The sequence below is a fragment of the Pseudomonas sp. P1.8 genome, assembly GCF_001269805.1.
GTDB lineage: Bacteria > Pseudomonadota > Gammaproteobacteria > Pseudomonadales > Pseudomonadaceae > Aquipseudomonas.
In genome coordinates this window covers 1-57,671 of record NZ_LHVM01000010.1, presented here as the reverse complement: position 1 = coordinate 57,671, position 57,671 = coordinate 1, and the positions used below count along the sequence as shown (strand labels likewise).

The 57,671-nt window shown below is 61.2% G+C and carries 28 protein-coding genes and 2 rRNA genes (1 of these 30 running past the window's edge); 7 read left to right on the top strand and 23 right to left on the bottom strand.

Annotated features, from left to right (window positions below; translation table 11 throughout):
- Positions 1-2,020, top strand: the 3' portion of a protein-coding gene (locus tag AD668_RS08880) for an OsmC domain/YcaO domain-containing protein (RefSeq protein WP_053157165.1). Its footprint begins 179 nt before the window's first position; only the last 2,020 of its 2,199 coding nucleotides appear in the window; its start codon lies beyond the left edge, outside the window; the stop codon is at positions 2,018-2,020.
- A gap of 120 nt (positions 2,021-2,140) precedes the next feature.
- On the opposite strand, the gene AD668_RS08875 is transcribed toward AD668_RS08880, so the two are convergent.
- Entirely contained in the window at positions 2,141-6,040 is a 3,900-nt protein-coding gene (locus AD668_RS08875) for an autotransporter outer membrane beta-barrel domain-containing protein (RefSeq protein ID WP_053157162.1), read from the bottom strand.
- 266 nt (positions 6,041-6,306) lie between these two features.
- Here AD668_RS08875 and AD668_RS08870 point away from each other — a divergent pair, with 266 nt between their 5' ends.
- Positions 6,307-6,999, top strand: a complete 693-nt coding sequence (locus tag AD668_RS08870) for a tRNA (adenine(22)-N(1))-methyltransferase TrmK (protein ID WP_305728998.1) — start codon at positions 6,307-6,309, stop codon at positions 6,997-6,999.
- Positions 7,000-7,157: 158 nt separating this feature from the next.
- Here AD668_RS08870 and AD668_RS29430 read toward each other — a convergent pair whose 3' ends face one another.
- The 9 genes from AD668_RS29430 to AD668_RS08825 all read right to left on the bottom strand — a co-directional run bounded on the left by AD668_RS29430 (position 7,158) and on the right by AD668_RS08825 (position 36,528).
- Positions 7,158-7,490, bottom strand: coding sequence for a hypothetical protein (locus tag AD668_RS29430; RefSeq protein ID WP_156322320.1), 333 nt, complete (start codon positions 7,488-7,490; stop codon positions 7,158-7,160).
- Positions 7,435-7,653: a DUF4287 domain-containing protein gene (locus tag AD668_RS08860; protein ID WP_053157968.1), complete on the bottom strand. Its 219-nt coding sequence runs from the start codon at positions 7,651-7,653 to the stop codon at positions 7,435-7,437. Before AD668_RS08860 ends, AD668_RS29430 begins: the two co-directional genes overlap by 56 nt.
- A 173-nt stretch (positions 7,654-7,826) precedes the next feature.
- Positions 7,827-8,789, bottom strand: coding sequence for an alpha/beta hydrolase (locus tag AD668_RS08855; protein WP_053157154.1), 963 nt, complete (start codon positions 8,787-8,789; stop codon positions 7,827-7,829).
- A gap of 261 nt (positions 8,790-9,050) precedes the next feature.
- On the bottom strand, positions 9,051-20,855 hold the full coding sequence (locus tag AD668_RS08850) for an amino acid adenylation domain-containing protein (RefSeq protein WP_053157151.1): 11,805 nt from the start codon (positions 20,853-20,855) through the stop codon (positions 9,051-9,053).
- Complete coding sequence (locus AD668_RS08845; RefSeq protein ID WP_053157148.1) at positions 20,852-23,950, bottom strand: non-ribosomal peptide synthetase; 3,099 nt, start codon at positions 23,948-23,950, stop codon at positions 20,852-20,854. Before AD668_RS08845 ends, AD668_RS08850 begins: the two co-directional genes overlap by 4 nt.
- Before the next feature lie 11 nt (positions 23,951-23,961).
- A complete protein-coding gene (locus AD668_RS08840) occupies positions 23,962-25,020 on the bottom strand; it encodes a TauD/TfdA family dioxygenase (protein ID WP_053157145.1) in 1,059 nt (352 codons plus the stop codon).
- A 53-nt stretch (positions 25,021-25,073) separates the two neighbouring features.
- Positions 25,074-34,310: a non-ribosomal peptide synthetase gene (locus AD668_RS08835; protein ID WP_053157142.1), complete on the bottom strand. Its 9,237-nt coding sequence runs from the start codon at positions 34,308-34,310 to the stop codon at positions 25,074-25,076.
- Positions 34,311-34,537: 227 nt separating this feature from the next.
- Positions 34,538-35,272 (bottom strand): thioesterase II family protein, encoded by a 735-nt coding sequence (locus AD668_RS08830; protein WP_053157139.1) that lies wholly within the window; start codon positions 35,270-35,272, stop codon positions 34,538-34,540.
- 83 nt (positions 35,273-35,355) lie between these two features.
- Complete coding sequence (locus AD668_RS08825; protein WP_053157136.1) at positions 35,356-36,528, bottom strand: MFS transporter; 1,173 nt, start codon at positions 36,526-36,528, stop codon at positions 35,356-35,358.
- A 259-nt stretch (positions 36,529-36,787) separates the two neighbouring features.
- Here AD668_RS08825 and AD668_RS08820 point away from each other — a divergent pair, with 259 nt between their 5' ends.
- Together AD668_RS08820 and AD668_RS08815 are read left to right on the top strand one after the other, a co-directional pair.
- Positions 36,788-38,611 carry a glycoside hydrolase family 15 protein gene (locus tag AD668_RS08820; protein ID WP_053157133.1) on the top strand — a complete coding sequence of 608 codons (1,824 nt, stop codon included), beginning with the start codon at positions 36,788-36,790 and terminating at the stop codon, positions 38,609-38,611.
- A gap of 250 nt (positions 38,612-38,861) precedes the next feature.
- Positions 38,862-39,251, top strand: coding sequence for a hypothetical protein (locus AD668_RS08815; RefSeq protein WP_053157130.1), 390 nt, complete (start codon positions 38,862-38,864; stop codon positions 39,249-39,251).
- Between the two features lie 5 nt (positions 39,252-39,256).
- Here the strand turns inward: AD668_RS08815 and AD668_RS08810 are convergent, their stop codons facing one another.
- Complete coding sequence (locus AD668_RS08810) at positions 39,257-40,237, bottom strand: GlxA family transcriptional regulator (protein WP_053157127.1); 981 nt, start codon at positions 40,235-40,237, stop codon at positions 39,257-39,259.
- An 88-nt stretch (positions 40,238-40,325) separates the two neighbouring features.
- Here AD668_RS08810 and inhA point away from each other — a divergent pair, with 88 nt between their 5' ends.
- Positions 40,326-41,012, top strand: a complete 687-nt coding sequence (gene inhA / locus AD668_RS08805; protein ID WP_053157125.1) for an isonitrile hydratase — start codon at positions 40,326-40,328, stop codon at positions 41,010-41,012.
- A 322-nt stretch (positions 41,013-41,334) separates the two neighbouring features.
- Here inhA and AD668_RS08800 read toward each other — a convergent pair whose 3' ends face one another.
- Positions 41,335-41,820, bottom strand: coding sequence for an SRPBCC family protein (locus AD668_RS08800; RefSeq protein WP_053157123.1), 486 nt, complete (start codon positions 41,818-41,820; stop codon positions 41,335-41,337).
- 213 nt (positions 41,821-42,033) lie between these two features.
- Between AD668_RS08800 and AD668_RS08795 the strand changes: the two genes are divergently transcribed.
- Positions 42,034-42,435 (top strand): lysozyme inhibitor LprI family protein, encoded by a 402-nt coding sequence (locus tag AD668_RS08795; protein ID WP_053157121.1) that lies wholly within the window; start codon positions 42,034-42,036, stop codon positions 42,433-42,435.
- A 113-nt stretch (positions 42,436-42,548) separates the two neighbouring features.
- Here AD668_RS08795 and peaD read toward each other — a convergent pair whose 3' ends face one another.
- The 4 genes from peaD to peaA form a co-directional block, all read right to left on the bottom strand.
- On the bottom strand, positions 42,549-43,667 hold the full coding sequence (gene peaD, locus AD668_RS08790; protein WP_053157120.1) for a quinohemoprotein amine dehydrogenase subunit beta: 1,119 nt from the start codon (positions 43,665-43,667) through the stop codon (positions 42,549-42,551).
- Positions 43,668-43,689: 22 nt separating this feature from the next.
- The gene (gene qhpC / locus AD668_RS08785; protein ID WP_008016081.1) at positions 43,690-44,013 is read right to left on the bottom strand and encodes a quinohemoprotein amine dehydrogenase subunit gamma; all 324 of its coding nucleotides are present in this window, start codon (positions 44,011-44,013) and stop codon (positions 43,690-43,692) included.
- A gap of 1 nt (position 44,014) precedes the next feature.
- Positions 44,015-45,445 carry a quinohemoprotein amine dehydrogenase maturation protein gene (gene peaB / locus AD668_RS08780; protein ID WP_053157118.1) on the bottom strand — a complete coding sequence of 477 codons (1,431 nt, stop codon included), beginning with the start codon at positions 45,443-45,445 and terminating at the stop codon, positions 44,015-44,017.
- Positions 45,446-45,526: 81 nt separating this feature from the next.
- The gene (gene peaA, locus AD668_RS08775; RefSeq protein WP_053157115.1) at positions 45,527-47,107 is read right to left on the bottom strand and encodes a quinohemoprotein amine dehydrogenase subunit alpha; all 1,581 of its coding nucleotides are present in this window, start codon (positions 47,105-47,107) and stop codon (positions 45,527-45,529) included.
- A gap of 524 nt (positions 47,108-47,631) precedes the next feature.
- Here peaA and AD668_RS08770 point away from each other — a divergent pair.
- The gene (locus tag AD668_RS08770) at positions 47,632-49,122 is read left to right on the top strand and encodes an aldehyde dehydrogenase (RefSeq protein ID WP_053157112.1); all 1,491 of its coding nucleotides are present in this window, start codon (positions 47,632-47,634) and stop codon (positions 49,120-49,122) included.
- A gap of 112 nt (positions 49,123-49,234) precedes the next feature.
- Here the strand turns inward: AD668_RS08770 and AD668_RS08765 are convergent, their stop codons facing one another.
- The 7 genes from AD668_RS08765 to AD668_RS08735 form a co-directional block, all read right to left on the bottom strand.
- Entirely contained in the window at positions 49,235-50,533 is a 1,299-nt protein-coding gene (locus AD668_RS08765) for an NAD(P)/FAD-dependent oxidoreductase (protein ID WP_053157109.1), read from the bottom strand.
- A complete protein-coding gene (locus AD668_RS08760; protein ID WP_053157106.1) occupies positions 50,530-51,207 on the bottom strand; it encodes a S8 family serine peptidase in 678 nt (225 codons plus the stop codon). Before AD668_RS08760 ends, AD668_RS08765 begins: the two co-directional genes overlap by 4 nt.
- Positions 51,197-52,915, bottom strand: a complete 1,719-nt coding sequence (locus tag AD668_RS08755; protein ID WP_053157103.1) for an ABC transporter ATP-binding protein — start codon at positions 52,913-52,915, stop codon at positions 51,197-51,199. Before AD668_RS08755 ends, AD668_RS08760 begins: the two co-directional genes overlap by 11 nt.
- Positions 52,915-54,819: a sigma-54-dependent Fis family transcriptional regulator gene (locus AD668_RS08750; protein ID WP_053157100.1), complete on the bottom strand. Its 1,905-nt coding sequence runs from the start codon at positions 54,817-54,819 to the stop codon at positions 52,915-52,917. The genes AD668_RS08755 and AD668_RS08750 overlap by 1 nt, the downstream gene beginning before the upstream one ends.
- A gap of 103 nt (positions 54,820-54,922) precedes the next feature.
- Positions 54,923-56,815: a penicillin-binding protein 2 gene (gene mrdA / locus AD668_RS08745; protein WP_053157098.1), complete on the bottom strand. Its 1,893-nt coding sequence runs from the start codon at positions 56,813-56,815 to the stop codon at positions 54,923-54,925.
- 206 nt (positions 56,816-57,021) lie between these two features.
- A 5S ribosomal RNA gene (gene rrf, locus AD668_RS08740) occupies positions 57,022-57,137 on the bottom strand.
- 151 nt (positions 57,138-57,288) lie between these two features.
- Positions 57,289-57,671, bottom strand: a 23S ribosomal RNA gene (locus tag AD668_RS08735); the annotation flags it as partial.

The following is a 57,671-nucleotide window of genomic DNA, read 5'->3' as shown; positions in this document are numbered from 1 at the left end:
AACCCGCAATATCCCCACCGAAAACATCCGCCTGTCGCAGAACAACATTGTTGACCCGGAAAACCGCTACAACCAGATTTTCAAGATTCAGGTCGAATTGCCGGCCGATATCTCCGACAAAGACCGTCAGGGCATTCTGCGCTCCATCGACCGTTGCACGGTGAAAAAGGTCGTGCAAGCCGGGCCTGAGTTCGTCATCGAGGAAGTGGAAAACCTCGATGCCGACGCCCAGGCGCTGCTGATGCCGGCCTCTACTTCGCAAGCAGGCACCTACATCGTTGGCAAGGACCTGCCGCTGGAGCAAACCATCGCCAACATGTCGGGCATTCTCGCCGGCCTGGGCATGAAGATCGAAATCGCTTCATGGCGCAATATCGTGCCCAATGTATGGTCGTTGCATATCCGCGATGCGAGCTCGCCGATGTGCTTTACCAACGGCAAGGGCGCGACCAAGGAAGGCGCGTTGGCGTCGGCGTTGGGCGAGTTTATCGAGCGTCTCAACTGCAACTTCTTCTACAACGATCAGTTCTGGGGCGAAGAACTCGCCAACGCGCCATTCGTGCATTACCCGGACGAACGCTGGTTCCAGCCAGGCCCTAAAGACGCACTGCCGGCCGAGATTCTCGACCAATACTGCCTGAAGGTTTACAACCGCGATGGCGAGTTGCGCGGCTCGCATCTGTTCGACACCAACTCCGGCAACGAAGAGCGCGGTATCGTTTCGTTGCCGTTCGTGCGTCAGTCCGACGGCGAGGTGGTGTATTTCCCGTCCAACCTGATCGAAAACCTGTACCTCAGCAACGGCATGAGCGCCGGTAACACGCTGGCCGAAGCGCAAGTGCAGTGCCTGTCGGAAATCTTCGAGCGTGCGGTTAAACGCGAAATCATCGAGGGCGAAATGGCCCTGCCGGATGTGCCTCAGGAAGTGCTGGCGAAGTACCCCGGCATTCTGGCCGGTATCAAGGGCCTGGAAGAGCAAGGCTTCCCGGTGCTGGTCAAGGATGCGTCGCTGGGTGGCGAGTTCCCGGTGATGTGCGTTACCTTGATGAACCCGCGTACCGGCGGCGTGTTTGCCTCGTTCGGCGCCCACCCAAGCCTTGAAGTGGCGCTGGAACGCAGCCTGACCGAATTGCTCCAGGGCCGCAGCTTCGAAGGCCTGAACGATCTGCCTCAGCCGACCTTTGAAGGCCACGCGGTGACTGAGCCGAACAACTTCGTCGAGCACTTCATCGACTCCAGCGGCGTGGTGTCGTGGCGTTTCTTCAGTGCCCGGTCGGATTACGAATTTGTCGAGTGGGACTTCTCCGGCCAGGGTGAAAACTCCAACACCGAAGAAGCCGCGACCCTGTTCGGCATCCTCGAAAACATGGGCAAGGAAAGCTACATGGCGGTGTACGAGCACATCGGTGCAACCGCCTGCCGCATCCTGGTGCCGGACTATTCGGAAATCTATCCGGTCGACGATCTGATCTGGGACAACACCAACAAAGCGCTGTTCTTCCGTGAAGACATCCTGAACCTGCACAGCCTGGACAAGGCCGGTCTGAAAGCACTGGTCAAGCGCCTGGAAGAAAGCGAACTGGATGACTACACCGACATCACCACCCTGATCGGCATCGAGTTTGACGACAACACGTCCTGGGGCCAGTTGACGATTCTGGAGCTGAAACTGCTGATCTACCTCGCGCTGCAGAACTACGACGAAGCGAAAGAAAGGGTCGAGATGTTCCTGCAGTACAACGACAACACGGTCGAACGCGGTTTGTTCTACCAGGCCGTGAATGCGGTACTGGAGATGGAACTGGACGAAGATCTGGAACTGGCCGATTACGAAGTCAACTTCCGCCGGATGTTCGGCAACGAGCGAATGGACGCCGCGATCGGTTCCGTGGACGGCAGCGTCCGCTTCTACGGCCTGACGCCGACGAGCATGAAACTTGAAGGCCTCGACAAGCACCTGCGCCTGATCGACAGCTACAAGAAGCTGCACACAGCGCGGGCCAACGTCACCGCCAAGTAGCCTTTCTGTTTTATGTAGGAGCGAGCCTGCTCGCGATGGACTCAAGAACGCTATTTTTAGCCAGTAAAAACGCGTTTTCGTTAACGACCATCGCGAGCAGGCTCGCTCCTACAACAACAATCAAAAGTTGATCTTGAACCCCAACATGGCGTCATAGCCATGGCTGTCGCCGTCGAAGCCCTGGCGATAACCGGCCGAGACCGTGAACGTGGTGCGCTGGTTGGCCTGGTAATCCACCCCCAGGTTGACCTCGCCCCACGTCCCCTGAATATCCGACTCGAACGGGACATAACCCGATTGGGACGAGAACTCGGTTTTCGGTTGCCCTTTGAACTCATGCCAGACGCTCGGACGAATCCAGCCGTTGGTGCGCCGTGCAGTCTTGTCCGTGCCTTCGGTTTCCCAATCTCTGGCAATGCGCACGCCCAATCGGCCGATCAGCGATTCCACGTCCTTGAACCGCACGTTGGCCCCGACATCGTTACTGTCGTCGAGGTCAACGGTGCTGTAGATCGCCTGAAGTTGCGGTTCGACGTACCAGTCTTTGTCGACTGCATATGGGTAGCCGCTTTCCAGCGACGCGGTGTATCCCCAGCCCCGGGTCTCCAGTTCGGGCAGCTCGCTGGGCTTGGCCTCGATATCGAAGCGGTTGACTTGCAGCACACCGTCCAGATACCAGCCCGAAGGTCCGAAATGGGTCCAATAGGCGCCCACCCCATAGGCGCGCAAGGTGTCCTGACCGGCCGCCAGACCGTTGTAATGGCTGACGCCCGCATCGAGGGTGCCCGCCGACAGGGAAACACCCGCCTGATCGTGGCTGCCATCAGTGTCGACCTTGCGGTAGAGGTCGGTGCCGACCTGGAACGCGGTCAGGTCGTAGTTGTATTCCGGCGTGTTGCCCAAGGCATTTTTTCGATCCCCGTCCTGTTTGCCACTGCGATAAATCACCCGCCCCCATCCCATCGAAGGCGAATAGGTGGCCTGGTCCTCGGCAGGTAACGGGTCGCCGGGGTTGAGGCGCTCTTCGCCGACCCGTTCATGCAGTGTATCGACCATCGTCCGGCCATAGACCAGCGCCAGCGCGGGCAACGCACCATATAGCGAGACCTCGGGACGGTAGTTCGGCACCGGGGCGGGATCAGGCGTTGGGTCAGGGTCCGGTGTTGGATCAGGATCCGGTGTTGGATCAGGATCCGGCGTTGGGTCAGGCGTCGGGTCCGGGCCAGGCCCAGGAGGATCATCCGGGATCAGGGCATCCGAACGCAGGAACCAGGTGTCCCTGGCGCTGCCATCCTCGGCGCCTTGTTGCAGGCGGTACTCATACGGCCCGGCGACGACCCGGCGCGCGAGGCGGAAGGCATTCGGATCGCTCGCTGTGACAGACTTGTTGGTCAACTCAACGACCGCAATCCCGTTGCCTTGGGTCACCTCGCCCAAGCCGCCAATGTTGCTGACGGCAACGCTGGTCGCGCCGCCGCTGCCGGTCGAGGTCGAGTCCACGACCAGCATGTCGGAGCGGCTGTTTGCCCCGCCTTCATTCAGGGTGCTGTTGAGCAGCAGGTTGCCACCGTTGGAAACAAACACACCGCCCCCATTGGCACCGGCCGTGGTCGCACCGCTGATCAGCAGCACGTTGCCCACCGTGCGAGTGCCCCCCGGCAGGTCAAGGGTGCCGCTGTGGGTGAAACGACCCACGCCCAGCAATTGGCCTTGCACGGCGCCGCCCGCTGTCGGTGTATTGACCGATTGACCCAAGGGCAGATAAGCACCGCTGCTGTTGAAATTGACGATGCCGGATGCGGGCTGGGACGCCAGGCGAATCAGGCCGGTGTTGTCGATGCTGTTGCCGGTCGCCGAACCCAGGTTGCTGACCGCAATACCCCAGGTGTCACGGACTCCGCTGCCGGTGCTGTCGGAAAAATTGCGCAAGGTCCAGGTGCCTTGGTTGGTGATCTGGCTGACAGCACTTGAGGCCGAGACCGAGCCGGTCATCTGCCCGGCATTATTGAGCGTAAACGTATTCCCGGTACCGCTGGCATCCGCACGAACGGCCGAATCGCTGAGTGCCGTGATATTGCCCGTGTTGTTCAACGCTTGCGTGGCACCGGCCAGGGTGACGCCACTGCTGTCTGACCATCCACCTTGAATCGCCGCGCTGTTGCTGACGCTGACCGATCCACCCTGCGCCTGCGCATCGATCCCCGACGAACCAGTGCCTTTGGTGGTGATCGACCCCGAATTGTTGACCGTCAGATTGGCCGCGCCTGAAGCCTCGGCGCGAATGCCCTGGCTGTTGCTTGCACCAAGCGTCTGGATCGCACCGGTGTTGGTGATGGTCTGCTGACCAGTCGTGGAAAAGGTGCGAATGCCCTGTTGCTGATTGCCCCGCGCAATAAGCTCGCCCGTGTTACTGATCGTGAGGCTGCCTAACCCGGTTCCCGAATCGAACGCATTGCCAGCCACGATGGCGGCGCCGGAACCGTTGACGTCGATACGCGGCCCGGTGAACGTCACATTCACATCGCCGCCCAGGGACAAGGCCTGCAGGCCGAACGAGCCTATACCGGTACCGTCGCCACCGCCGGTATTGGAATGGGTGATGATCGTCCCGCCGGCCTTGATGTCCACAGTGTCTGTGGTGGACTGGGTGGAGGCGTAGATGCCGTTCGCATTGCCGTTGAAGGTCTCGATGCGATTGCCGGTGTAATCGACACGGACACTGCCTGCCCTCGCGTCAGCCCGAATGCCACCCGCAACGGCGCCGCTGGCCGAGATGTCCCCCGCATAATCGACGGCGATGTTGCCACCTTCGTTACTGATGATGATGCCGTAGGCGCGAGTGGTCGTCAGGCCACCGACGACATTGATGTTGCCATTGCCGGTGACGGTCGCGTCGCCGGTTCCGCGCTTGATGACGTAGATGGCACGCGAGCCGGTGATATCGGTGGTGCTGCCGACGTTGAGCGGTGCATTGTTCTGGATGCTGATATTGCCCAGAGCTGCGACGTTATCGTTGACGTAGATACCGTGGCCGCCGCCACCGGTCGTAGTGATCGTGCCGTCATTGACCACGGCAATGCTCCCGGTGGTCGAGAGCGCGCGTATACCGAAGCCGTTCAAGCCATTGGTGGTAATCGATCCGCTGTTGTGCAGCGTGGTGTCGCCGGTGCCGCCTTCCGTGAAAATGCCGAATGCGTTCATGCCGCGCCCTTCGACGCTGGCCGCGTTATCGACAGTGGTGTTGCCGTTGATCGCACGGGTATGGACACCCGCGTGATTGCCGACCCCCGCCGTGGGCAACGAATCGTCATCAATAGGCGGGCCACTGGACAGTTCACTGGCGTTGTCGACAAGAAAACTGACACCATTGCCGACGCTCACATTGACGTCGCCGCTGCCCGAGCCTTTGGCCCAGATGCCGTTGCCGCCTAAAGTGGTGACCGAGCCACTGCCGGCATGCGCCACATTAATGGTGCCACCGCCACTGGCGTTCACATCGATGCCGTCGTGTTCGTTGCCTTCGACCGTATTGAGGATGTTCAGCGTGGTGCCGGACGTAACAGACACGGTGGACAGCCCGGTATTGACGTTGGTAATTGCCAGCGCATCCAGGCCCGAGCCCCCGAGGTTGACCGTGTTGACGCCGCCATCAATCGTGAGAGCAGCGTTGCCTGAGCCACCCACTCCGATCACGTTGGCGAAGACGGCATTGGCAGCAGTGGGCGGTGTGCTGGTGATCGTGGTGCCGCTGAGGGTAATCGTCGAGTTGCTGTTGTTGGCGCGACTGAGCACTGATGAGCCTACGGCGGTGGTGATCGTCGTACCCGGTTGCGTGGTGATCGTGGCATCAACTCCAGCCGCCGGGGTACAGGTCTGGGACAGGATATAAGCCCCGGGTGCCGTCGGCCCGCACGCGGCTTGTGCATCCGGCAGCCAGAACGTATTGACGATGACAAACAGCAAAGCACAGCGGCCGCGCAAGCTGTAATCAATGGACTCCGTGGCAGTATTGAATCGCATAGTAACCTCCCAACCTTGCTATTCCATTAGTTAGGCAAAGTCAGTACTTCGTCTTCCCTGACTACCTCTGCTGCTCACAGCCATAAACGTTAGTTGATTTTCAATGCGGACGACGAAAACCTGAAGCATCCTCGTCACGATCAATCAGTCCCGGTACATGGCTGGATCAACGTTCAGCGTTGTGGACCAGAGGCCGTAGGTGCAGAGCTTTTTTCCATGTACCCTTCCGGCCGGCGACATTCGCCGGGGTGAGAAAGAGGCTGCAGTTGAACCAACAGACATTGTCCATGCGCCTGGAGCGCGTGGCGGCGCAGGTGCCGGCAGGTGCGCACCTGGCCGATATCGGCTCGGATCACGGTTATTTGCCGGTGGCCTTGATACGTCGCGGCGCCATCGCGATGGCGGTGGCCGGCGAAGTGGCATTGACGCCGTTTCGCGCGGCCGAGCGCACCGTGCGCGAAAACGGCCAGGAGCGGCGAATCACCGTGCGCCTGGCCAATGGTCTGGCGGCGATCGAGCCGGGTGACGCAATCACGGCGATCAGTATCTGCGGCATGGGCGGCGAGACCATCCGCGACATCCTCGAGAGTGGCAAGGCGCGCCTGAGCGGTCAGGAGCGCCTGATCCTGCAGCCCAATGGTGGCGAGCAGCCACTGCGCCAATGGCTGATGGACAATGGCTACCGCATCCTCTGCGAGGAGCTGTTGCGGGAAAACCGCTTCAGCTACGAAATCATCGTCGCCGAGCGCTCCGGACCGGTGATATACACCCCCCGGGAGCTGTACTTCGGCCCGTTTCAACTGCAAACACGCAGCCCTGCATTCCTGGCCAAGTGGCAACGCCTGCTGCGTGAGAAACAGCGAACACTGAGCAACTTTGCTCATGCTCGGCAAGTACCTGAGGATAAGGTGCAAGACATCGCGCGGCAGGCACGGTGGATCAGCGAAATGCTGGCTTGAGGAAGCTCTTTTCAAAGGCCTGCTATAGTCAGAGCCGGAGCTTCTCAAGGCAATCGTTCGGATAAGCACTACTCAGGAGTTTTGTCATGCGAATCGTAGCGGCCGCTGTATGTACTGCCCTGCTCTCCCTGGCTTTGCCATCGCTGTCCTTCGCCGGATCAGATTGCGATGATGCGGGCAGTGCCAGTGACGTCAGAAACTGTCTGAAAAACAACAGCGACAACAATCAAAAGGGCAAAGGCAATTGCAACGACAATGGCAATTGCGGTAAGGCCAAGGACAAGGCAAAAAACAAAGACTATGACAATGACGATTACTCGGTCGAATGCAGGGATATCAACAGCACGGTGCTGCGCCGCCAATGTCTTGATAAACGCAGAGACTGAATGAGCCAACCCTGACACTGCTCGGTGCTGGCTCAAAACAACACCGCAGTCAGTCGCTTTTCGCGGTGGCCAGGTAATACGCAACCAAAGCGTTTGCGTGGCCATGCCCAATGCCATGCTCAGTCTTGAGCCAGGCCACCCTTTCCATATGTTTCTTGTCGTCGACTGTTTTGAGCAGGTTCAGCCAATGGCTGATCGGCTGCCCATACTTCTTTTCAATGGATGGGAAGTACGAGGCGGGGCCTTTGGTTTTGATCTCTTCAGTCACGATGCAAAACTCCCTTTCGGCTTGATAATCAGGCAACAGCGCATGTCGCGTTGTGGGTTCTGCGCAGAACGCTGTCATTAAGTTTTCAAATTAAAGCACAGCCTGACAGTGGCGCGATTGGGCTCAATATCGGATCGATGGGGGAGCGAGGTTGCTCCTACAAGAGTACGGCGTCAGGCCAGACTCTCGCTGATCTGCGCCGCCAGTTGCGCCAACATCTGCGGCACTTCCTGAACCATTTCACCCATGCGCGCAAAATCGTGGGTCATGCCGGCTTTCATATCCAGGACCAACGGCTGACCCGCGCTGCGCAGTTTTTCGGCCCATGCCAGGCCTTCGTCCAGCAACGGGTCGTACTCGGCCAGCCACAGCACGGTGGGTGTCAGTCGTTCCAGGCGTTCGGCGTACAGCGGTGAAAAACGCCAGTCGCTGCGATCGGCCTCACTGCGTTGATACTGCTGGTAGAACCACTCCAGCGTGGTGGCTTCCAGCAAATAACCTTCGGCGAATCGCTCCAGCGACGGGCGTTTTTGCACGGCATCGATTACCGGATACAGCAGCACTTGCAGGCGAGGCACAAGGGGCCAGGCCAGCGGATCCTGCGCGATGGCAAGCGACAGCGACGCCACCAGGCTGCCACCGACACTGTCCCCGGCCAGCGCCACCCGATTCACATCAAGCCCCAGCGCAGGCGCACCATTCGCCAGCCAGCGAGCCACGTCCTCGGCATCGTTATAGGCGGTGGGAAAACGGTGCTCAGGCGCCAGACGATAATCCGCCGACAAGACGGCAAACACCCCCGCCAGTGCCAGACGCCGGCATAAGGTGTCGTGGGAATCGAGACTACCCACCACGTAACCGCCGCCATGGAAGTACAGCAACACCGGGCGTGGTTCGCTGCTTGCCTGAGGTTTGGCGTATAGACGGGCACTGAGCAGATGCCCATCGCGGGCAGGAATGTTCACAGCCGTCACGACCAGCGCCCCCGACGGGGCCGCATCGAGCAACTGTGAGGTCTGCTCGAATTGCTTGCGTGCCTCGTCCGGACTCAGCTCATGCATGGGCTGGCTCTTGCCGCTCAGGCGGCCAAACTCGGCCAGCTCAAGAAATCCTTCGATGTCCGGGTGCAGTGCCATGGGCGGTCGTCTCCAAAAATAAAAAGGCTCACCGTGGTAAACGAAGCGTTAGGGTTGTTCGTTAGGGCGAACTCGATAATCTCAGGCTGAATGAAAACCTGTGGCGAGGGAGCTTGCTCCCGCTCGGCTGCGCAGCAGCCGCAAACCCGAACAATGCGGTACGCATGAATAACCGCAGTGGCTGGTTTTAGGGCCGCTTCGCAGCCCAACGGGGGCAAGCCCCCTCGCCACAGGGAAGCCCGCTCGCCACAATTTATTGGCTCAGAGCTGGGGCACCACCTCCCGGCCTAACAACGCCACCACAGCCTCCAGACACTCATCCTGGCGCAGGATATCGAAATGGCTGGCTGATACGGTTTGCGTTCTTCGCAGGCGCGGCTGCTGGCGTTCGAAGGTCGCACGCTCAGCAGTCGGGTTGCCATCGGCCCACCAACAGCACAGCTCGGCTTGGGGTATCGGCAACCTGTCGACCTGCCGCGACAACGCCTTCAACCGCGTGCTGACCATGAACGTCTGGGCCAACTCATCAGCGCCGAGCAAGGCATACCCGCTGGCCTGATCGCTTTGCGTGTCGATGACTGCACGAATGATGCGCGCCACAGCTTCGTGATCCCCCGCCGCTTCTGCACCCATCGCCCGATCAATCACCTCGCCATCCATGCCCAATGTCGCCCCAAGGAACTCGGCCAGGTCCACGCGCCACTCATCCGGGCTGGCTACGGCATTGGCTTGCGTCGGCACAAAGCTGTCCACCAGACCGACGAACGTGGCGCGCTGCCCCTGCTGTTCAAGCAAATCAGCGACCATTAACGCCAACGCCCCGCCCAGCGACCAACCCAGCAAATGGTACGGCCCTTGTGGTTGCTTGCTGCGGATGGCTTCGACGTAATCCCCGGCCATCTGCGCCAGCGACGTGTCCTGCCACTGGCGATCGAGCAGCATCCGGCATTGCACGCCGTAAACTGTGCGCTCGCCCTCCAGGCGCCGGGCCAGTGGCTCATAATCGAACACCGTGCCGAAACCGGCGTGCAGGCAGAACAGCGCCGGCTGATCGTCCACTACCTGATTGAGCAGCAACAGCGGTTGCGGACTCTGTCGCAGCGGCTGTTCATCGACACCAGACAATCCGGCAATCGTCGGCTTGGCCATCATGTCGCGCAATTTCAGTTGAAAGTCAGGTTGATTCAGTGCGCGAACTTTCGAAATCACCTTGAGCGTGCGCAGCGAATCGCCGCCCAGCTCGAAGAAGTTGTCGGTAATGCCGACCTTCTCGATGCCCAGTACCTGCTGCCAGATCTGCGCCAATGCCCATTCCAGCGGCGTGCGCGGGGCCACGTAGTCGCGACCGGTGTAGGCTGGATCCGGCAAGGCCTTGCGGTCGAGCTTGCCGTTGGGGGTCAGCGGGAAGCGCGGCAGCACCACGACCTGCGTCGGCACCATGTAGTCGGGCAACCTCTCGCGCAATGCCGCCTGGCAACGCGGGCCGAGGCCATCGTCTTGCGCCGCCACCACATAGCCCACCAGTTGCGGCCCCTGACCGTTTTCTCGCACCACTACCAACGCATCGTTGACCCCGGCCTGCTCGCGCAAGCGGGCTTCGATTTCGCCGAGTTCGATGCGGAAGCCGCGCACCTTGACCTGATGGTCGATGCGCCCGACGTAATCGAACACGCCATCCTCGCGGCGGCGCACCAGATCGCCGGTGCGGTACAAACGCCCGCCATCGAGGCTGAACGGATCGGCAACAAAGCGCTCGGCGCTCTGCCACGGGTGACGATGGTAGCCGCGAGCGACTCCGCGCCCGCCGATGTACAGCTCACCGACCATGCCCACCGGCAGCGGGTTGAGGTCCATGTCCAGCACGTGCAGGCTGCGGGTGCCCACGCGTTGGCCAATCGGCGCGTACATCGCCTGGCACTGGCCATCGGCGGCGATTATCCACAGCAGCGGCGTGACCACGGTTTCGGTCGGGCCATAGCCGTTGACCAGGTATTGTGGCTTGAGCGTGTGCTTGACCCGCTCAAAGGTCGCATCCGGCACCGCATCGCCGCCGAAGCAATAGATGCGCACCGACGGCGGGTGGCCACCCTGCATTTCGGCGTGTTCGGCCAGTTGCAGCAGATATGCCGGCGGGAAGCAGGCGACGCTGATGCGCTGGCGGTGCAGCACGGCCAGAGTCTGCTCGGCGGTCCACAAGGTGTTGTCGCGGATCACCAGGGTCGTGCCGCTGATCAGCGCGGTAATCCAGCGTTCATGGGCGCCGTCGAAGGCGAACGACATGAAATGCAGTTCGCGATTGTCCGGGTCCATTTCGTACAGGTTGGCGATGGCTTGCACGTGCATGCTCAACGACCCGTGGGCCACGGCGACGCTTTTCGGTTTGCCGGTGGAGCCCGAGGTGTAGATCAGGTAAGCCAGTTGTTCGGCATGCACGCCAGGTTTCGGTGTTGCCACGTCTACATCGAGATCCAGACGATCCACGGCAATCATCACAGTGCCCGGATTGAGCTGCGCGACATCGCGCAGGCGTTCCTGGGTCAGCAGCAGGCGCATGTCGCTGTCGGCCATCATGTAGCGCAGACGCTCTTGCGGGTATTGCGGATCGAGCGGTACGTAGGCAGCGCCGCACTTCATTACCGCCAACAACGACACCACCAGTTCCAGCGAGCGCTCCATGAACACGCCGATCACGTCTTCGGCCTGCACGCCTTGTTCCAGCAGATGCACCGCCAGGGCGTCGGAGCGACGGTCCAGTTCGGCGTAGCTCAAGTGTTCGGCATCGCGGTCGGCATAACTCAAGACCAACGCCGTGTGCTGCGGTTGCAGGCGTGCACGCTGACGAATCAACTCGTGCACCGGCGTTTCATCACCGTCAGCCACCACCGACAGCTCGCCGTCCAGCGTCCGGCCTTCGTCCAGGGTCAGCAGTCCCAGCTCGCCAACGGCGCGCCCGGCATCCTCGCACAGGCGCTGCATCAGGCTTTCCATGTGGCGACGCAGGACCTCGACGGTGGCCAGGTCGAACTGATCGCGCTGGTGCATGTACTCGATGCGCAGCCCTTCATCGAGGCTGACCATCAGGTCCATGGCGAAGCTGGTCAGGCCGAAATCGGAGACGTCCTCGAAACGCAGGGAGTCGCCGTTCCACTCGCGCAGCGTGCGGTCCACCGGCTGGTTTTCGAACACGATGATGCTGTCGAACAACGACTGCCCGCCCTGCCCGGCCCAGCGCTGGATATCGCCCAGTGGGGTTTGCTGAAAGTCGCGGATATCAAGGTTGTAGGCCTGAACCTCGCGCAACCAGTCGCCGACGCTCGCTTCGGTTGGCACCGTGTTGACCACCGGCAAGGTGTTGATGAACAGCCCGAGCATGTTCTGCGAGCCATTGAGGGTCTCCGGGCGACCGGACACCGTGGCGCCGAACGTCACCGTGCGCTGGCCGGTGTAGCGCTGCAACAGCAGCAGCCACGCGGCTTGCACCAGGGTATTGAGGGTCACCTGCTGTTGTTGGGCAAATGCCTGCAAACGCGCAGTCTGCCCAGCGCTGAGGTGCGTATAGATCGCGTGATAGCCCGATTGCGGCGCTTTGACCGGCACTGCGCGGGCCAGGTGCGTGGCGCCTTCGAGATTGTCGAGTTTGTCTTTCCAGAACGCTTCGCTGGCCGCGCCGACTTGCTGGCCGAGCCAGTCGATGTAGTCGCGATAGGCCGCGACCGGCTCGTGCTCGTCACCGCTGTAATGACGCAGCACTTCACCGATCAGGCGCGACACGCTCCAGCCGTCCATGAGGATGTGGTGGTAAGTCCAGATCAGGCGATATCGATCGTCCTCCAGACGCACCAGCAACAGGCGCAGCAACGGCGCACGGTTCAGCGAGAAGCCACGCTCACGTTCCTCGACAGCCAATTGGCGCACGCGCTCAGGCTGATCATCCAGCCCGCGCCAGTCCAGTTCGGTCAGCAGCGATGGCGCATCGCGCAGCACCACTTGCAGCGGCTCCTTGTCGCCCTCCCACAGGAATGCGGTACGCAGGATCGCGTGACGTTGGGCTGCGTCGGCCCACGCCTCGCGAAAACGCGCACCGTCGACGCCGCGCACACCCACTTCGATCTGGTTGACGTACAGCCCCGAATCGCCGTCCTGCACCGAATGGAACAGCATGCCCTGCTGCATCGGCGACAGTGGATAGACGTCTTCGACTTCATCCGCTGTCAATTGCAGCGCTTGATACTGCGCGTCACTCAGTTCGATTTTTGCCGCCGGTGCAACCAGCGTCGTCACGGTTTGATCCGCCCCGACCGGCCGGGCGACCGTCGCCAGCTCGGCGATGGTCGGAAGGCTGAACACGTGCTTGGGGGAAATGCTCAACCCGGCTTTGCGTGCACGGCTGACCGCCTGGATCGAGACGATGGAATCGCCGCCCAGTTCGAAGAAGTTGTCCTGCATGCCAATCTGCGGCACTTCGAACAATGCTTGCCACACCGCTTGCAGCGTCGCTTCCACCGCATTGCGCGGCGCGATGTATTCGCGCACTTGCTGGTCCGGCTGCGGCAATGCGCGGCGGTCGAGTTTGCCGTTGGGCGTCACCGGCAACTGGTCAAGCCGCAGCACGTGGCTCGGTTGCATGTGCTCGGGCAGCGCATTGCGCAGGTGCTGTTTGAGTGGATCGATGGCGGCATCACCGACGACGTAAGCCACCAGCTGTTTGGATTTGCCAACGTCGAGGGCGATCACCACCGCCTCGCGCACCTGTGGATGCTCCAATAGGCAGGCTTCGATTTCTCCCAGTTCGATGCGTAAACCACGGATTTTCACCTGATGGTCGATGCGCCCGACGTATTCAATCACGCCGTCTTCGCGATAACGCGCCAGGTCGCCGGTGCGGTACAGGCGCTCGCCCTGCTCACCGAAGGGGCTGGCGACAAAGCGCTCGGCCGTCAGGTCCGGACGGCGATGGTAACCACGGGCCAACCCGATGCCGCCCAGGTACAGCTCACCGACGCAACCTTGCACTTGCGGTTGCAGGCTGTCATCGAGGACGTAGGTCACCAGGTTGGCAATCGGATAACCGATCGGCACGCTGAAGCCGCCGTCATCGACACAGGTCCAGTGGGTCACATCTATGGCCGCTTCGGTCGGGCCGTACAGGTTGTACAGGCCAACGTTGGGCAGCACGCCGAACAGGGCGTGCTGTAAATCCGCCGACAGCGCTTCGCCACTGCATATGATCTGCCGCAGGCTGGCGCAACGCTCGAAACCTTCGCCCTGGACAAACGCCTGCAACATCGACGGCACGAAATGCAGGGTGCTGACCTGGTACTCCTCGATCAGGCTGACCAGTTGCGCCGGATCACGATGGGCACCCGGTTCGGCCACAACCAGACGTGCGCCGACCATCAACGGCCAGAAGAACTCCCACACCGACACGTCGAAACTGAACGGGGTTTTCTGCAACACGGAGTCGCGCCCGTCCAGCGGATACGCGCCCTGCATCCACGCCAGTCGGTTGTACAGCGCATCGTGACGGTTGGCCGCGCCCTTGGGTTTGCCCGTGGAGCCGGAGGTGTAGATCATGTAGGCCAGCGATTGCAGCTCGACCACGCAGGGCAGGTTTTCGTCGCTGCGGCCTTCGAGCAACGACGCCATGTCGTCCAGGCAAATTGCCGTGGTGGTGGCTGGAATCGGTAACTGTTGAAGCAAATGCCCCTGGGTCAACAGAAGGCGCACGCCGCTGTCGCCGAACATGTGTTCCAGCCGTTCACGCGGGTAGTCCGGGTCCAGCGGCACGTAGGCACCACCGGCCTTCATGATCGCCAGCAGGCCGATCACCAGTTCCAGCGAACGTTCGGCGGCAATGCCCACCAGCACTTCGGCGCCGACGCCCTGGCTGCGCAGGTAGTGCGCCAGCCGGTTGGCCTGTTGATTGAGTTCGCGATAGCTGAGGGATTGGCCGGCAAACACCAGGGCCGGTGCGTCCGGGGTCTTCAGCACTTGGTCTTCGAAACACTGGTTGACCGGGCGTATGTCCGGCCAGTGTTGAGCGGTGCGATTGAAGCGTTTCACCTGTTGAGCGGTTTGCGCCGCGTCGAGCAGACTCAAGCGGCCCAATGGCAAATGCGGTGTGCAGACCATCGCATCGAGTAACGCGACCAGACGAGTGCTCAAACCTTCAATCGCACCCGCGCTGAACAGCGCGGAGTCGTAGTTGAAACGCAAGTCCAGGCATTCACCCAGCTCGGCTGCGACGGCCAACGGGAAACTGGTCTGGTCGTGGTTACTGATACCGGAGAACTTCAATGCACTGCAATTCCCTTCCTCCAGCGCTTGGGCAACCGGATAGTTTTCGAACACCAGCAACGTGTCGAACAACGCTTCGCCAGAGTGACCGGCCCAGCGCTGCACATCCGCCAGCGGCGTGTATTCGACTTCGCGCAACCTGAGGTTAAGTGCCTGGACCTCATCGATCCATTGGCCGACCGTGCGCTCGGGGTGCGGTGTGCCGATCACCGGCAAGGTGTTGATGAACAATCCAATCTGCTGCTCGATTCCCTGCAACTCACTCGGACGCCCCGACACCGTGGCGCCGAACGCCACCGTCTGCTGCCCGGTGTAGCGCTGCAACAGCAACAGCCACGCCGCTTGCAGCACGGTGTTTGGCGTGACGCGGGCCTGACGGGCAAAGCCGTTGAGGCGCTCGGTGGCGGCACGGTCCAGGCTCAGGTACAGGGTGCGATGAGCAACGCCCTGCCCCTCAGCCGGCCCCGGCAAGGCGCCGGCCAGTCGCGTCGGCTCGGTGAGCGATTGCAATTGCTCCAGCCAGAATGCTTCGCACGCGGCGCGATCACGGCTAACCAGCCAGGTCATGTAATCGCGGTAACGCCCAACGTTTGGTGCTGGCATGATTCCGGAGTAGCGTTGCAGCACTTCGCCGAACAACTGCGAAGTACTCCAGCCGTCCAGCAGGATGTGGTGGTTGGTGAAGATCAGGTGATGCGTATCGCTCGCAGTCTGCACCAGCGTCAGGCGCAGCAATGGCGCCGCCATCAGGTCGAAACCGCGCAAACGGTCGTCTTCGGCCAGACAATCCAGCGCTTCAGTAACGTTGGCCTGATCACGCCAATCGAGCACGGTCAGCGGCAACGTCGCGTCGGCCACAATCACTTGCAGCGGCCGCGAGCCATTGCTTTCGCTGAAGAACGCGGCGCGCAAAACGTCATGGCGATTGAGCGTCTGTTGCCAGGCATCACGGAAAACCTCGACGTCGAGGCCCTGCACATCCACACGCATTTGCGGCACGTAGGCTCCAGCATCCGGAGCGAACAGACTGTGGAACAACATGCCCTGCTGCATCGGTGACAGCGGCAAAATGTCTTCGAACCGGTTTGCGGCCAACGGCAAGGCATCCAGCTGCGCCTGATCGACGCGCACCAGCGGCACATCGCTCGGGGTCAAACCACCGGCACCGCTGAGGCAGTGCTCGATCAACCGCTGCAATTCCATGGCGTAGGCATCGGCCAGGCGCTGCACGGTTTGCGGGTTGAACACGTCACCGCTGAAGGTCCAGCTCAGGCGCAATTGACCGCCATAGACCTGACCGTTGATGCTCAGGCCACGGTCCAGCGCTGCCGATGCGCCCTGCTCGGCGCCACCGTTTTCCCGGGCCGGGCGCCACGGCGCCTGTTCGTCGAAGCTGGCGTCGAACTGGCCCATGTAGTTGAAGGTGACCTGAGGCGACGGCAGATCCTCAAGCCCGGCGTCGGCCAGATAGCACAGGATGCCAAAACCAATGCCCTTGTCCGGCACGGCGCGCAGTTGTTCCTTGACCGCTTTGATGCTGCCGGCCAGATCGCTGGCCGGGGTCAGTTTTACCGGAAAAATCGAGGTGAACCAGCCCAGCGTCCGGGTCAGGTCAATGTCGTCGAACAGGTCTTCACGGCCGTGGCCTTCGAGCTTCACCAGCGTCGACGGCTGGCCGGTCCAGTCACCCAGCACCCGCGCCAGCGCGGTCAGCAGCAGGTCGTTGACCTGAGTCCGATAAGCCGCCGGAGCGTCCTGCAACAGCTGCCGGGTCAAGGTGCTGTCGAGCAGTGTTTCCACGCTGACGGCATGTTGGCTGGCGAGACTGCCTTGCGGGTTGTCGGCAGGCAATTGGACCTGCACGTCGCGGAACTGGTCTTGCCAGTAAACGGCCTGGCTGGTCAGCTCAGCACTTTGCGCATGGGATTGCAGGCGAGCGGCCCAGGTTTGATAGGCGCTGGTTTTCGAGGGCAGGCGCGGGGGTTGAGCGTGCTGCGCTTGTTGATAGGCGGTTTGAAAATCTTCCAGCAGCAAACGCCAGGAGACACCGTCCACCGCCAAGTGATGCACCACCAGCAGCAATCGCTGGCCCGCCGCGCCCATGTCCACCAGCAGCGCACGCAACAGCGGGCCATCCTGCAGGTTCAGGCTGGCTTGCGTTTCGTTGCACAGTTCCAACAGTTCATCGGCGTTGGCAGCCTTTCGCTGCCACAGTACCTCGGCGCTGCTCCACTGTTCAGCCTGAGCCTGTTGCCAGACGCCATCCACCTGACGCAAGCGCAGACGCAACCCGTCGTGATGCTCCAGCAGCGCGGTCAAGGCCTGTTGCAGGCTGGCGCTGTCCAGCGATTCGCGCAGTTCCAGCAGCAGCGACTGGTTCCAGTGATGGCGGGATTCGATGTCTTGCTCGAAGAACCAATGCTGGATCGGCGTCAGCAACACCTCACCACGCACCGGTCCCTGATCGATCACCAGCCCTGCACTGCGCTCGGCCACCTTCGCCAGACTCTGCACGGTCTGGTGCTGGAACAGGTCACGCGCAGTAATGCGAATCCCGGCCTGCCGTGCACGGCTGACCACCTGGATCGAGATGATCGAGTCGCCGCCCAGCTCGAAAAAGTTATCGTCGATGCCCACACGCTCCAGCTTGAGCACGTCTTGCCAGATCGCTGCCAACGCAGCCTGCATCTCGTCCAACGGTGCCGTATAGGCCTGTTGCGCCAGCGCGGCATCAGGCTTGGGCAATGCGTTGCGATCAAGCTTGCCGTTGCCGGTCAGCGGCCATTGGTCGAGTTTGATCAGGTGCGCCGGCACCATGTAATCCGGCAAACCGGCCTGCAAATGTTCGCGCAGGGACTGGCGCAAATCGCTGTCGTCGCCGGTCGCGGTGAACCACGCGACCAACTGCTGACTGCCATTGACCTCGGGCGCCAGCACCAGCGCTTGCTCGATGGCCAGATGGCTTTGCAGGCGATCCTGGATTTCCCCGAGTTCAATGCGGAAGCCGCGAATCTTCACCTGATGGTCGATGCGCCCGGCGTATTCGATACTGCCATCGGCGCAATAACGGGCGAGGTCGCCGGTGCAATACAGGCGCGCTCCAGCCTCCTCGGAAAACAGATCCGGGACAAACCGCGTAGCGGTCAGGTCAGCGCGCTGGTGATAACCGCGAGCCAGACCGGCACCGCCGACGTACAGTTCACCCACGCAGCCCTTGGCCACCGGGTTCAGGCGCGGGTCGAGGACGTACCAGCGCAGGTCGGCAATCGGCTCGCCCAGCGGTGAACTGTTGGCGCCATCGAGGTCAGCGCGGGACAGTGGTCGGTAGGTCACGTGCACGGTGGTTTCGGTGATGCCGTACATGTTGATCAGCACCGGCTGCCGGTCATCGAACGCGTCGTACCACGGACGCAGGCTGGCCACGTCCAGCGCCTCGCCGCCGAACACCACATAACGCAGGGCCATGTTTTTTGCGTCGGCGCAAGCAAACGGCATCAACTGGCGGAACGCCGACGGCGTCTGGTTGAGCACCGTGACTCCCTCGTCACGAAGCAACCGGGCGAAGTCCTCCGGGGAACGACTGACCGCGTGGGGCACCACCACCAGTTTGCCGCCGTAGAACAGCGCGCCAAAGATTTCCCACACGGAAAAGTCGAAGGCATAGGAATGGAACAGGCTCCAGACATCGTCGGCGTTGAAACCGAACCAATGTTCGGTGGCACTGAACAACCGCGTCAGGTTGCTGTGGGGCAGCAGCGTGCCTTTCGGTTTGCCGGTGGAGCCCGAGGTGTAGATGACGTAGGCCAGGTTCTGCGGCGCTGTCAGGTTCGGCAGGTTGTCGGAGCTCGCCTCGATCAGCCAGTCGCTGGCGTGGTCGAGGCAGATCATTTCAATACCGTCGTTCAACGGCAGGTGCGGCAGCAATGCGGAATCGGTCAGCAACAGGCGCGTGCCGCTGTCGGCAAGCAGGTAGGCCAGGCGATCCTGCGGGTATTGCGGGTCCAGCGGCATATAGGCGCCACCGGCCTTGAGGATCGCCAACAGGCTGACGATCATCTCCAGTGAACGTTCAAGCGCAATACCGACCATCACGTCGGGACCAACGCCGCGTTCGCGCAGTCGATGGGCGATGCGGTTGGCGCGGCTGTTCAGTTCGGCGTAAGTGAGGGTGACGCCCCGGCAGGTCACGGCGATGTTGTGCGGGTGCGCGGCAGCTTGCGCCTCGATCAATTGATGGGCGCACAAATCGTTCGCCTGATCGCCGCTCGACACCGTGCTGCGATTCCAGTCGAGCAAGGTGGCCTGCTGCTCGGATACGTCGAGCATCGGCAGATCGGCCAGGGCCACGCGGCTATCCGCGCAGATCCCCTGCAACAGGTTCAACCAATGCCGGCCGAGACGCTCGATGGTCGAGGCGTCGAACAATTCCGTGGCGTAGACGAACGACGCGTGGATAGCCTCGTCGCTCTCGACGGTGTCGAGCATCAGGTCGAATTTGCTGGTCTTTTCGTCCCAGATCAGCGGCTCGACGCTCAGGCCCGGTAGGTCCCAGCGTTGTGGGTCACCGCTATCACGCTGATGATTGAACATCACCTGGAACAACGGCGTATGGCTCAGGCTGCGCTCCACGCCCAGCCCATCGACCAATTGCTCGAAGGGCAAATCCTGATGGGCCTGCGCGCCGAGTGCCGCGGCTTTGATCTCGGCCAGCAACTGCACAAACAGCTGGTCGGCCCGTGGCTGGCTGCGCAGCACCTGGGTGTTGACGAAAAAGCCCAGCAGGTTTTCCACGTCCTGGCGGGTGCGGTTGGCAATCGGCACGCCGACGCGGATGTCCTGTTCGCCGCTGTAGCGATGCAGCAACGTCTGCAACGCCGCCATCAACAGCATGAACAGTGTGCAGCCCTCACGGCGGGCGAGCTCGCGCAATTGCGCGGTCAGCGCGGCTGAAACCTTCAGTTCGACACTGGCGCCCTGCTGGCTCGGGATCGCCGGGCGGCGACGGTCGGTTGGCAGGCTCAGCGACGGATGTTCATTGCCCAATTGTTCGCGCCAGTAATCGAGCTGTCGTTCAGCCTCGCCGGCCTCCAGCCACAGACGCTGCCAACGGGCAAAGTCGGCGTACTGGATGACCAGCTCCGGCAATTGCGCAGCCTGCCCGGCACTGAGCTGCGCATAGAGTCGGGTGAACTCCTGCAACAGGATCGGCAGCGAACCGCCGTCGGTGACGATGTGATGGAAAGTCATCACCAGCACGTGTTGCTTGGCGTCGAGGCGGATCAAGCGGCAGCGCATCAGCGGGCCATTTTGCAGGTCGAATGGCTGCTCGGCGTTCAGGGCGATCTGCCGTTGCAGTTCGACCTCGTCGCCCGCGCTGACATCGACCAGCGGCGCGTCCATGTGCGGATGGATTTTTTGCAGCACCTGCTGTTCGTCGAAGACAAACGTGGTGCGCAGCACTTCATGACGTAGCACCAGCGCAGTCAAGGTGTGCGCCAGCGCTTCACGATTCAGCGCGCCATTCAGGCGAAAGGCACCGGTCAGGTTGTAGGCGGTGGCCAGGGGCTGCATCTGCCAGAGGAACCACAAGCGTTGCTGCGCGTACGACGCCGGCAGTGTGTCGACACTGTGGTCCCGTGGCGGAATCGGTAGCAGTTCCAGGGTCAGCCCCTGGGCGTGCATCTTCTGTTGCAACGCATGTCGGGCGTCCGCGTTCAAGCCGCAGAAACGCTGGGCCAGGGTCATCATTCTGTCCGGTGCAGCACTCATCGCGTGTGTTCCCCATCCACTTCGTCGAACAACGCTTCGAGGGCGTCTACATCGTTTTCTTTATGTTCACTGTGCTGACGGAACTGCTCGATCTGCCCCGCCAGACGCTCCAGGGTGTCGCCTTCGAAGAACAGCTTGAGCGGGATCGCCAGGTTCAGTTCTTCCTGAATCCGCGCACGAATCCGCGTGGCCAGCAGCGAGTGCCCGCCGAGTTCGAAGAAGTTGTCGTGCACGCCGACGCGCTCCACGTGCAGCGCTTCGGCCCAGATCGCCGCGAGGGTTTTCTCCAGATCGTTGCGCGGTGCGACGAAGGTACTGCGGCGCACATCCAGATCGAGCAACGCCTGACGATCAAGTTTGCCGTTCGGCATCAGCGGGAAACGCTCAAGGACTTGCAAGCGCGCTGGCTGCATGTGCTCGGGCAGCGCCTCGACCAAGTGGCTGCGCAGTTCGTTGAGGCGGATGTCCGCAGTGTCGGTCGGGGACACCACGAAGCCCAGCAGTTGTGGGCCGGTCGGGGTTTCGCGGGCAATCACCGCAGCGTCTTCGATGTCCGGTGCGTTACGCATGGCCGCCTCGATCTCGCCCAGCTCGATGCGAAAACCACGGATTTTCACCTGATGGTCGACCCGGCCCAGATACTCCAGCACGCCATCGGCGCGATAACGCGCCAGGTCACCGGTGCGGTACAGGCGTTGGCCCGCCGTCGTCGCGAACAAATCGGGCACAAAGCGCTCGGCACTCAGCCTGGCCCGTTGCAGGTATCCTCGGGCAATGCCGGCACCGCCGACGTACAACTCGCCTTCAACGCCCACGGCTACGGGTTGCAGATCCGGCCCCAGTACGTGAATGCGCATGCCGGCAATCGGTTGACCAATCGCAATGCTGTCGTCGTCTTCGCCGAGCGGCAGCTCCCAGGCCGAGCACCACACGGTGCCTTCGGTCGGGCCGTATTCGTTGACCAGCACCACCCCCGGCAATGCTTCGCGATGTCGCTGCACCAGCGCGGTGCTGCACGCTTCGCCGGCGACGATCACACAGGCCAGCGCCTGACGGTCGAGGTGTTCGAGAATCAGCGCGTGGTAGGACGGCAAGGTCAGGTAGTGAGAAACCTCTTCGCGCTGGATCAACAACGCCAGTTGCGCCGGATCCTTGTAGCTGTCTTCGTCAGGCAGGCACAGGGTCGCGCCCTGCCCCAACGCCCAGAAAACCCCGGCCACCGAACTGTCGAAGGAGAACGACGAAAGCATCAGGAACGAACGCAGGGGCTGACGATAAAAGGCCTTGCGCGCCACGGTCGAAGCCAAGGCGTTGGCATGGCTGATCATCACGCCCTTGGGTTTGCCGGTGGAGCCGGAGGTGTAGATGACGTAAGCCAGGTTCGCGCTGTCGCCCTGGGGTTCAGGTTGATTGGATGACGAGGACCAGACTTCGGCGCCGGGCATCAAGGAAACGACGCGCTCACTGCCCAACGCTTCTGGCAACGGCTGACAGGCCAATACCTGACACGCCCCCGTGTCGGCGAGCATGAACGCCAGACGTTCGATCGGGTAGTTCGGGTCCAGCGGCAAATACGCCGCGCCCGCCTTCAGCGTGCCCAACAGCGCAACGACGATTTCCAGCGAACGCTGGCCGTAGACCGCCACGACCTGGTCCGGCTTGACGCCTTGGGCGCGCAAGGTGTTGGCCACCTGGTTGGAGCGTGCATCGAGTTCGGCGTAACTCAGGCGCTCACCATTGACGCTCACCGCGATGCGCTGCGGGTGCAGGCGCGCCTGTTCGCTGAACAGTTCTTGCAGGAAGCGGCACGGCAACGCCTGCTCGGTGGCGTTCGGGTTGAAGCCCTCGATCAAACGGCCAAGATGCGCCTCATTGACCAGACTCGCCTGAGCCAGCGTCAGCTCGGGGGATGCGAGCAACTGGCAGCTGAACTCGGCAAACTGGGCCAGCCATTCGACCAGCATCGATTCCGGAACTGCGCCCTCCAGGCACGACAGCTGCAACCGCTCACCCTGAACTCGCAAGCGCAGGACTTCGGGGTTGGCGTCGTCGACCTCGATAGCGTGCTCGATACCGGATTCATAGACGAAACCATAACGCAGCGGTCCGCTGCCTTCGGCGCTCAATTCGAACTCGTTGAGACAGTCAAGCCACGACAGTGATTGCTCAAGGCTGGCGGTGAAGGATGCCAGCGCTTGTGCCATGGTTTGATGGCTGCGGTAATCGAAGGCCACCGGCAAGCGACGGGCGAAGCGTCCGAGGGTCGCGGTTGTTTGCTCGTTGCGCCCCACTACTTGCCAGCCGATCAACAGTTTCTCTTGATTGCCGATGCGCGCAACAAAGGCGCTCCATAGCAGCAACGCCACCTGTTCGTCCTCGACACCCAGGTCGGCGGCAGTGCGCTGCACGCCGGCAAACCATTGGGTGTCAGCGAGCATGGCCTGACGACGCACCCGCGCAACGTCGACCGGTTTTTCGAAGGGCAAGCGGTGCGCCATGGCGAACTGCTGTTGCAGGTTGCGCCAGAACGCCGCGCCTTGATGACCGATGTCTTCCTCGCGCAGTTCTTCCTGCCACGCGCTGTAGTCCAGGTATTGCAGCGCTTCTTCGTCGACGGGCAGGGTTTCGCCGCGCAACAGACTGGCGAGTTCGCCCGAAAGCACACGCAACGAGGCTTCGTCGAAACTGCTGGCCAGCGTCAGCACCGTGACGAAATGCTTTCCGTCAGCGGTCTCGACCGGCGCCACCGCCAGCACCCGGATCGGATCGTTGAGCATGGCTTCACGACTGCGCTCGAAAGCATCAGCCACGCAAGGCTGGCTGCCCAGCAACGTGAGCGGCAGTTGATCGCAGAGGCTTTGCACCGGCCATTTCATCCCCGGCAAGCGACGATAAACCGTGCGCAGGGTTTCGTGGCGCTGGCCCAGCGTTTCAAGCGCTGCGCGCAAAACTTGCGCGGTCACCGGTTGGGCCAGCGGCAGGGTCAGGGCGGCAAACAGGGTTTGTCCAGCCAGTTCCTGGGCGCGCAGATAGAACGCCTGCTGGGCCGAAGTCTGGAATACGTCTACCGAAGGTTCGAGGGCGGTGGTGTTCATGTCGGGTGTCCTTATTCCTGATCCAGGTCGGCGCTTTTCTGCGCGATGGCCATGGCCGTGAGGATTTTTCTGTAGCCGGTGAATTCGTTGCGCGCATGCACGCTGAGGATATTGTCGAGCAGGACCACGTCGCCCTTCTCCCAGGCGAACTCGACCATCACGTCGCGGTAGATGCCTTGCAGGTGACGGATCACGTCCTCGGGAATCGGCGTGCCGTCACCGAAGAAGGTGTTCTGCGGCAGGTCCAGCGGGCCGAATTCACGCAGCAGGTTGTCGCGGATGCTGTCGGGCAGGGTCAGGGCGTTGAAGAAAGTGCCGTGGTTGAACCAGATGCGTTCGCCGGTCAGCGGATGGCGCACGATGGCCGGGCCGTTTTGCCGGGTGCGCAGGCGATTGCCGGACTTCCATTCGGCCTGTATGCCGATCTTCGTGCAGTAGGCTTCGACGTCTGCGCGGTCCTCGCTCTGGAACACCGTCTGCCACGGCAGGCCCATGCCGTCGCCATAGTTGCGCACGTACTGGATGCGTTTGCGCTGGAATTGCTCGCGCACTGCCGGGTCGATCCGCGCCAAAATCTGACGGGTATCACCGAACGGCGTTTCACCGCCGGTGGTCGACGGGGTGTCGCAATAGAAGTACAGGTGCCGCGGGAACACCGGCGAATACGAGTGCTCGTTGTGCGGGAAGATTTTCTCCGGCGCCGGGTAATCGGTGGAGCTGTAGATCTTGAACTGACCGGTGATCTGGGTTCGTGGCGAGGCGCGGAACAGGTACTCCAACGCGCCACCGGAAATCGCATCGACGCAACGGTTGAACTCGGCGATGTCGGCGACCTGGAAGCCACGAAACAGAATCACCGCGTGTTCCAGCAAGCGGGTTTCGATCAGGGCGCGATTCTGAGTCGCCCATTCCACGAGATTCACGCCAGGCACGGCCGGACGGCACACCAGCGGCATGCTGACGCCCTCGAACATCGGCGCGAAACTCACTAGTTGCGTCGGATCGGTGGACAGGCTCTTGCGGGCACCACGAGCCAATTTGGCAATGGACCTGGTCGTTGAAACGCTCATAAACCCCTCCAGAAAATGTTGACGACGGTGCAGGTTGAGCACCGCCGCCTGAATCAGTCCGCCGCCGATTGCACAGTCGGCGCGCCACGTTTCGCCGAGCGTCGCTTGATCGCCATGGCGCCGCCGAGCAAAGCCTTGCGCTGTTCACTCAGGCGCGTTTCGGCGCGGCGCTGCACGTCCGTGGCCACCTCCAGCAACTGGCTCACGCTCAACTCGTCGACGCGCAACAACGCTTGCAGCACGGCCTGAATCTGCTCGAACAGACACGCCAGCGTGCTCGGCAAGTACTGGCCGGCCGGTGTCTCGAAACTCAGGTGAACGTACTCGGCGTCGTTGTAGAACGCAGCGACCATGCCGATCTCGGCGGCTTGACGCCCCGACGCAAAGTCCTCGACCTGCAAGCCTTCCATCGACGGCAGGCGACCGACGCCTTCCTGGTAAATCAGCTTGATGTCGAACAGCGGTGAGCGTCCGGCCCGACGCGGCAAGCGCAAGGCTTCCACCAGTCGCTCGAACGGCAGGTCCTGATGGTCCGAAGCCTCCAGCACCGCGCGACGGCAAACGTCCAGCAACTGCCTGGCCGACTGCTCGGCCTCCACGTCAATTTGCAGAACTAATTGGTTAACGAAGAAGCCGACCATTTCTTCAAGCTCGGCTTGATTTCGGTTGGCGATATCGGTGCCGATGCGCACGCGATTGACCTCGGTGCGCTGGCGCAACACCAGGGTAAAACCGGCCAGCAGCAGCATGAATAGCGACAGATCGTGCTGTTGGGCGAAGTCGCGCAGTTGCTGGCTCAGTTCTGCGCTGAAGGTGAAATGCGCATTGGCGCCTTCCGCGGCCGTGCGTTGATCGCCGTCAGCCGGCAGCTCCAGCACGGGTAATTGCTCACCCAAACGCTGCTGCCAGTAATCGAGCTGAAGTTGCAGTTCTCCACCTTGCTCCAGCCACTGGCGCTGCCATTTGGCGAAGTCGGCGTATTGCACGCTGTGGGCTGGAAGTTGAGGCGTTTCGCCACGGTTGAGGCTCGGGTACAGCGTGACGAACTCGTTGATCAGGATGCGGAACGACCAGTCATCGGCAACGATGTGGTGCACGGTCAACAGCAGCACGTGTTCCTGTTCCGCGACCCGTAACACGCGGACTCGCAGCAGCGGGCCGTGGCGCAGATCGAATGGCCGAGCAACTTCTTCCCGGGCCAGTTTCTGCGCCTCAGTATCCGGCGATGGCAAATGCCGCAGGTCGACGGCATCAAAGCTCAACGGCAATTGCTCCTGCACGCGCTGCCAGGCCTTGCCGTCTTCCTCGTAGAAGGTGGTGCGCAACACCGCGTGACGCTGCACCAAGGTGTCGAAGGTCTGGCGCAAGGCTTCAAGATTCAACTCACCGCGCAGGCGCAACGCGCCGGGCATGTTGTACATCGAGCTGTCCGGTTCCAGGTTCCACAGGAACCACAAACGCTGTTGGGCGAAGGACAACGGCTGACGCTCGCCGCCGGTGCCCGCCACCAGCGCCGGGCGCTCACAGGTGCGTTGCAGGGCTTTCACCTGCGCGGCGAAATCCTCAAGGCGCGGGTGTTCGAACAGGCTGCGCAGGCTCACCGACAGGCCGAGGCGCTGACGTATCTGCGAGACGATCTGCGTGGCCAGCAACGAATGCCCGCCCAGTTCGAAGAAGCTGTTTTCGCGATCAACCCGTGGGACCTGCAACACTTGCTGCCAAATCTGCGCCAGCTCGGTTTCCAGCTCGCCTTGCGGCGCGGTGCCTGTGGCCGTTTCCCAGGCTTCGGGGGCCGGTAGCGCCGCACGGTCGAGCTTGCCGTTGCGATTGAGCGGCAGCGCAGTCATCAGTACCAACTGTGCGGGCAGCATGTAATCCGGCAGACGCTCGCCCAAGGCGCGGCGAACGGTGTCGGTGAGTTCACGCGCATCTGTGCTCAGCAGTTCGGCATTGGCCGGCACCACGTAGCCGATCAACTGCTTGCCACCCACGGCTTCGTGCACCAGCACCGCCGCTTCGCTGATCATCGGCAAGCCTTGCAGGTGCGCTTCGAGCTCACCCAACTCGACCCGCAATCCACGAATTTTCACCTGATGGTCGATGCGCCCCAGATACTCCAGCGCGCCGTCTTCGCGATAGCGTGCGAGGTCGCCGCTGCGGTACAGCCGCGCCCCCGGTGTGGTGGAAAACGGATCGGCGATGAAGCGCTCGGCACTCAAGTCCGGGCGCTGGTGATAGCGTTGGGCGAGCCCCGCATCACCACCAATGCACAACTCGCCGACGCAACCGCTCGGCAGCAGATGACCTTGCGTGTCGATCACATACAACGCACGGCCCGGCAACGCTTTGCCGATGGGCACGCCGATGGGGTTGCGGGTATCGGCCAGGGTGCATTCGTGGGTGCTGGAGACCACGCTCGCTTCGGTCGGACCGTAGGTGTTGAGCAAACGCACGTCGCTCAGCCCAGCGGCGTGCCACAGCTTCAAGCCTTCGAGGGACATCGCTTCGCCGCCGACATGGACCTGACGCAAACGGCCCTTGTCGCGCCGAGGCTGAGCGGCCCACTCCTGGGACAGCAAGAACCAATACGCCGCCGGCAAATCCGCCAGCGTTACCTCGTGTTCGACAAGCTGGCGATAAAGCGTGTCGGTGTCCCACAGCTCATCGCCGCGCATCACCAACGCCGCGCCCACACACAGCGGTGGATAGCACTGTTCGACGAAGCCGTCGAAGCTGAACGTGGCGAACTGCAGCACACGGTCTTCAGGGGTCAGGCCTGAATAATCCGCCGCAATCACACAGAACTCGCGCAGTGCGGCATGGGCCAGGCACACGCCTTTCGGGCGTCCGGTGGAGCCGGAGGTGTAGATCAGGTACGCGAGATCTTCGGCGCTGGCGAGGTTCACCGGGTTGTCGGTGGAGTACCCGGTGTCTTCGCTCAAATCCAGCGTCAGGCGCGGCAAACCTTGCGGCAGCAGCACATCGGCGAGCAGGCCCGATTGCGCCAGCAGCAGGTCGATGCCGCTGTCTTCGATCATGTAGGCCAGGCGCTCGGCCGGGTAATCCGGGTCCAGCGGCACATACCCGGCGCCGGACTTGAGGATTGCCATCAGGCTGACGATCATTCGTGTATTGCGCCGCACCGACAGGCCGACCCGCTGCCCCGGCCCGACGCCAAGAGCGCGCAGGCGATGGGCTAACTGGTTGGCTTGCGCATTGAGCTGGGCGTACGTCAGGCGTTCGTCACCCGCTACCACGGCCAGCGAATCAGGTGTGCGTGCCACTTGCTGTTCGAAGCGCTGATGGGTCAGCAACGGGTTGTCCAGTCGCGGCGCCGGTGGACGCGAGTTACGCAGTACTCGGTCCTGGGCCTGAGCATCCAGCAGGCTGACAGCACCGAGCGCCTGTTGTGGCTGGGCGACAAATTGCGCCAGCACATGCAACAGGCTCGCGCCCATTTGGGTGATCTGCTCGGCGCTGAATTGGCTGCGATCGAAACTGAAATCCAGACGCAACGAGGCCCCGACTTCGATGCCGAGGGTTAGCGGGTAGCTGGTGATTTCGTGATTGTGCAGCGCGCCGAACGCCAAGCCCGCTGGCGCCCCTTGTTTGAGTGCCTCGGCCACCGGGAAGTTTTCGAACACCAGCAGGCTGTCGAACAGCGCCCCCTGCTGCCCGGCCCAGCCCTGAATATCATAGAGCGGCACGTGTTCGAACTCACGCAGGCCCAGGTTCAAAGCTTGCAGTTCATTGAGCCAATCGCTCACCGCTTGCCCCGCTGACGGATGGACAATGATCGGCAAAGTGTTGATGAACAATCCCAACTGTTGCTCGATGCCCGGCAACGGCGCCGAACGCCCGGCAATCGTCGCACCGAAGGCCACGCAAGGCTGGCCGGTGTAGCGCTGCAACAGCAGCGCCCATGCACCTTGAAGCAAGGTGTTGAGGGTAATTTTCTGCTGGCGGGCGAAATCGCTCAGGCTTTGCAGCGCGGTGCTTTCAACGGTCAGTTGATGCTCGCCCATGCCTCGCCCTTCGGCCGGCGTCGGCAGGGCTTGCGCCAACAGCGTCGGGGTTTCCAGCGGCGCCAGTGCCTGTTTCCAGAACTGCTCGGCGGCAGGGAGCGGCTGTTGCGCAATCCAGCCGAGGTAGTCGCGGTATTGTCCCAACGGCTTGGTCAGCGTCTGGCCGGCATAGTGCTGGATGACTTCGCCGAGCAACTGCGCGTTGCTCCAGCCGTCCATGAGGATGTGATGGCTGGTGTAGATCAGGTGCCAGTCTTCACTGCCCCGACGCACCAGGATCAAGCGAAACAACGGCGCACTACTCAGCTCGAACCCACGGCTGCGCTCTTCAGTTGCCAAGGCATCGAGGTTGATATCGTCTGCTTCGATCACTTGCAGTTGCAGGTCGATCTGGCGATGAATCACCTGATGCGCGCACTCAAGTCCCAACCAATGGAAGCTGCTGCGCAGGATGTTGTGGCGATTGATCGCCGCCTGCCACGCCCGGCCGAACGCGGCGATTTCAAGGCCCCGGATGTCCAGGCGCAATTGGTTGATGTAGGCGTCGGCCTGGAGTTCGTACAGGGTGTGGAACAGCATGCCCTGCTGCATCGGCGTCAGCGGGTAAACGTCCTCGATGGCGGGCGCGGCGACGGGCAAAGCGTCCAGTTGTGCCTGTGTGATGCGTGCGAGCGGGAAGTCCGATGGCGTGACCTGGCCCGCCGTTGTCGCGCAGCAATGCTCGATCAACGACTTGAGTTCTTCGGCATAGGCATCGGCCAGTTGCTGCACCGTGCTGTTGGCGAACATGTCGCGGCTGAAGCCCCATTGCAGCGTGAGTTGTCCGCCGAAGACCTGGCCTTCCAGTGTCAGCCAGTTGGCCAGCGGCGCGTCGTCGCCCTGGGCCTGACCGCCACTTTCAGACGCTGGGACAAACAGCGCAGTCTCATCAAACTGGCGGTCGAACTGCCCGAGGTAATTGAAGGTGATTCGGGGCGTCGGCAAGCCTTTCAAGGCGTCGATCTGGGCCGGTTCACCGAGATGACGCAGCAGCCCATAACCCAACCCCTTGGCCGGGACGGCGCGCAGTTGCTCCTTGATCGCCTTGATCGCACGTGAAGTCTCGGCCTTGGGTTGCAGGCGCACGGGGAACAGGCTGGTGAACCAGCCGACGGTACGCGTCAGGTCGAGGTCGTCGAACAGGTCTTCGCGGCCATGGCCTTCGAGCTGGATCAACGTCGATTCATGCCCGGTCCAGCGACAGATGACCCGCGCCAACGCGGTGAGCAACAGGTCGTTGACCTGGGTGCGATAAGCCGCCGGAGCTTGTTGCAGCAAACGCTGGGTCAAGCCTGCGTCGAGTTTCGATTCGATCTTGTGCCCGTGGCGATGCTGCAAACTGCCCTGCGGGTTGTCGCACGGCAAGTCGCGGGCGTCGTCCAGTTGCGCCTGCCAGTACGGCAGTTGTTCATCGAGAGTGCGGGCGTGCTGTTGCAGGTGCTTAGCCCAGGTTTGATAGGCGCTGGTTTTCGCCGGTAGTGCTGCTTGCCGGTAGGCCTGTTGCAAGTCTTCGAGCAACACCCGCCACGACACGCCATCCACCGCCAGGTGATGGATCACCAGCAACAGGCGTTGGCTGCCATCGTCGAGGTTGACCAGCACGGCGCGCAACAGCGGTCCACCTGCCAGATCGAGGCTGCGTTGTGCTTGATTGCACATCGCGCTCAGGTCATCGGTCGAAGACGCACGGCGCTGCCACAATCCTGACGTTTCAACGGGTGACGCGTGATGCTGGTTCCAGCCGTCTGCACTTTCGATGAAGCGCAGACGCACGGCGTCATGGTGATTGATGACCTTGATCAGCGCAGCTTCCAGCGTTTGAGGATTCAACGCCTCTCGCGGCGTCAACAACAGCGACTGATTCCAGTGCTGACGCTGGGCGATGGCCTGATCGAAAAAATAATGCTGCGCCGGGGTCAGGATCACCTCGCCGCTGACCGGGCCTTGATCGATAGCGCTGTGGCTGTCGAACTCCGCGACCAACGCCAGGCTGCGCACCGTCTGGTACTGGAACAGATCCCGCGGGCTCAGGCGAATCCCGGCCTGACGGGCACGGCTGACCACCTGGATGGAGATGATCGAGTCGCCGCCCAGCTCAAAGAAGTTGTCCTCAAGACCGACACGCTCCAGCCCGAGCACATCCTGCCAGATCTGCGCCAGCGCGGTTTGCATCGAATCCTGCGGGGCGACGAAGGTTTGCTGCGGCGCGGATTCGGGTGGCGGCAAGGCCTTGCGGTCCAGTTTGCCGTTGGCGGTCACCGGCAAGGCGTCCAGCGACATCAGGTAAGTCGGCACCATGTATTCCGGCAGGGAGCTCAACAGCCAGGCCTTGAGCGTTTGCGGCCATTGAGCATCCGCCTCAGTGTTTTCCAGCACCAGGTACGCCACCAGATGTTTGCCACCCTGAACCAACACCACCGCTTCACGCACCAGCGGATGCTGCATCAGGCGGGTTTCGATTTCACCCAGCTCGATGCGCAGGCCACGCAGCTTGACCTGATGGTCGAGGCGCCCGAGGTATTCGATTACGCCATCGGCGCGCTGGCGCACGCGGTCGCCGGTGCGGTACAACCGCGCGCCATCGTGGAACGGGCACGGCACAAAACGTTCGGCGGTGAGTGCCGGGCGCCGGTGATAACTGCGCGCCAACCCGGCGCCACCGAGGTACAACTCCCCTGCCACACCCGCCGGGACCGGCAGCAACTGTGCGTCCAGCACATGGGTGCGCAGGTTGGCGATGGGACGGCCAATGGGCACGCTGTCGGCGCCTTCATCGATGCAGGTCCAATGGGTCACGTCGATGGCCGCCTCGGTCGGACCGTACAGGTTGTACAGTCCGGCGCCCGGCAGTTTGGCGAACACCTGCAGTTGCGCGTCGAGCGGCAACGCTTCACCGCTGCACGCGATGCGCTTGAGGCTGGTACATGTCTCGACACCCGGCTCGTGGATAAACGCCTGCAACATCGACGGCACAAAATGCAAAGTGCTGATGCCGTAATCCTTGATGATCCGGATCAACTGCGCCGGTTCCCGATGCGCACCCGGCGGCGCCACCACCAGACGTGCACCCGTCATCAATGGCCAGAAAAACTCCCACACCGAGACGTCGAAACTGAACGGGGTTTTCTGCAACACCGAGTCGCGGCCATCGATCCCGTACGCCTGCTGCATCCAGCACAAACGGTTGACCAGGGCCGCGTGACTGTTGCCGGCACCCTTGGGTTTGCCCGTGGAGCCGGAGGTGTAAATCACATAAGCCAGGTTCAACGGGTGCACCTCAACCTGCGGGCAGGTTTCTCTGTAACCGTCGAGCCAGTCGTCTTCCTGATCGAGGGCGATGACCTTGACTCCCTCGGTCGGCAGCGCGCAGAGCAATTCGGTTTGACTGAGCAGCAGGCCAATCGCGCTGTCTTCGATCATGTAGGCCAGGCGTTCTGCGGGGTACTCTGGGTCGAGCGGCACATAGGCGCCACCGGCCTTGAGAATCGCCAGCAGACCAATGACCATTTCCAGCGAGCGCTCAACGCAAATCCCCACCAACACATCCGGACCGACACCGTGCTCGCGCAGGCAATGGGCGAGTTGATTGCTGCGCGCATCGAGTTGCGCGTAACTGAGCTGACGATCACCAAACACCAAGGCCGACGCCTCGGGTGTGCGCCGGGCCTGGGCCTGGATCAACTGATGCATGCACTGCTCGACGGGATAAGCCTCGGCGGTGCGGTTCCAGTCATGCACCAGCACGTGCTGCTCATCCGCCGTCAGCATCGACAACTCGCCGATTTCTTGCGTCGAGTCGTCGACGACCGCCTGCAACAGACGCGTCCAGTGCCCGGCCATGCGCACAATGGTATCGGCCTCGAACAGGTCGCTGGCGTAGGTCAGCGCCGCGTGCAGCTTGCCGCCCTTCTCCCAGGTGTCGAGTGTCAGGTCGAACTGGGTGGTGCGGCTTTGCCAGTCGATGCTGCCCAGCGCCAGGCCTGACGCGGTGCTCACCGAGGCTATGTCCGCAACCTGCGGCTGGTGGTTGTACATCACTTGGAACAGCGGCGTGTGGCTGAGGCTGCGCTCCAGTTTCAATGCCTCGACCAGACGCTCGAACGGCAAGTCCTGATGGGCCTGGGCACCGAGGGCGGTTTCCTTGATGGCGCGTAGCAAGTCGTCAACCCGGGTCTGGCCGTCCAGTTGCGTACGCAGCACCTGGGTGTTGACGAAGAAGCCGATCAGCCCTTCGATTTCCGCACGGTTGCGGTTGGCGATGGGGACGCCGACACGCAGGTCGGTTTGCCCGGTGTAGCGATGCAGCAGCGCGTTGAACGCACCGAGCAACAGCATGAACAGGGTGATGTTGTGGTTCTGCGCGGTGGTGCGCAGGTGTTCGGCCAGTTGTGTATCGACCGCGAATTCGAAGCGCGTGCCGCGATAGCTCGGCATCGCCGGGCGCGAATGATCCAGCGGCAATTCCAGCACCGGATGCTCATCGCCCAACTGCGCCTGCCAGTACGCCAGTTGCCGCGCCTGCTCGCCCGCTTCCAGCCAGCGGCGCTGCCACAGGGCGTAGTCGCTGTACTGGATCGGCAGCGGCGCAAGTTGCGGTGGGGTGCCTGCATCGAAGGCGTCGTAGCAGCGGATGAATTCGTCGATCAGCACGTTCATCGACCAGCCATCGGAGACGATGTGGTGCAGGGTCAGCAGCAGGACATGTTCCTGATCGGTGAGCTTGAGCAGGGTCACCCGTAGCAGCGGACCGACCGCCAGATCGAATGGCAGCACCGATTGTTGTTCGGCGGTTTGAGCCACCGAGTGCTCACGGTCAGCGGCGGGCAGCTCGCTGATATCCACGTGTTCGATTTGCAGCGGCGCAGCGCTCCGGGCTTGCCGCACGCTGTCATCGGCTTCGCGGGCAAACACCGTGCGCAGGGTTTCGTGACGGGCCACCAGGCTGGCGAATGCCTGCTCCAGCGCCGATACGTTCAGACGCCCGGTCAGCCGCACCGCCCCTGGCAGGTTGTAGGCGCCGCTGTGCGGGTCCAGTTGCCAAAGAAACCACATGCGTTGCTGAGCGTAAGACAGTGCCTGGCGATCCTCGGCGTCAACGCCGGATGGAATCGCAAACCGGGCGAACTCCACGCCCTCCCTGGCCAATGCCGCGAGGAACACCTGGCGCTTTTCCAGGGGCAACCCGATAAACCGGCGAGCAAGTTTCAAGGAGTCTTCAGCATTCATTTCAAGGCATCCGGATCAGTGGCGGGAAGCACAAAGGCACGTCGTCCTTATCAAACGAATGCAGACCAGAAAAATTAGCGAATGAATTAGGTGTCAGAAGGGGTGTAAATCGCACCGCTCTTGTAGGAGCTGGCTTGCCAGCGAAAGGGTCATGACAGGAGAAATGGTGCCACCTGCAAGACCGCCTTCGCTGGCAAGCCAGCTCCTACAAAGGGATTAATCGATCATCAGGCGCTCGCAGCCATGGAGTGCCGCCGATGATGCACCTCAAGCTGATCCTTGATCAGCCGCAGTACCCTGGCCTCATGTTCATGGATGAAGAAGTGCCCACCGGCCAGCATGTCCACGGAAAAACTGCCGCGGGTTTCCTGGCTCCAGCCGATCAACTGCTCGGTCGTGGCGCGGTCATTCTTGCCGCCGAGCACATGCACAGGGCACGTGAGCAAGGGCCGTCGCACTGGTTCGAATCGCCCGCACAAAAGGAAGTCCGCACGCAGCACCGGCAGGGTCAGGCTCATCAATTCTTGGTTGGCCAGTATCTCTTCGCTGGTGCCATTGAGGAGGCGCAGTTGCTCGATCAGTTCGGTGTCGGTTTTGGGCTGGGCATAGTGCCGGTCGTATTCGGCACGCAACGTCGGCGCGGCGGTGCCGGAAGCGAACAGCGCTACCGGCTCCGGACAACCCAGCGAGCGAAACGCATGAGCCATCTCGCAGGCGAGCAACGCGCCCATGCTGTGGCCGAACAACGCGTACGGTGTCTTGAGCGTGGCTTTTTGTTCATGGGCCAGTTGCAGCGCCAGGCGCCGCATGTCGGTGTGCAAGGGCTCGCCGAATCGAGCGCCCCGCCCCGGCAATTCCAGCGGTTGCAGTCTGATCCACTCCGGCAGCTTGCGCCGCCAGCGGTTGTAGACCATGGCACTCGCGCCCGAATAGGGCAGGCACAGCAATGTCAGCCGGGTCACCAGGCTTACCTCGAAAGTTGTCTGATTGGTGAACGGATGAGGTATGCCGGGAATTAGTCGTACAGACATTTTCCATGGAAACATCATTTCAGATGGCGATAGCTCGAAATGGCGGAACCCAGCACCACCGCCCCCGCCGCAATCGCCAGCCAGAACCCGCTCCGCGCGCCGAACGCATCCACCAGCCAACCGGAACCGGCGGCACCAATCGCCACCCCGATGCTCAGGCCGGTGACCAACCAGGTCAGGCCTTCGGTGAGCTTGGCCGGCGGTACGATTTGCTCGATCAATGCCATCGCGACAATCAAGGTCGGCGCAAAAAACAGGCCGGCGACAAACACCGCCAGGGACAAACCGAGAATGTTCACCGCCAGCAGCAACGGCAACGTCGTCACCGCCGTCGCCACCCCACCGTACAGAAACAGGCGCGGCAGCGGTATTTTCGAACGCAATGCGCCGAACGCCAGCCCGGCCAGGCACGAACCGATCGCATACACCGAAAGCACAATGCTCGCTGCCGCCGGTTGGCCCTGCTGCTGGGCGAAAGCCACGCTGACCACGTCCACCACGCCGACGATAATGCCCATGGCCACCATCAACAGCATCAGCAATTGAATGTCGCGGGAACGAATGATCGAGCCTTGATGATGTTCTTCATGGGGGTGCACCGCAGGTTCCGTGCTGCGCTGCAAGACGAACGCCGTCACCCCGATGCCCAGCGCCAGCAACGCGGCCAACGGCCCCGCTTCAGGGAACGCCACCACGCATAGCCCCACGGACAATGGCGGCCCGACGATGAAGCAGACTTCATCCAGCACCGATTCCAGGGCGTAGGCCGTCTGCAACTGCGGCCGACCGCGATAGACCTCGGTCCAGCGCGCCCGCACCATCGCCGACATGCTCGGCATGCAACCGGCCAACGCGGCGAAGACAAACAACGTCCAGTTGGGCGCCTGCAACCGCGTGCACAGCAACAGCAGCAACAATGCCCCGCCACCGAGCAACGCCGACACAGGCAGAACCCGCCCCTGGCCATATCGATCCACCAGCCGCGACACCTGAGGTGCACAAAACGCCGTGGCCAACGCAAACGTCGCCGCCACCGCGCCCGCCAATCCGTATCCACCGTGCAACTGCGAGAGCATGGTGATCAAGCCGATGCCGGTCATGGAAATCGGCATGCGCGCGATCATTCCCGCCAATACGAATGCGCCGCTGCCAGGGGCTTTGAATAGTTCGCGGTAGGGGTTTGCCATGGGTCTGGTCTCAATCAGGGCATGCACGTTGCCATAACGGCTGATTGCGGGGGAAGCGTGGAATTGTTGGTGGAATGTGAAGGGCCCCATCGCGGGCAACCCCGCTCCCACACTGGACGGTTTACGCCCACCCACTGTAGGAGCGAGCTTGCTCGCGATGGGGCCAGAACAGACACCTCATCTCCCTTCTCCAAATGAACTCTCACCGCCCCCGACCAGTCAGCTACTTAGGCCCCAGGTTCCCCGGAGTTTCGCGACAATGGCTGATCACCCCGAATGCCAAAGCACCATCGACGCCCACGGCATCATCGGCGACATGCGCAGTGCGGCGCTGGTCAATGACAAGGGTAGCGTGGACTTTTTCTGCTGGCCGGAATTCGACAGTCCGTCGATCTTCTGTTCTCTGCTGGACAGCCCCGAAGCGGGAATTTTTCAATTGTCCCCGGACTTGCCAGACGCCCGCCGGGAACAGATCTACCTGCCCGACACCAACGTGCTGCAAACCCGCTGGCTCAGCGACCGCGCCGTGGTCGAAGTCACCGATCTGCTGCCGATTGGCGACACCGAGGACGACCGTCCGCTGCTGATGCGCAGGATTTGCCTGGTCAGCGGTCGCGCCACTTTGCGCCTGCACTGCGCCGTTCGGCATGACTACGCCCGTGCCGTCACCCGCGCCCGTATGGATAAAAAAGACGTGATTTTTGAAGCGCCTGATCAACCGTCCTTGCGACTGTCTTCGGGTCAAGCGTTGCAAATCGAAGGCAATGCCGCCGTCGCCGAGTTCACTCTGGAACAAGGCCAGAGCACTGAATTTCTGCTCGGTGCCATCGACGATCCGCGCTTCAAGGAAGGCGCCGCCGCCCTGTGCCTGGAACGCACCCTGAAGTTCTGGCGCGACTGGATCGGCCAGTCCAATTACCGTGGGCGCTGGCGGGAGATGGTCAATCGCTCGGCCCTGGCCATGAAGCTGCTGACGTCGCGCAAACACGGGGCCATTCTCGCCGCCGCGACCTTCGGCCTGCCGGAAACGCCCGGTGGCGAACGCAACTGGGACTATCGCTTCACCTGGATCCGCGACGCCTCGTTCACCGTCTACGCCTTCATGCGTCTGGGCTTCGTCGAAGAGGCCAATGCCTACATGCGCTGGCTGCGCGGGCGGGTCAGCGATTGCCAGGGCAAGCCGATGAAACTCAACATTCTGTACGCCATCGACGGTCACCAGGAATTGCCGGAGATTGAACTCCCGCACCTTCGCGGCCACGGCGGCGCCCGGCCGGTACGTATCGGCAACCAGGCGTATGAACAGGTCCAGCTCGACATCTTTGGCGAGCTGATGGACGCTATCTATCTGGTCAACAAATACGGCGAAGCCATCTCCCATGATGGCTGGAAGCACACGGTGGAAGTGGTCGATCAGGTGTGCGAAACCTGGAACCAAAAGGATGTCGGCATCTGGGAAATGCGCGGCGAGCAATACCACTTCCTGCATTCGCGCCTGATGTGCTGGGTCGCGTTGGACCGGGCCATTCGCCTGGCTTCAAAACGCTCGTTGCCCGCACCGTTCGCTCGTTGGGACCAGACACGCCAGGCAATCTACGCCGACATCTGGAACAACTTCTGGGATGAACAGCGCGGGCATTTCGTTCAGCACATCGGTGGAACCGGGCTGGATGGTTCGATGTTGCTGATGCCGCTGGTGCGCTTCGTCAGCGCCCGTGATCCGCGCTGGCTGTCGACCCTGCAAGCCATCGAAAAAACCCTGGTGCGCGACGGCATGATCTACCGCTACCGCAACGACGACAGCCAGATCGACGGCTTGCCCGGCACCGAAGGCGCCTTCGCCGCGTGCTCGTTCTGGTACGTCGAATGCCTGGCCCGCGCAGGTCAAGTGGACAAGGCTCATCTGGAATTCGAACAACTGCTCAGGTATGCCAACCCGTTGGGACTCTACGCCGAAGAATTCGACAGTCACGCACGCCACATGGGCAACACGCCGCAAGCGTTGACGCACCTGGCGCTGATCAGCGCGGCGTGTTTTCTGGATCGCAAATTGAGTGGGGAAAAGAGCTTCTGGCAGCCTTGAGACTTGTTTTCACAGCCGCCCGGCTTGCCGGCGAATGCGCACTCAGGGATGCCTTCGCCGGTGAGCCGGGCTTCTACGGGTTCAGTGTTTTTCCCGAACGATACGTTGCTCCAAGTCCTACCTTTTTTAAACAGAACCGAATGCAAAAACCGTAAAAAACCTGTATTGCAAGGCATCACATCCCCACCTAACATCCAGATTCAACGGGCACAGCGGAGCTGTCCAGCCCCCCGCAATTCAAGGAGCCAGAATGACCCAACGCATCCATCGCAGCATCAACACTCCCTTTCGAACCGGTCTGAACCGCGAAGCTCTGTGGGAAGCCCACGACAAAGGCCTGATCAAGTGCTGGGAAGTCGGCCGCCAGCGCGCCTCCCGCTTCCCCGACCTCGCAAAGCAATGCCTCGCTGGCGAACTGCCGGTGCTGGGCTGGAAAGGCGGCGTCAACCGCAGCCTGAAGAAACTTGAAAAGTACGGTTCCCTAAAGTACCTGGCCCAGTGGCAGGGCTTGCGCGGGGAAGACCTGGACGTTGATCTGTGCGACGAGCGTGCGCTGACCTGCTCACGGACCTCGATGGTGGTGACGTTTACCCCGGATCGGACGAAGTACTTCAATCAGGTGACGCAAGAGCAAGCCTGATGTGATCAGTGCACCGGATCTGCTGCTGCACTGACAGAAAACCGCTCCCGATAAGCCTGTGGCGTCACGCCCATTGCCCGCAGGAAACTGCGGCGCAGGGTTTCTTCGCTGCCGAAGCCGCATTGCACCGCGACGCGTTTGATCGGCACGCCGGTATCGCTGAGCAAGCGCCGCGCGGTCTCGACCCGAATCAGCTCGATGGCCCGGGCCGGGGTCTGGCCGGTGTCGGCGCGGTAGTGGCGGACGAAGCTGCGCTCGCTCATGCCGGCCTGTAACGCCAGGGTCGGGACGCCGAGATCCTTGGTGAGATTTTCGCTGATCCAGGCGTGAAGTTCATCGAACCGGTTGCCGTCTTTTTGCAAGGACAGGGTCACGCTGAATTGCGACTGGCCGCCCGGACGCTTGAGAAACACCACCAATTGCCGGGCAACTTCCAGCGCCATGCTGCGCCCAAGGTCTTCTTCTACCATGGCCAGTGCCAGGTCAATGCCGGCGGTCACGCCGGCCGAGGTCCAGACCGGGCCGTCGTTGATGAAGATCGGATTGGGTTCGACCTGTAATTGCGGGTGCTGCTGCGCCAGTTGCTCGCAGCGGGTCCAGTGTGTAACGACGCGTCGGCCATCGAGCCAGCCACTGGCCGCCAGCAGGAACGCCCCGGTGCACACCGAGCAAACCCGCCGACATCCGCGTGCATGTTCGCGCACCCACGCCACCATCGACGCATCCTCCGCTGCCGCGTAGACGCCCCAGCCACCGGCAATGACCAGGGTGTCGCTGCCTTGCTCCGGCAATGGCTCGGCCAACAGCGCCAGCCCGGCTGATGACATGACTGGCCCACCGCCGCTGGCGATCACCGAGGGCGCATAGGGTGTTGGCAAACCTCGCTGACGGGCAATGTCATTGGCCGAAGCGAATACCTGCAACGGCCCGGTGACATCGAGCAATTGCACGTTGGCGAAGGCAAGTACGTGAATGGTTTTCGGCATTTGGCGTAATTCGTGGGGATATTGGCGTATGCGCCAAAGACTACGAGCCTACAGTCAAACCGTCTACCCACCTCACGAGAAAAGCGCCATGACGTTGCAGATCGGTTTTCTGTTGTTTCCACAGGTTCAACAACTAGACCTGACCGGCCCCTACGATGTGCTGGCCTCGTTGCCGGATGTGAAAGTGCACCTGATCTGGAAAGACCTGATGCCCATCACCGCCAGCACCGGTCTGATGCTGAAACCGACCACTACGTTCGAAGATTGCCCGGCACTGGATGTGATCTGTGTTCCGGGTGGCAGCGGCGTCGGCCCCTTGATGGAAGATGACGAAACCCTGGCCTTTCTCAAGACCCAAGCCGCCAACGCGCGCTACGTCACCTCCGTGTGCACCGGCTCGCTGGTGCTTGGCGCAGCCGGATTGCTCAAGGGCAAACGTGCCACCACTCATTGGGCGTACCACGAACTGCTGGCGCCGTTGGGGGCGATTGCGGTTCAGGACCGCGTCGTTCGCGACGGCAATCTGCTGACCGGTGGCGGCATCACCGCCGGCATCGATTTTGCTCTGACCCTGGCCGCAGAGCTGTTCGACAAGGCCACCGCCGAGCTGGTGCAGCTGCAACTGGAATACGCTCCAGCGCCGCCATTTGCCGCGGGCAGCCCCGAGACAGCACCGGCCAGCGTGCTTGAGGAGGCGAGCCAACGTGCCGCTGGCTCGTTGAAATTGCGTGCGCAAATTACTCAGCGCGCAGCAGCGAAACTTGACCGTCAGTGACAAAAATGGGCTGCGGGATGCAAATACCCGCAGCCATGACTTTTCACACGCCCACAAAAAAACCCGCCGAAGCGGGTTTTTCCAAGACCATTACGACTCCTTGTCGCGGCATTCCTTGCCTATGGTCGATCATCCGTGATCCTGAGCACATCCTGTGCTTCAGTGGGTGAGGCCAGCTTACGCATCGGATCCAAATAACAACAGTCGACATCACTACCACCGCGTGTAAGACATTCGCTATAACCCACCTTCCGAAAACCCTTAGACGCTTGGACTTCGAAGCCGCAAAGCGAGCTTCGCGCCTTTGCGCTGAAACCGGGTCTCAACCCTCACGCGGGTGGCCCTTGGCGCTCTCGCTCAAAAACTGCTCGATGTTGTTCATCTGCTCTTCCCAACCGCGGCTGTCCATGCGGAAGGCTTTTTCCCGGCGTACGTCGGGAATGTGATCGAACCCGGACTCCGAGACCTTGAGCAGCGTGCCGTCTTCGTGGTCTTCCAGTTCGAACTTGACCAGGGTGGTCGGTTCCTGGGAATAGTCGATCTGCGCGTTTACCGCATAAGGGTGCCAGCGAAACGAAAACAGCCGCTCCGGCTCGACCCGCTCGACCAGAACATTCCACAAGACATGCTCATACCCCGGGTACGTGACCTTACCCTGGGTCCACTCACCGGCGACGAAACGCTTGCCCTCCAGCGCAACGCCAAACCACTGTCCGAACACTTCGGCATTGGCCACCACGCGCCAGACCTGAGAACGCTTGGCCTTGAGCAGGATTTTCCTTTCGATGCGATCAGATGCTGGGTTCATAAGTCACCTCCTGTACTTGAACAGTAGGTCAGTAAGACCATAAGACCAACCCTAAAGTTGTACCAATCGGGATTCGCAATCAACCATGCCTGAAACATTCGGCTGCATTTGCGGGAATTAGTTCTGGATGAAGATGCCAGGCAGGCCGTGCGAGCGAATGTCCTTTCGCTACACTGCAGCGCAATTTTCCTTGATAAACGCGAGCATCCCTCCATGAAACTACGCTTTTTCCTCGCGCTGGCGCCGCTGTTGCCGAGCGCGGGCGTTTTCGCCGTGGATTGCGACAACGCCAGTGACCAAACGACGATGAACCAGTGCGCGGCGCAGCAGCATGCGGCGGCCGACAAGGAGTTGAATGCGTTGTATCAGCAGATCAATTCACGGCTCAAAGGCAACCCGGACAACAAAAAGTTGCTGGTGGGCGCGCAGCGCGCCTGGGTGGCTTTTCGCGATGCCGAGTGCAAGTTCTCGGCGTCCGGGGTGACCGGTGGGAGTGTGTATCCGTTGATCTACAGCAACTGCACCACAGAGCTGACAAAGGCACGGGTTCAGACGTTCAGGAACTACCTGAAGTGTCAGGAAGGGGATATGAGTTGTCCGGTGCCGGGGGGTTGATTTTCACCGTTTTGTTGAGGGCTTCTTCGCCGGCTAGCCGGCTCCTACAGTAAATTTGTGAAAAACCTGTAGGAGCCGGCTTGCCGGCGAAGACGTCAGTTCAAGCACCACAGTTAGCGGACAAAAATCTGCGCCGTGGTAATCGCCATGTCCCCGCCCGGCAACTTGATGCTGCCCGTCTGTTTCAGGCTGTCGGCATCGAAGATCGCCACATCGTTGAACGTCCCCGCCAGGTAGATTTTGCTGCCGTCCTTGTTGAAGGAAATGCAGTAGTAGGAATGATCGAGCGTGGCGGACTGGAGCATCTTCTTCTGTTTGATGTCGTACTTGGCCAGGCGGTTGAGCACGCCGAACATCAGGTTAGGGTCCTTCGGCGAGCGCATGCCGCTGAAGTAGATTTCGGTCAAAGGGCCGAAGTCGGTGGTTTCGGTCTTGCCGGTCTTCAGGTCGACGCTGAACAGACCGTACAGGTATTCGGCGGTGGCCGGGTCCTGTTTCTTGTCCTTGAATTTCGCCGCGGTGTAGAGCAGCGAAAAATCATGCCGATATGTCTGCTGATTCCACACGTAGAGCACGTCCGGTGCGCTGTAGTTCGGGCGTTTCCAGTGCCGGCTGGGAATCAGCACATCGAATTTTCCGGTTTGCACATTGACCTTGTAGACGTCCGCGCCGGCCACGTACAGCGTGCCATCGTCACCGCTCTGCATGATGGTCAGCTGGCGCGGCGCCGGGAAACTACGCACAGGCTTGGCGTCCATGCCCGCATCGGTCTTGTACACGTCGAGCCGTGGCTGTTGCACTTCATAGCGGTCGTTCATCATCAACGTCGGGTTGGCGACGGTGAACAGTTCCTTGCCGTCGTGGCTGAGGGTGAAGGCGAACATCGACTTCGCTTTTTCCCCCGGCTTCTGGGTGATGCTGGCGTGGAATACCTGCTTGCAACTGTCCAGTTCGACGCCGTAGATATCCGCATAGTGATTGTTCAGCACATAGGCGGTCTTGCGATCCGGTGACAGTTGCACGGTGCCGGGCCCGAAGGCGTCAGGCATCTTGCAGGTCTTGAACAGCGTGTCGGTCGCCAGATCGATCACGTGCAGGTTGTTCGGGTAGTTGGTGGTCACCATGTATTCGTGACCGTCTTGCAATACGCTGTTTTCATCGGCCAGGAGACTGAGCGAAAACGTGCTCAGGACGGCGAAAGCGGCCAGGCCGCAGGCTTTGATGCTGTGCATGCTGGAGTCCTTTTCTGTCCGATTACTTGTCTTTTGGAAAGACAGTGCCGAGGTTGCGCCAGTTGTCGTTGGACGCCTGGGCATCCTTGTTCCAGTCCGGGTAGGTGCTCATCATGTCTGGCACCTGGGCCGGCCACCAGCAAGGGTCAGAGCAACCGTAGAGGTCGGCTTCCATCGGCTGGCACAGCGACGACACACCGCCAAACGCATCGATTTCCCAGCCAGGGTCGGTGGTCGAGGCACAGCCCGCCACCGAACTCATCGCCACCACTTCTTCAATGCGGTTCTCATCCGCGGCCTGATCCAGCTTCAGCGCTTTGTTATTGATTGCCTTGAGATGTTTCATATCAGTGAGCCTTGCGCGGAGTGATGTAACTGCTGATGAACGCAGGGTTGTTGGCCATGATCCGGGTGTAGACCTCGATGCCGAAGTCGACCCAGTCACGCATCAGTTCGCAGTAGTGATAGGTCGGGTGGGTCGGGTCGCCGTAGCGGGCGTAGCTCTCGTGGTAGCAGCCGCCGGAACACAGGTTGCGGATCTGGCAGTCTTCGCAGCCGGTGTTGGTGCGGTCCAGGCGCTGGGACAGGAAGTCGTTCAATTCCACCTGTTTCACCCCACTGTGGACGTTGCCGAAGGTCGGCAGGCTCGAGCCGGTAAAGCGGTGGCACAGGTTCAGCTCACCCTTGTGATCCACGGCCAGCATCTTCAGGCCCGCACCGCATGGCAGGGCTTTTTTGTGGCCTTCGTGGATGTCGGTGATCAGCTGGTGCAGATTGGAGAAACCGATGTTGCGGTGCTCCAGCGCTGCTTCCAGATAGCGTCGACCGAGGGCCTTCATGTTGGCGAACACCTGCACCAGTTCATCACTGGTGAGGTTGAAGCTGCTGATGTCGCCGGAAGTCACCGGCGCGAAGCCGACTTCGGCAAAACCCAGTTCATTGAACAGGTGGTCCCAGATGGTTTCGACGTCGGTCACACCGGTGGTGAGCGTTACGCGAGCACCGACCGGACGGCTGTTGTAGCGTGACAGCAGCATCTGCGCCTTGCGCCGCACCACGTCGTACGTACCCTGCCCGCCCACGGTGATGCGGTTGCGGTCGTGCACGGTTTTCGGCCCGTCGATGCTCACTGACAAACCAAAGCGGTGGGCATTGAGGTAGTCCACGGTGTCTTCGGTGAGCAGCGTGGCGTTGGTGGTCATGACGAATTCGACGAACTTGCCCGCCTCGCGGAATCGCTTCTCACAGTAATCGACCATGTACTCGATCAGCTTGCGATTGCTCAGCGGCTCGCCGCCGAAGAACACCACGGTGAAACGTTCTTCGTCCGGGGATTCCCTGAGCAACATTTCCACCGAAGCGATCGCCGTTTCGACGTCCATCTTCTTGCCTGCCGATGGTTTGTCGAGGTCTTCCTTGTAGCAATACGTGCAGCTCAGGTTGCAGCCAGTGTTGACGTTGAGCACCACGGTATTGATTGCCGTGCGCTCGACGCGTTTGGTGGCGATGTCCGGGGTCAGCGGCGAACCGTCGCTGACCAGTTCCAGGGCCATCAGCTCGCGCAGGGTCTCGGTGATTTCCTCGCCATTGAAACGCGTGGCCAGGCGCTGGATCAGGTCGTCCGAGGAGCAACCCGGCCCGCGCAAGGTGTCGATGATGGTGCCCGTCAGTTCATCGCTGGCGAACAGCGAACTGCTGGGGATGTGAAACAGCATGCGGTCGGCGTCGACGTGCACTTCGTGCAAGTTGCGTTCGACCAGATTCAAGATAGCGCCCATGGCAAACCTCCTGTGCAAGCCCCGGTTCCGGGGCCTGCGGTCATTCCGAAAAAGTGTCTGAAGCCTGCGTTTTCAGCCAACTCAAGGAATGGGTGGATTGTTCCAGCGTTGCACGGTCACGATCATGTGGCCTTCGCCAGTCAGGGATTTCCCTGCGTCGTCGACGGCGGCGATCACCTTGAGGTTGCCGGCATTGTTGGTGGACATCTTGCGTGCCGGGTTCGGTCCGGCATCGCCCGGGGTGAAAACGCCGGTGTCGGCCTGCATGGTGCCGGCGAACTTGACGTCTTCGTCTTCCTTGGCGCGATCGTCGAAGGCCTCGACTGTCCATTGCGCCGGGAACACGCCGATGCGGTACGGCTTGCCGTCGGCGCCCTTGCCCCAGGCTTCCGCATCGAAACGACCCTGGACTTTCGGCGTCGAACCACCGTTCTCGCCGATCCGCGCTACCGAGAATTGCGGCACGACTTTGACCGAGGCGATCTTGCTGTAGACCGACAGGCTCGGGCCTTTCAACGCACCGACGGTGACCATACGCAGGCCCGGTTGGGCATTGGCGGCAGCCTTGAGTTTGACCTTGATCCGCTCAGGGCTCTGCTCAATGACTTCAACCACCTCCACGCCTTTGCCGAAGTCCGGCTTGCCGGTCAGGCCGCTGCCGATCAGGGTGACTTGAGTTTCGCTGCCAGCCTTCAGATAGCCCGGCTGCACGGCCAGCAAACGCTGGGAACCCTGCTTGGCCGCGACGAAGTCCAGTCCGCGCTCGTCATGCTCGGCCTCGAACATTCGGCCCTGCATCGCATTGCCCTGGGCGGCGAACACCTGCCGCATGGTCACGCCATCGATGGTCACGTTGCCGCGCCATTCGTAGCCGGTGTAGAGAATCGCACTGCCGTCGCCATTGAACGGGGTGCCGTCGGCATATTGGCCCTTGACGCTGACCTTGAAGGTATCGCTGCCGTCGGCGCTGACGCTCATCACACCAGCCAATTCACCCTTGCCCGGCAAGTGACCGCTAAAGCTCCAGTCGCCCACCAGGGCATCGGCCTTCGGCGCGACACTCTGCCATTTTTTCCAGGCCGGGTTGTCCAGCGGATAACGCTTGGCCAGCAGCGGCACCATCTCTTTACGGGCCATATCGAACCAGTCGCGGTCCCGGGACAGTGCCTGGTATTCCAGCGACGGCCATTGCCCAAGGTGGAAGTTCACCAAACGCTCCCATTCCTGGGCCGGACGCCGTTGCAGGGCGACCCGCGCACCGGAGTGGCAGCGGCCACACATCTGGCTGGTCTGGTCATCGAACTGCTCGACCGTGTTGAGCCGACGCTCCATGGCATAACGCACGCCATCGGTTTCGCTCGGCGCCAGGCCCTGGGTGTCGGCCAGGTATTTGACCAGCGTGCGACGGTCGTCATCGCTGATCTGCAAGCCGTGCATAGTCTGCATGCGGGCGATGCTCATCAGCCAGCCTTCCGGCGTCTTGCGCTGGTGGCTGATACGGCTGAGGGCGTTATCGGCTTCGGGGGTGTGACAGCCCTGACAGGTTTCCTTGAGGATGGTCTGGGCGTCGCGGGCTGCCAGGCTGGCGGGGGTATGCAGGGCCACGCAAGCGGCCACGGCCAGCAGGCTGGCGCTCATGCCTGATCGGATTCTTCTCTTCATCAACGTCGAACCTCGCACGGTGCTTTCTTATTTTTGTGGCTTGTCGTTTTTATGGTTTCTACCGCCGGCCTCGATCGGCTACGGAGGCAAGAGAAACGTCTGCGATGAGCAATACACGGAGCGTGCCAGCTTATTAATATCTATTTGAATCAATGAGTTGCTTGAAACGTCCTGGGTTTAGTCAATGGCTGGATCTGCGTTCCCCGTTCAATTTCGCGACAACTGTTGCAACCTGAGACAAGCATAGTTCTGCTCTCTGTAGGAGCGAGCCTGCTCGCGATGGACGTCAACGATAACGCGGAGTGTCTGAATGCCTGGATTGTCCGGAGGTTTTTCGCGAGCAGGCTCGCTCCTGCAAGGGTGTACTGATGTCTCACGTCGTCGCAATTTGCGACGCTTGCGCACGCCGAGGCCATTCGAAAAACAACCCGCAAGCCCGCCCGTTCGGGCTCGAAACAAAGAAATCTACAACTGGCACAACCGTTGCGAAAGACCTCGTCACACGAACAAGACGAGGTTTCAACATGTCGCTCCCAAACCTGCTTCCCGCCACCACGGCATTCATCCAGCGTGCCCCACGCATGCTGATCGGCGCAGACTGGATCGAGGCCGCCGACGGCCAGACCATGCCCCTGCACAACCCGGCCACCGGTGAAGAACTGTGCGTGGTGCCACGGGCCACGCCTGAGGATGTCGACCGCGCCGTGCTCGCCGCCCGCCAGGCCTTCGATGATTCGGCCTGGAGCCGCACTCGCCCGCGGGAGCGGCAGAATCTGTTGTGGAAACTCGCCGACCTGATGCAACGCGACGCCGAGTTGCTGGCGCAACTGGAATGCCTGAACAATGGCAAAAGCGCGGCGGTTGCCCAGGTGATGGATGTGCAGTTGTCCATCGATTTCCTGCGTTACATGGCTGGTTGGGCGACCAAGATCGAAGGCTCCACGGTCGACGTGTCGGCGCCGCTTATGCCTAACGATCAGTTCCACAGTTTTATCCGTCGCGAAGCGGTAGGCGTGGTCGGCGCCATCGTCGCCTGGAACTTCCCGCTGCTGCTGGCCTGCTGGAAACTCGGCCCGGCGCTCGCCACCGGTTGCACCGTCGTCCTCAAACCCGCTGATGAAACCCCGCTCACTGCGCTCAAGCTCGCGGAACTGGTGCTGGAAGCGGGCTATCCGCAAGGCGTATTCAACGTGGTCACCGGCACCGGCATCACGGCGGGTTCCGCCCTGACCCACAACCCGCTGGTGGACAAGCTGACCTTCACTGGCTCAACCGCGGTGGGCAAGCAGATCGGCAAGATCGCCATGGATTCCATGACTCGGGTCACCCTGGAACTGGGCGGTAAATCGCCGACCATTGTCATGGCCGACGCCGACCTGAAGACCGCAGCGGCCGGCGCCGCCAGTGCGATTTTCTTCAACCAGGGCCAGGTCTGCTGCGCGGGTTCCAGGTTGTACGTGCAGCGCAAGCACTTCGACAATGTGGTAGCGGACATCAGCGATATCGCCAACGCCATGAAGCTCGGCAATGGCCTGGACCCGAGCGTCGAGATGGGCCCATTGATTTCAGCGCGTCAGCAGCAACGGGTTTACGGCTACATCGAAAAGGGCCGGGAAAGCGGCGCAACCATCGCCTGTGGCGGTGAGCAATTCGGGCCGGGGTTCTTCGTCAAACCGACAGTCATCGTTGATGTCGATCAGAAGCATTCGCTGGTGCAGGAAGAAATCTTCGGTCCGGTACTGGTGGCCATTCCGTTCGATGACGAGGCGGACGCGTTGCGCATGGCCAACGACAGTCCTTATGGACTGGGTGCGAGCATCTGGTCCAATGATCTGGCAGCGGTGCACCGGATGATTCCGCGAATCAAATCCGGCTCGGTATGGGTCAATTGCCACAGCGCCCTGGACCCGGCACTGCCGTTCGGCGGTTACAAGATGTCGGGGGTCGGGCGTGAAATGGGTTATGCGGCGATTGAGCATTACACGGAGCTGAAGTCGGTGTTGATCAAGTTGTAATAGCGGCGACTGTCGGGCCGCCTTCTCGAGCATGCTCGCTCCTACATTGGAAAGCATTCACCCTGTAGGAGCGAGCCTGCTCGCGATGAGGCCAGCCCAACAACCACTGGCCTCAGGGTTTGAACCCCTGCGCCAATAACCAACTCCTGACCATCCTCCCCTGCTCCAGCGTCAAGCCCGCCAGGACCTGCTCCGCAGGCACTCCTTGCTTCATCCCCCGAACCAGCGGCGCCAACTCAACACTCAGCACATGCCAGATCCCCAACGGTTGATCCGCCGTAATCACCACCTCGGCCTCATCGACAAAACCATCGCGCAACACCGGCGCCCGCTCGATCCTCAACGCATTGAAATCTGCCTCGGCATGGGCGATCTCGGCATCCGGCCATTGCCGTCGTGCCTGCCAGAAGGGTTGATCCAACCATCGTTGCTCATCCGCATAAAAATCACGGCCGATGCGCGCGAATCGCAAAAACAGCTGTTCCACCCTTTGTTGATGAAAGCGTTGGGCCAACGTCGCTCGCTCGGGTTTGCGCAACAGCGTGTTGATCACCGCCGGCGCCTGCAACGCCGAGGACAGGGATTGAAAAATGCCGTTGCCCGATAGCGGGTCCACAGCCATCGCTGCGTCCCCAATACGAATCCAGTTATCGCCGCACACCTGAGGGCTCAGAATCGCCGTACTGCTGCGGGCATGCAGCTGCAATTGGACCTGGGGCTCGCTGCCAAAAAACGCTCTCGCCACGGACGACGCCTGACGCCGTTGCTGACAAAAATCCAGTAATTGCGCCTTGGCGGGCAACCCCACACTGGCCACGTCCACCGTCCATTGCCAGTAACACTGGCCGTCGGCCCGCCGCGCCATCCACGCCCAACCGTCTGCAAGGCTTTCAACGGCGCTGGCCGTGGTGCCCGGCGAGCCTTGCCAGCGATTAAGCAGGCTGACGGTCTCCGGGCCTCGAAGGCCTTTGCCGAGTGCGGGCGCCTGACGTCCACGGGCTTCGACCAGAAACTTCGTGAGCAGCGGCTCGCGAGCGTCGATCTCGATTCGATGGCCAGGTTCGCAAGATTGAACCGACAACACACGGCCTTCGATGAGCTCGACACCGGCCAAGCGCAGATCCTCACGCAGTCCTCGGTCAAAGCTGGGGCGATCCAGCAAGTATTCGATATTCTGTGCGTGTTGCCGGCCGTTCCACGAAACCTGCCGCTGAGACGGCAAAGCTGCGTTCGTCAGCGCATGATGAAAACCCGCACCACGCAATGCCTCCAGCACCCGGATAGATACGCCTTCGAGCGCGGCAAACCGGCGCCATTCACTGACCAAAGTCACGCTGTAACCAAGCCGCCGAAGCCCCAGCGCAACCGCTGCACCCGCGGGTCCTGCGCCGAGAATGACGATCGCGGTCATGACCCGAGTCGCCGTTCAGGGCCACGATAGGCGGCGTTCTGCTGCAACCAGTCGATGACTTGTGCGTTGCTGGCGTCAGGTTGCGCAGCGAGGAAACCCGCAATGTGTCCACTCAACGCTGCGCAACCGAGGCTCGCACCGGATTGCCCTGGATATGTGCCGTGCACACACGCGGCGAAATCCGCCTGGGCACTGTTGAGCCATGACCATTGCTGCTCGGCACAACGGGCGTCGCCGGTCACCCGCAGCACCTGCGCATAATTCGCGGGGAACACGCCTTCACCCTGAGCAGGGCTCGACGCACACAACAGCACGCCTTTCGCCACGGCCGCCGCGCAGGCTGCGCGCAACAGGCTGCGATCCTGGCGCAACCCCAGGCTCAAATTGATCAGCCGCACATCCTGCGCCACCAGCCAGTCGATCGCGGTAGCGATCTGCAACGCGCTGGTGACCCCGCGCTGATCGAACACTTGAGCCACGCAAAACAACGCTGAGGGTGCGCGACGGCTGATGGCCTCGATCACAGCGCTGCCGTGCCCGAGCGGGTCATCCCGCAAGTCGCTTTCGGCCAGAGCGTCCTTCAAAAGTGAAAACCGTCGTCCGGCGATCACTTGCACCCGCTGTGCAGCCGAATGGCCGCTGTCCACCACACCAATACGCAGTTCAGGCTTCATGCAGCACCGTTTTCGAGGTGAGTACGCCATCGAGCAATTCAAAGCGCAAATCGGCGTCGGCCAGTGTCGAGGGACGATGGCTGATCAGGATCCGCGTACGCCCGGCAAACAAACGGTCGATGGCTTCGATGACTTCGCGCTCGGTGGTTTCATCCACCGCCGAGGTGGCTTCGTCGAGGACCAGAATCAAAGGGTCCTGCAACAATGCCCGGGCAATCGCGATGCGCTGTTTTTGCCCGCCGGACAGCTGCTGACCACGCTCCCCCAACGGGCTGTCGAGCCCTTCAGGCAGGGACGCGATCAGGCTGTCCAGCTGAGCCAGTCGCGCGACTTCGGCTATCGATTCACGACTGGCGTCCGGCACGGCATAAGCCAGATTGTCGGCGAGGCTGCCGCGAAACAGCACGATGTCTTGACTGACGATGGCGATACGCTGACGCAGTTGGAACAAGTCCAATTCACGCAAGTCGACGTCATCCAGAAGCACTCGCCCGGACTGCGGATCGTGGTGCCGTTGCAGCAGATCGATCAGGGTTGATTTGCCGACACCCGAGCCGCCGCTCAAGGCGACTTTCAAACCGTAGGGAATTCGCGCTTCGATGCCTCGCAACGTCGACTGCCGGCCCGGATGGGCGAAGTGCACGTTGTCGAACCAGAGATCGCCAGAGGCCGGTATTGGCCGGGGTGCATCGGGTGTCAGTACTGTCGGTTGCTCACCGCGCAACTCCATGACCCGGCCGAGGCTGACGGTCATCCGCTGAATGGCCACGTAGAGCCCGAGCAAACTCTGAACCGGCCCAACGGCCATGCCCAGGTAAGTGGAAAACGCGATCAACGCACCCAACTGCCAAGTGCCCTGCACGACCCAATAGCCGCCAATCAAAAATGCACAGGCGCGCGACAACGACGTCAGGGTGCCCGGTACGGCCTGTGTGAAAAATTCGGTGACCTGCAGGCGCAGCAACTGGCTCATGTAGCCCTGCCCTAGCGTCTCAAGGCGCCGCGCTTCCCGCTGTTGCTGGCCAGCAGACTGAATGAATTTCATCACCGGCAGTGTCTCGACCATGAACGAGGACATGTCCGCCGAGCGCTCGCGCAATTGCCGCACATCGCGCTCGACCTTGCGTCGCATCCAGCGCAGCCAGAGTACATCGAGGGGAATCAACACCAGTGCCAACAGCGACAACTTCCAGGACAACGTCAGCAGCATCGCCACCGCTACGACCAGACCGATCACACTGGACACCGCCGAAAACAGAGAGTCCACGGCAAAGCGCTGAATCTCCGCGACGTCGCCATCGAGCCGCGACATCAGGTCGCCAATGCGCCGCTGGCCGTAAAAGCTCGGCGACAGGGTCTGCAAATGCCGGTACAGATCATCGCGCAACGCAAACAGCATGCGCCCGGACAGCCGTGTGTGCAGGTAGCGATTGATCCCCGAAAGCGCCGTCCCCAGCAGTCCGGCGACAATCATCAACCCGGCAATCAAAACCAGCATCGGAAAGTTGCGTGCCAGCAGACCGTCATCGATCAACAGCTTGGTCAGCCATGGCTGCACCAGCACCAGCGCCGAAGCACAAACCGATAATCCCAGCAGTCCGGCAATTGCCAGACGATGGGGCCGGACAAAACTGTAGAGCCAATGCAACGCCGCTTGCAGGGCCTCGGGGTTCTGGCTGTCGATCAGCCGAACGATCAGGCGCTGCATCATGAGCGCAACTGTTTAAGCTTGCGATACAGCGTCGCGCGGCTGATGCCCAAGGCGTCTGCGGCGGCCGATACATTGCCCTGATGCGTGTCGAGGGACTGGCGAATCATTTCCAGTTCATTTTCACGAATGCTGCCGGAGTGCGGCCGTTCGCTGACGGACAACTCGTCAAGCATGCTGTCGGGCAAATGGTCGATGGTCAGAACAGCCTCCCCCGGCTCGCGCATGGCCAGCGCCGTACGCAAAACCATCTCAAGCTGACGGATATTACCGGGCCAATGATAAGCGGCGAGTAAACGGTCAAGGTCGTCGTGCAGGACTACGGTTGGCGCGTCGAGACTACTGAGCAGGCGACTGATCAGCGCGCCAAAATCGTCACGTTCGCGCAACGCCGGAAGTATCACGCTGATGCCGTTGACCCGGTAGAACAGGTCTTCGCGAAAGTGTTTTTCCTCTACCAGACGCTTGAGGTCACGGTGGGTGGCGCAGATCAGCGCGACGTCGATGTCCTGCTCTTCACCGGCGCCCAGCGGCGCGACTTTGCGATCCTGAAGAACGCGTAGCAGGCGAGCTTGCAAGGCCAGCGGCATGTCGCCTATTTCATCGAGAAACAAGGTGCCACCATGGGCCTGTTGCAAGCGCCCGATCATGCCGCCACGGCGTGAGCCGGTGAACGCGCCTTCACGGTAGCCGAACAGTTCAGACTCAATCAGGCCTTCGGGAATGGCTGCGCAGTTCACCGCGACGAAGGGTTTATCGCAACGGCTGCCGGCCATGTGCAGGGCGCGGGCGATGACTTCTTTGCCGGTGCCGGTTTCACCCAGCAGCAACACCGGAAGCGCGTTGGCCAAGCCTTGGCGAGCCATGCGCAAAGCCCGGGCATAACGGGTATTACTTCCGGCGAGCGATTCGAGATCTGGTTGCGTTTTCGCGGTTTTCGCAACGTTGCGCGCCTGACTGTTGGCGTTGACCGAGCGCTGTGGCGCACGCAGTGTCTTGTAGAAAAACTCGCCTTTGGCGGTTTGCAAGCTGCCAGCGCCGCCCTGATGCAAACGGGTCAGTAACTGTAGGCCATCGACACCGAGAAACTCTTCGCAGCGCCGGCCCACCAGAGCCGAGCGCTCGGCATGGAGCAACTGACATGCCTGGGCACTGACCGCCAGAATCCGCCCGCCGAGGCTCACTGCCAGCAGGCCTTGCCATGGAGACTCGAGATACTGACGACGACTGTGAAAAGCGAGGACGATCTCATCGGGATAGCTGGCGTTGAACACCCGACTCTCGATCTGACTGACGGCCATGGCCAAGAGCGCGGTACTGTCATGGGCACGACCCAATGGTCCTTCGCGGGTCAGGTCGAGGACGCCGAGGATATCGCCCTGGGGGCAATGGATCGGTACAGAGGTACAGGAAAAATCGCTCAGGCGATCCAGATAGTGTTCGCCACAATCGATCAAGGTTGGTCGGGCTTCGACCAGCGCGGTGCCCAGAGCGTTGGTGCCGCGTACTGCCTCGCTCCAGCAAGCGCCGAGGGTGATGTCTTGCAGGCCACTGCCCTTGAGACGATCGGCGCGCCCTTCAACCGCAAGAATCGTGGCATCGGAGTTAGCCAATATGATCAACCCTTCCTTGCCCTGGCGCTCGGCCAGGTAATCGATGGCGGGCAACGCGGCGTCGATCAACAAGCGATTGCTCGCGAGCAGTACGTCGACGCTCGCACTCGATTCCAGCGCAAGCTCATGCTTGGCATTGAAATGCACGCCATGGCTGAGGCTACGACGCCATGAGGCATCGATTTCGGCGCGCAGGACACCGTCAGGCACTTCGCCTTCCAGGTGAAGTTTCTCCCGGGCCAACCGGGCTTCGCGATGCAGTTTGGGTAGGTTTGTTTTTATTAGCGTCATCAAGCGCTCCGGGTCGTCCGCCCCTGCGCCTTTGTGAATAGGCGCCCTGCCGCAATCTTTACGTTAACGTCAGGGCAATGGCAAGTGCCTTACGGCGCTTGCTCTAGGCGTGAGGGTCACCCGACGCTTTGCCTGGTGCAGCGTACTGCGGTTTCAGGTGACCGTCCTGATCGAGCAGCCAGGCGTCCATGATCTGCCGTACAACGGGACCGGCGACGCGGCCCCCGGCTTCGCCGTTTTCGATCATCACCGAGATGACAATTTTCGGGTGTTCGGCCGGAGCGAAACCGACGAACAAGGCATTGTCGCGGTTTCGCTCCAGGGTTTTCGCACGGTTGTAACGCTCGCCCTGCTTGATCGCTACCACTTGCGCGGTACCGCTCTTGCCGGCAATACGGTATTGCGCCCCCGCCGCCGCTGCTCGGGCAATCCCGCGGGCATCGTGCATCACCATCTGCATGCCGTGGTTGACTTGCTCCCAGTCGCGCGGGTCCTTGAGCAAGATATTGGGTATCGGATGTTCGTCCACCGGCGCGACACCGTCGACCGTCACGGCCAGGTGCGGTCGGTTCCATACGCCTTTGTTGGCAATCAGCGCCGTGGCTTGGGCGAGTTGCAACGGCGTAACCTGCATATAGCCTTGGCCAATACCGAGGATCACCGTTTCGCCGGGGAACCATGGCTGACGACGCGTAGCGCGCTTCCAGGCTTGGGATGGCATCAGCCCGGGAGATTCTTCGTACATATCCAGGGAGACTTTCTCGCCCAGACCGAACATGGCCATGTAGTCGTGCAAGCGATCGATGCCGAGCTTGTGCGCCAAATCGTAGAAGTAGGTGTCGTTGGAACGCATGATTGCTGCGTCCATATCTACCCAACCGTCGCCGCTGTGGTTCCAGTTTCGGTACTTGTGATCGAAATCAGGGAGCTGGTAGTAGCCTGGGTCGAACACACGGGTTTGCGGCGTGACGATCCCGGCGTCGAGCCCGGCGATTGCAACTTCCGGTTTGATGGTTGAACCCGGCGCATACAGGCCACGCAGCACACGATTGAAAAGCGGCCGGTCGATAGAGTCGCGTAACGTCGAATATTCCCTTGAGCTGATGCCTGTGACGAACAGGTTGGGGTCGAAACTCGGGTTGCTAACCATAGCCAGCACTTCACCGGTCGATGGATCGAGTGCGACGACTGAGCCACGACGACCATCCAGAGCTCGTTCGGCGGCTTCCTGAAGCTTGATATCAAGACTCAGGACAATGTTTTCGCCGGGAACCGGGTCCGTGTGCTTGAGCACGCGCAACACGCGGCCCTGAGCATTGGTTTCAACTTCCTCGTAACCGACATGACCGTGGAGTTGTGACTCGTAGAATTTTTCGATACCGGTCTTGCCGATGGATTGCGTCCCCCGGTATTCGACCGTATCCAGTACTTTGGATTCTTTCTCGTTAATGCGCCCGACGTAGCCGACCGAATGAGCGAAGTGCTCTCCCAGCGGATAATGACGAACGAACTGCGGCTCGACATCGAGTCCAGGCAACCGGAACTCGTTTACTGCCAGTTCGGCGATCTGTTCTTCGCTCAGCTCATAGAACAGGGTAACGGGCACAAATGGATGCCGTGCCTGCTTCATGGCTTTGTCGAACAGCGTGCGATCTTCCGGAGGCAAATGCAGGAGGCTGACCACCTCATCAAGCTCAGCTTTCACATCGGTGGCGCGTTCGCGAGTGATGGTCAAGTTGAAACTGGGTCGGTTATCTGCGAGGACGACCCCATTGCGGTCATGGATCATTCCACGGGTTGGTGTAATTGGCAGGACGTGGACGCGGTTGTTTTCGGAAATCGTGGAGTGATAGTCGAATTCAACCACTTGCAGGACGTAAAGGCGCACCACCAGCGCACAGGTAATAGCGACGACGAACAGAGCGCAGGCCATCAGTCTTTTGTTGACCAGGCGTGACTCTTTTTCGTGGTCTTTGATCGGGATCGGCTCAGGCACTAGTGCAGCAACTCTTTGAAAAGGTGTGCCGATCCATGGGCGCAAACTCAGTCCGTTAAAAAGCGCTGCACGATACCAAAAGCGCGGAATCAGGTTGATGTGATTTTTTTTACAATTGCCCTGAGCACGCTAGACGGCGTGCCCCTGTATTTCGACCGAACAAACAAAACCCCAACTGCTTTCGCAATTGGGGTTTCGGAATTTAATCTTGACGATGACCTACTCTCACATGGGGAAACCCCACACTACCATCGGCGATGCATCGTTTCACTGCTGAGTTCGGGATGGGATCAGGTGGTTCCAATGCTCTATGGTCGTCAAGAAATTCGGGTACCGAATCGTGGCCAGTCGGCCGCGCTTCAGCAAATTGGGGATGTGATAGAAATCGGTGTTTTGTGAGATACGAACTTTCGGTTCATTGCGTCTTCACACACCGCAATCTGGCCTTTCGACTCAAATTGCTTGGGTGTTATATGGTCAAGCCTCACGGGCAATTAGTATTGGTTAGCTCAACGCCTCACAGCGCTTACACACCCAACCTATCAACGTCGTAGTCTTCGACGGCCCTTCAGGGGACTCAAGGTCCCAGTGAGATCTCATCTTGAGGCTAGTTTCCCGCTTAGATGCTTTCAGCGGTTATCTATTCCGAACATAGCTACCCGGCAATGCCACTGGCGTGACAACCGGAACACCAGAGGTTCGTCCACTCCGGTCCTCTCGTACTAGGAGCAGCCCCTCTCAAATCTCAAACGTCCACGGCAGATAGGGACCGAACTGTCTCACGACGTTCTAAACCCAGCTCGCGTACCACTTTAAATGGCGAACAGCCATACCCTTGGGACCGGCTTCAGCCCCA

Coding starts and splice junctions, on each gene's coding strand:
- AD668_RS08875 (WP_053157162.1), bottom strand. CDS start 6,040: ATGCGATTCAATACTGCCACGGAGTCCATTGATTACAGCTTGCGCGGC.
- AD668_RS29430 (WP_156322320.1), bottom strand. CDS start 7,490: ATGGCCACGCAAACGCTTTGGTTGCGTATTACCTGGCCACCGCGAAAA.
- AD668_RS08855 (WP_053157154.1), bottom strand. CDS start 8,789: ATGGCACTGCACCCGGACATCGAAGGATTTCTTGAGCTGGCCGAGTTT.
- AD668_RS08850 (WP_053157151.1), bottom strand. CDS start 20,855: ATGAGTGCTGCACCGGACAGAATGATGACCCTGGCCCAGCGTTTCTGC.
- AD668_RS08845 (WP_053157148.1), bottom strand. CDS start 23,950: ATGAACACCACCGCCCTCGAACCTTCGGTAGACGTATTCCAGACTTCG.
- AD668_RS08840 (WP_053157145.1), bottom strand. CDS start 25,020: ATGAGCGTTTCAACGACCAGGTCCATTGCCAAATTGGCTCGTGGTGCC.
- AD668_RS08835 (WP_053157142.1), bottom strand. CDS start 34,310: ATGAATGCTGAAGACTCCTTGAAACTTGCTCGCCGGTTTATCGGGTTG.
- AD668_RS08825 (WP_053157136.1), bottom strand. CDS start 36,528: ATGGCAAACCCCTACCGCGAACTATTCAAAGCCCCTGGCAGCGGCGCA.
- AD668_RS08820 (WP_053157133.1), top strand. CDS start 36,788: ATGGCTGATCACCCCGAATGCCAAAGCACCATCGACGCCCACGGCATC.
- AD668_RS08815 (WP_053157130.1), top strand. CDS start 38,862: ATGACCCAACGCATCCATCGCAGCATCAACACTCCCTTTCGAACCGGT.
- AD668_RS08810 (WP_053157127.1), bottom strand. CDS start 40,237: ATGCCGAAAACCATTCACGTACTTGCCTTCGCCAACGTGCAATTGCTC.
- inhA (WP_053157125.1), top strand. CDS start 40,326: ATGACGTTGCAGATCGGTTTTCTGTTGTTTCCACAGGTTCAACAACTA.
- AD668_RS08800 (WP_053157123.1), bottom strand. CDS start 41,820: ATGAACCCAGCATCTGATCGCATCGAAAGGAAAATCCTGCTCAAGGCC.
- AD668_RS08795 (WP_053157121.1), top strand. CDS start 42,034: ATGAAACTACGCTTTTTCCTCGCGCTGGCGCCGCTGTTGCCGAGCGCG.
- peaD (WP_053157120.1), bottom strand. CDS start 43,667: ATGCACAGCATCAAAGCCTGCGGCCTGGCCGCTTTCGCCGTCCTGAGC.
- qhpC (WP_008016081.1), bottom strand. CDS start 44,013: ATGAAACATCTCAAGGCAATCAATAACAAAGCGCTGAAGCTGGATCAG.
- peaB (WP_053157118.1), bottom strand. CDS start 45,445: ATGGGCGCTATCTTGAATCTGGTCGAACGCAACTTGCACGAAGTGCAC.
- peaA (WP_053157115.1), bottom strand. CDS start 47,107: ATGAAGAGAAGAATCCGATCAGGCATGAGCGCCAGCCTGCTGGCCGTG.
- AD668_RS08770 (WP_053157112.1), top strand. CDS start 47,632: ATGTCGCTCCCAAACCTGCTTCCCGCCACCACGGCATTCATCCAGCGT.
- AD668_RS08765 (WP_053157109.1), bottom strand. CDS start 50,533: ATGACCGCGATCGTCATTCTCGGCGCAGGACCCGCGGGTGCAGCGGTT.
- AD668_RS08760 (WP_053157106.1), bottom strand. CDS start 51,207: ATGAAGCCTGAACTGCGTATTGGTGTGGTGGACAGCGGCCATTCGGCT.
- AD668_RS08755 (WP_053157103.1), bottom strand. CDS start 52,915: ATGCAGCGCCTGATCGTTCGGCTGATCGACAGCCAGAACCCCGAGGCC.
- AD668_RS08750 (WP_053157100.1), bottom strand. CDS start 54,819: ATGACGCTAATAAAAACAAACCTACCCAAACTGCATCGCGAAGCCCGG.